This window comes from Rhizobium sp. GCM10022189 (genome assembly GCF_042656325.1).
In the GTDB taxonomy this organism is placed as follows: Bacteria; Pseudomonadota; Alphaproteobacteria; order Rhizobiales; family Rhizobiaceae; genus Rhizobium.
The window spans coordinates 56,984-101,427 of sequence record NZ_JBHSOR010000040.1; the positions used below are offsets into that span (position 1 = coordinate 56,984).

Consider the following 44,444-nt stretch of genomic DNA (forward strand, 5'->3'; position numbering starts at 1 on the left):
CGTCCGCATCGTCCGCTTGAAGCCGCCGCTGCCGTCCATGCCGGGTGTGACGATTTCCGGGTAGAGGTAGAGGAAGTCGTGGAAATGGACGACGGTCGAGGGGCCGTCGATCAGCGTGACGGCATATTCTGCCGGGCCGACGCGGTCGCGGTGGCGGGAATCGCCGAGGTTCAGTGCGGCCTGGTGGTTGAGGCCGTAGCACATGGACATCGGAATACCGTGCCAGGAGCCGGCGATCGGCCGGTGGACGTGGCCGAAATACATATGCCGGATCGCCGGATGTGTCTTCAGCACGGTCAACAGCGCCTCGTCGTCGACCATGCGGATATTGTCGACGCCGTTCATGCCGATGCGGAAGGGCGGATGGTGGAAGAAGAGATAGACCGGCCGGTCGCTCGCTTCGGCAAGCCGCCTTTCGAGCCAGGCAAGGCGGGCGGCGTCCATATGACCGCTATGTTTGCCGTGTTCGATCGTGTCGAGCATGATGAGCCGGCAGCTGTCGTAGTCGATCACCGACTGCACGAAGCCGTTTTCATCGACCGGCTGGTCGGGGAAGACAGATCGGAACGTGTCGCGATTGTCGTGATTGCCGATCATCAGGCGGTAGGGAATGGTCGTTTCCTGATCGAGAATGTCGCGCAGCAGAGCATAGGCCTCGGCCTCGCCGTGATGGGCGAGATCGCCGGTGAAGATCAGCCAGTCGGCATCGGGCTGGTGGGCGCTGATATCGCGCAGCGCCAGGCGCAGGCGCACTTCCGGGTCTGTATCGAGGAGCGAGCTGCCGGGCGGCATGAGGTGAACGTCGGTCAGCTGGATGAATTTCGGCATGTCTGTCTCCTGGGGATATTTATGCGGCTGCGCTGGCCGGCTGCGTTTCGATGAGGCGGCCGTCGCGGCCGAAGAAATGAAGATGTTCTGACGGCAGGTTCACCGTCAGCGCCTGGCCGACGGCCCGCTTGTCGGTTGCAGGCAGCAGCGCCGACAATGCGGTCTGGCCGATGCGCAGATGGACCTGCCGGCCATTGCCGAGTTCCTCGACGAATTCGACCGGAAGGTTCGCTCCCGCGCCGACCTGCATGTGCTCGGGTCGGATTCCGGCAACGATTTCCGTGCCCGGCGCGACCGGCAGCACACGCTCGAGCGGAACCTTGATGTCGCCGCCGAGTACGATGCCGCGGCTGTCGCCATCGACGACGGCCGGAATGAGGTTCATCGGCGGCGAACCGAGGAAGCTTGCGACGAAGGCGCTTGCCGGCTTCTCATAAATGTCGGCCGGTCGGCCCATCTGCTCGATCCGGCCCTTGTTCATGACGATCAGGACATCGGCGAGCGTCATCGCCTCGATCTGGTCGTGGGTGACGAACAGGCTGGTGACGCCCTGGCGGCGGTGCAGGCGCTTGATTTCGAGCCGCATCTGGGTGCGCAGCTTGGCGTCGAGGTTCGACAGCGGCTCGTCGAACAGGAACACTTTCGGTTCGCGGATGATGGCGCGGCCCATGGCGACACGCTGACGCTGGCCGCCGGAGAGCTGACCGGGCTTGCGCTTCAGATAGTCCTCAAGCTGCAGCACCTGGGCGACTTCGGCGACGCGACGGTCGATCTCGGCGCGCTTCACGCCTGAAACCGTCAGCGAATAACCGAGGTTCTGGGCGACCGACATATGCGGATACAGCGCATAGTTCTGGAACACCATGGCGACGTCGCGCTCGCGCGGCTGCAATTCCTCGACCTGCCGGCCGGCAATCGAGATCTTGCCGGTCGAAACCCTTTCGAGGCCGGCGAGCATTCTGAGCAGGGTGGACTTGCCGCAGCCCGACGGGCCGAGGATGACGGCGAAGGCGCCGCGCTCGATCGACAGGCTGAGGTCGTGAAGTACCTGTGTCGTGCCGAACGACTTGGTGACGTTGGTGAATTCTATTTCGGACATTTGAAATCGATCCTTGCGCGCGGCCTATTTTTCCGAGTTGACCAGGCCCTTGACGAACCATCGCTGGGCGAAGATCACGACTGCGACGGGCGGCATCATCACGAGCAGCGCCCCGGCCAGGATGACGTTCCAGTCGTTGGCGCCATCGGCGCCGGGCTGCATGAAGGTGAGGCCGATGGTGAGCGTGCGGTATGCCGGGCCTGATGTGACGAGAAGCGGCCAGAGATACTGGTTCCAGCCGAAGACGAACATGATCACGGCCAGCGCTGCGATATTCGTCCGCGACAGCGGTAGCAGGATATCCCAGAGGAAGCGCAGGGCGCCCGACCCGTCCATCTTGGCCGCTTCGGTCAGTTCGTCCGGAATGGTCAGGAAGAACTGGCGGAACAGGAAGGTGCCCGTCGCGGTCGCAATCAGCGGCAGGGTCAGTCCGGCATAGGTGTTGATGAGGCTGAGATTGAGATCGATGCGGATGCCGGATGCCGCCTTCACCAGCCAGACGATGCCGGTCCATTCCATGATTTTCTGGAAGGGCAGGAGCACGTTCGAGGCGACCTCGTAGGTCGGAACGATGCGTACCTCGAGCGGCAGCATCAGCGTGATGAAGATCATCCAGAAGGCCACGCCGCGGAAGCGGAAGCGGAAATAAACGAGGCTGAAGGCGGTGATCATCGCGATCACGATCTTGCCGACCATGATCGTCACGGCCGAAATCAGCGAGTTCATGTAAAGCGTCGAGAAGCCGCCTCGCTCCCAGGCGGCCGCCATGTTGACCAGCAGGTGGTCGCTCGGCAGCAGCGGCCTCGGGATCTCCGCCATGCGTTCGAGCGGCAGCGTCGCGGTGATGAACGATACGTAGATCGGGAAGCACATGAGAGCCGCTCCGCCGATCATGATCGCGTGCGTGACGGTATTCAGGATCGGTGTCTTTTCGATCATTCGCCGGCCTCCCCCTTGTCGGAGCCGGCGTAGTGAACCTTGCGCTCGACGAAGCGGAACTGAAGGAGGGTGACGGAGATGACCAGCAGCATCAGGATCAGCGATTGGGCCGAGGACGAGGAAAGGTCGAGCCCGATGAAACCGTCCTTGTAGATCTTGTAGACCATGGTCTGGGTGGCATTGCCCGGGCCGCCCTGGGTCATGACGTTGATGATGCCGAAGCCCTCGGTGAAGGAGGTCGCGACGTTGAGCACCAGAAGCAGGAAGAAGGTCGGCGAGATCAGCGGGAAGACGAGATCGAAGAAGCGCCTTACCGGTCCGGCGCCGTCCATGGCGGCGGCCTCGACGAGGTTGTTCGGAATGGCCTGCAGGCCGGCCAGGAAGAAGACGAAATTGAAGGTGATCGAGGTCCAGCTCGAAGCGATGACGACCATGACCAGGGCGTCGATGCCGCTGAGCGAGGGGTTCCAGAGGCCCGGATACCATTGGTTCAGGATGCCGATGAAGCCGATCTGCGGCTGGAAAATATACTGCCAGGCGACGGCTGCGACGGGGGCTGCGACCGCGTAGGGCCACATGATCGCGGTCTTGTAGAAGATCGTGCCGCGCAGGCCCCGGTCGGCGAAGACTGCAAAGATCAGCCCGAGGCCCAGCGAGATGGTCGTGGTCGATACCGACATGATCAGCGTGTTGCGAATGGCAGTGTGATAGACAGGGCTGGCGAGGATTTCGGCAATGTTGCGCAGGCCGACCCAGACGGCGTCGCCGCCGAACGGCGGTTCCAGCGTGAAGGACCAGAAAAGGGCCTGGCCGGTCGGCCAGTAGAAGAACACGAAGATGATCAGCAGTTGCGGCGCTATCAGCAGATAGGGCAGCCACCGGTCTTCGAAGATGACGCGTTTGATCATGCGCAATGCTCGGGCGATGGGACATCGGGGAGCCAATCCGGGGCGCTGGCGCAATCCGGATTGGCGTCGTCAGGTAGAGGCAGGTCTGCCGATCAGGGCAGCTTGGCGCCCTGATAGGTATCGGCGAAGCGCTTGAGCAGCTGGTTGCCGCGCTCGGTCGCGGCGTCGAGAGCCTGCTGCATCGTCACCTGGTTGTTGAGGGCCTTCTGGATCTCTTCGGTGATGATGTTGCGGATTTCGACGTAGTTGCCGAGGCGAACGCCCTTGGAGAGCGGCGTCGGCGTTGCGCGGGTCAGGCTCTTGACGGCGAGGTCGCGGTTGACCTTGCCGTCCTGCTGGTAATAGCCTGACGCAACGAGGTCGTTATAGGCCGACTTGGTGACCGGGATATAGCCGGTGCCGTCGGACCAGAGCTTCTGCTGCTCCGGCTGGGCGATGAACTGGTAGAAGGCGGCGACGGCCTTGTATTCTTCCTTGGAGAAGCCCTTCATCGTCCACAATGCGGCGCCACCGACGAGGCTGTTGATCGGCGTTACGTCCTTGTTGTGCGGCAGCTGGGCAACCGTCCAGTGCGTACCCTTCGGACGAGCCAGCTCATCGGTCGTGGTGAAGCCGGCGATCGAATCGAAGAAGATCGCGCACTGGCCGTTGACGAACATGTCGCGCCGGGTATCGACGTTCGGATCGTATTTGGCGAGACCCTGATCGAACCAGCGCTTCTGGCGTTCCATATGCTTGACGAACAGCGTCTTGTTGATTTCGAACTGGGCGTCGAGGCCGTCGTAACCGTTATTCTCGGTGGCGACCGGAATGTTGTGGATCGCCGAGAACTGCTCCATGTCGGACCAGAGATCGATCGTCCAGGCGACCGGGCACTTCGAGCCGGCCTTGTCGCGCAGTGCCACCAGCAGGTTGTCGAAGTCTTCCCAAGTCTCCGGGAAGCGGTCGTAACCGGCAGCCTTCAGCTGATCGATGTTGTAATAAACCATGGCGGTCGAGGAGTTGAACGGGAAAGCCCAGAGCTTGCCGTCGCGGCCGGCATAATAATTGCCGATAACCGGGAAATAATCGTCCCAGTTGACCTTGATGCCGGTCTCTTCGACCAGCTGATAGGCCGGAATGACGGCGCCCGAGAGCATCATGGTGCCGGTGCCGCGATCGACCACCTGCAGGATGTGGGGCTGGTTGCCGGCGCGAACGGCGGCCATCGCCTTCTGGAAGATTTCGTCGTAGCTGCCTTCGCGGGTGCAGTTGATGTGGTAGTCGTTCTGGCTCTGGTTGAAGCGGTCGCACTGGGCAAGCACTTCTTTCTGCAGACGGCCCGAGAGGCCGAACCACATGTTGATTTCGGTCTTGGCGCTCGCGGGCGCAGCACCGGACAGCACCGCAAGAGTGGTGGCTGCGATAAGAGCAGTCTTGAACATCCCTATCTCCAAAATTCGTTTCATGCGGCAGCCGGAAAATGATTGGCCCCGCGATAACGTGCGATTTTCTATCGTGGAAACGTTTCATCGGCGTGACGGCTTTGTGTAGGATTAGTGACGTTTCAGCCGTCGGTGGGAGGATCGCCTACCGGCCGGCAATATGTTGGGGACTTCCCGCGTGGTGGCGCGGGAAGAAAAAGGGTGGGGAATTTGCAGGCGGGATCAGGATCCGGCGGATTCGGTCAGAGCCGCCAGGCCCTGTGTTACCAGTTGGGCGGTGATTTCGACCGCGTTCACCCCGACGGCGCCGATGGAATAGGAGGCGCCGACCGCTGCCCAGCGTGCCGCCAGTTCCGCGTTGCGGCTATTAAGGTAGACGGCGAGGAACACCCCGACGAAGATATCGCCAGCGCCTGTCACATCGACAGGCTCCACCGCAAGCGCCGGCACAATGATGGGCGCGACGCCGGGCCGGATAAGCGCCGAGCCGACGGCACCCATGGTCAGCACCACGCTGGCGCCATCACCTTCGACACGCTTCGCCAGAGCTTCCACGAGCGCGGCTTCGTCTATCTGTCCGCCCAGCAACTGGCGCGCGGCGGGCCGGCTCATGAAAATGAAGTCGCAGGCGCGGCGCAGCTCGTCGAATGCGGCAGGAGTCTGCCAATGCGCCGGCAGGCCGGTCGTGTCGATCGTCACGAGTTCGGGGCGCATCGCGCCGGTCAGGCGCAATTCGTCGAGCAACCCTACCCGGAAACCTTCCAGATGCAGGCAGTGGCGTCCGCCCCTGGCAACCGCCTCGCCCAGATAATCGCGAATGCGCGGCACCGGCAATGACAGCGGCTCGTTGAGGATCGTTCGCCGGCCGCCCGTTTCCACGATGATGACGCTGCGTGACAGCCGCCCGCCGGCAACACGCTCGACGGCCTCGACATTAAGACCGCATTCGAGCAGCTGCGCCAGCGCCCAATCGCTCTCGGGATCGTCGCCGAGCGAAGAAATCAGGTTGACCGCGACCGGAAAGTCGCCGCCCAGGCGGCTGGCGGCAATCGCTACATTCGTGGCAGGCCCGCCGACCGAGCGATGAATGAGCCGGGCGGAAACGCGGCTGCCGGCCGGCGGCATCTCGTCCGTCAGAATGGAATGGTCGATGCTGACATAGCCGATCGTCGTCAGCCGCGGCGCGTCGGGTGGCAGCGTGATGCCGCGGCGGGCCTGTTCGGTCTGTCCGACCAGGGAGCGTGCGACGGAGCTTGGCCTGTATCCCAGCCGCTGGATCGCGTCGAAGACGGCGCGGCGGTTCTGCTCTGTCACGGCAAGATTTCCGTTGACGACACGGCTCACCGTGCCGACGGATACGCGCGCCAGCCGGGCGACATCCTTGATGGTGGCGCGGGCTTTCATGGCGTGATGACGTCCGTGGAGAGCGGGGCGGCGCGCATTCCGGCAGTTGCGGTTCCAGTGCGGGGGATGGAAATCGTGGTCGGGTGGGACTGAAGGTTCATGCAATCATCATAGAAGCGTGTCGGAAATTTCATATTCGCGGATTAGCCCTCGCGTGACTACACAATGAAACGTTTTCTTGGTGTAGCGCAACTCAAATTTATGCGAGGCTTCATGCTGATCACCACCTATAATATTCAATACACTCGTGGCCGTGATGATCGCTACGATCTGGAACGGATCGTCGAAACCGTCAAGGACAGCGACATTATCGCCCTGCAGGAGGTGGAGAATTATTGGGACCGTTCGGGTAATGTCAGCCAGTCGGACGAGATCGCGCGCCTCTTGCCCGATCATTTTTACGTCTGGGGTCCGACGGTCGATGTGCTCAAGGTTTCGGACGCTGCCGGCCGGCGCCCGACCGACTACAAGCGCCGTCAGTTCGGCAACATGATCCTTTCGCGCTACCCGATCCTGTCGACACGCAATCACATGTATCCGAAATTCACCGCACCCGGTCCGCACACCATCCAGCGCGGTGCGATCGAGGCGCTGATCGAAACATCGGCCGGCCCGGTCCGCTTCTATTCCACCCATCTCGACCACTTGGCGAGCCGCTACCGGATGGACCAGTTGCAGGAACTGGTTCGCATCTCCAACCGCGCCTTCTATGACGGCCCTGCAATTGGCGGGCGCGAGATCGTCGCCTCCTGGCGGGAAGAACCGGCTTTGCCCGACATGCCGCGCGAAGCGATCCTGCTCGGCGATTTCAACTTCGAGCCGACATCGCCGGAATATGAATGGATGTGCGGTCCGGTCAACCGCTGGCATGGCAGGCTGCCGGATGCTTCCGGCTTTGTCGATGCCTTCGTCGCGGCAGGCGGCGCGGAAGATCAGGGGCACACGCTTTACCGGGACTTCGACGCCAAAAGCGGCATCCGCATCGACTATTGCTTCGTGCCGACGTGGTATTCGAGCCGTCTCCGCAAGGTCTGGGTCGATGAACGTGCGGACGGATCGGATCATCAGCCGCTGCGTATCGATATCGACCTTTGATTGTTGCTGGGCCGATATTAGCGGAACGACAATACCTGACGCTGCGGCTGGAACTGCGGCGTCAGGACATCTCGCTCCTCCCTCGCGCGACTAGACAGCGTAGGGATTTTCCGCCGGTTTCGTGAACCAGTACGGGCCGTCTTCGGCCATATAGATATGGTCTTCGAGGCGAACGCCGAACGTGCCGGGAAAGACGACCATCGGCTCGTTCGAGAAACACATGCCCGGTGCCAGCGGCGTTTTGTTGCCGCGGACGATATAGGGCGCCTCGTGGATTTCCAGGCCAAGGCCGTGGCCGGCGCGATGCGGCAGGCCGGGCAGGCGATAGTCCGGGCCGAGCCCGTGCCGTGCAAAAGTGCTGCGGGCCGCGGCATCGAGGCTTTCACAGGAGGCACCCGGTCTGGCCGCATCGAATACGGCCTGCTGGCCTTCGCGCTCGATTGTCCATGCCCGCTCGAATTCGCTGTTGCCTGCTTCGAGCATATAGGTGCGCGTCAGATCCGAATGATAGCCATCGATGCGGCAGCCGGTATCGACAAGAACGACGTCACCCGCCTGCAGGACCTGTTCGCCGTCCGCCCCGTGCGGCAGCGAGGTTGCCGCGCCAAACGAGACGATGCAGAAGCTCGAGCCGTCGCTGGCGCCGGCGGCGCGATGCTGCTGGTCGATGAAGCGCACCACATCCGAGGCTGCCGTGCCTGTTGTCAGCGTGTCGCGAACCTTGCGGTGAATATCGAGCGTGATGCCCATCGCATAGCGGATGAGGGCGATCTCCGCCGGAGACTTGATGGCGCGCAGCGCGCGGATCATCGGACCGCCATCGACGAGGCGTGCTGCGCCCATCTGCTCGGCAAAGGCATGATAGAAGGCAAGCGGCAGGGCATCGTCCAGCGCGAGCCTGCCGGAGGGGCCGGCCAGTTTCGAAACCAGCGCCGACGGGCTTTCCTCTTCCTGCCACACTGCGCTCTCGCCCGGCAGGTGCGGCAGGGTTTCGACGCGGCTGTTCTCGAAGCCGGGCACGACATAGATCAGCCTGTCCTCGGTGACGACGGCGCCGAGCAGACGCTCGCTCAGGTGCCAGACGAGGCCGGTGAAATAGCGTAAGCTCTCGGTCGGCCCGAGCAGGGTCACAGCGATACCGAGCGCCTGCATGCGTTCGCGCAGGCGCGACAAGCGGCCTCGCCGCTCCTCCTGTGTGATGGCTGCGACGGGATGGGGCCAGGCAGAATGAGACACGCTATATATCCGTAATTTTTGCCAGAATTAGATGCTTGATTCGAACATAGGGCAATTGTAGGCACTGTGTCGACAAACATTCCACAGGATCTCGCCATGCTCGTCAGTGAATACACGATCCCCGGCGTCCATATCCGCGACCACCTCGTCGACTTGCCGCTTGTTTGGAAAGAACCGGATGGCGCATCGATCAAGGTCTTCGTGCGCGAAGTCCGCGATCCCGCACGCAGACAGGAAAAATTGCCGATCCTGCTCTTCCTGCAGGGCGGTCCGGGCGGCAAGTCGCCGCGTCCGGTCGGAGGCGGTCCATCCTGGCTTGCCGAAGCGCTCAAGCATTACCGCGTCGTGCTGCTCGATCAGCGCGGCACGGGCAGGAGCACGCGTATCGAGAGCGCCACCATGTCCACCTTTGCGGATGGCAGGGCCGCGGCCGAATATCTCGGTCATTTTCGTGCCGACAGCATCGTTGCCGACTGCGAGCATATCCGGAAGACCGTCTTCGACGGCGTGCGTTGGGAGACGCTGGGGCAGAGCTATGGCGGCTTCCTGACGCTGACCTATCTGTCGCAAGCGCCGGAAGGGCTGGCCGCCTGCTATGTTACCGGAGGGCTGGCAGGACTTTCCGCCACGGCAGATGACGTCTACCGCCGGACCTATCCGCGCGTGGCCGCGAAGAACCGCGAGTATTACAAACGTTATCCTGCCGATCTCGACCGGATTGCCCGGATCGCCGAGCGCATCGCGGAGGGTGATGTTCGCCTTCCGGACGGCGATCGCCTGACGGTTCGCCGCCTGCAGACCATCGGCATCGATTTCGGCATGGCGACCGGTTATGAAAACATACACTGGCTGGTGGACGAGGCCTTCACCGACCCGGAGGAAACGCGGTTTTCCGACGCGTTCCTGGCTTCCGTCATGTCGCTGACCTCCTATGACGGCAACCCGATGTTTGCCGCGCTGCAGGAAAGCATTTACGGGCAGGGCAAGGGCGCGACCGGCTGGGCGGCCGAGCGCATCCGGTCCGAATTTGCCGAATTCGACGAAGGGAACCGGCCGCTCTATCTGACCGGCGAGATGATGTATCCTTGGATGTTCGAGGACATCCGGTCGTTGCGGCCGTTCCGTGACGCTGTCGAAGCGCTGGCACGCTACGATGCGTTCGAACCGCTCTACGATCCGGCACGGCTCGCGTCGAACGAGATCCCCGTCGCCGCGGCCATCTATTTTGACGACATGTATGTCGATGCGGAACTCTCGCTCGCCACGGCTCGAGAGGTCGGCAATGTGAAGACCTGGGTGACGAATGAATTCGAACATGACGGCGTGCGCCAGTCGCCGGCCGTCTTCACGCGCCTGCGGCAGATGGTTCGCGACAGCGGCGGCCCCCTCGGCTGATCGAGGCTTGCGCCGCCGCGGGTGCCGGATATCAGGCCGAGAGCGATTTGCCGCCGACGGGATCGAAGAGACGCGTGCGGTTCATATTGAAGGAAAGCGGCCCGTGCAGGCACGTTGGCCTTGCTTGCCAGAAGGCTGGCTCGGGTGAAGGTGAGGCGATCGAGCCCGGTGTAGAGAGCCTGACGCCGGCCTGCCATGGCCGGTCATCTATACGCGCGCTGCCTGATTGGCTTCGCTGTCGATCCGAACCCTGCTGTCGGTTGCGCGCGGCTTCAGCGCTTTTGTCAGGCAAAGCGCCGCGATGATGATCGGCAGGCAGACGAGGTAGGAAACCCTGATGCCTGCGTGCTCGGCGACGAAACCGAGCAGCGGCGGCGCGAGGAAGAAGACGACGAAGGACATTTGCCCGAGGGCCGCGACGTTCAGATGGGCCGGCCGATCGGTTCTTTGTGCGGCCGCGGAAACGGCCAGGGGGTAGACCGCGCTGCAGCCGCCGCCCATCAGCGCGAAACCGAAGAGAGCGACATAGGGGTGCGGGGCAAGCCAGACGGCGCAAAGGCCAGCCATCGAGAAGACCAGCAGAAAAGTGGCCACGGCGCGCGCACCGAACCGGTCGACAAGCGGGTCGACGAACAGCCGGGCCAGGGCCATGAAGAAGGTAAACATCGTCAGCCCGAGGCCGCCGACAAAAGGTTCGACCGCGAAGACATCGCGCATGTAGATGGCCGACCAGTCGATGCCGGCGCCTTCCACCAGAAAGGCGGCAATGCCGATGATGCAGAGCGGCATGAGCCCCCATGTCGGCAAGGCGACGCTCGGGCCTTCCACATGCTCGATCCCGGCACGGGCCGGGGCATTCTTCATGCCGGAGATGACGATGGTGCCGACGATGAGGACGAAGGTGAATGTCAGCGCAAGATGCAGGTGCATGGACACGCCCGCCTGACGAACGGCCGAGCCGACCAATGCAGTCAGGAAGAAACCAAGGCTCCAGAAGCCATGCGCCCTGTTCATCACGCCCCGGCCGAGCTGGGCTTCGATGCGATCGATCTCGACATTGAGATTGATCTCCAGTGCGCCCGCAAGCAGCCCCTCGCAGAGCAGAATGAAGAAGACCAGCCAGGCGGCACCGGCCCAGGGAATGGTTGCCAGCAGCGCAGACGTGCCGAGCACCGTCAGAAACGCTGTCCTGCGCGCGCCGAAGCGCGCAATGAGCGGTGACGCGAATGTCAGGGAAATCAAGGCGCCGATTGCCGCGCCGATCAGCGTGAGACCGAGTTCGGACTTGTTGACAGCCAGGGCATCCTGGAGATCGGGCAACCGCGAGAGCAAAGCTCCCATCGAGATGGCGAAGAGAAAGAAGCAGACATAGATCCGGTGTTGCGGCTGGATATGCATTCGATCGCTCCGGGATGTGATCGGTTCGGAAGTTTGACTTCAATCGCAGCGATAGCGAAAAAGACAATTTCGAGTGGCATTTCCGAGATATATCTTGTTGATGGTAACCGCAACAGCAACTTTAACTGGTTGCCTGCCGGCGCTCGGATTTTCCGTTCCGCCGACCGCGGGGCAGGATGTTAAACCATCGTATATCTGACCTTTCGCCGTACGCGGACTTAGCCTGCCCGGATCGTAGCGAACCCCAGAGGAGAAAGATACGATGCTCAAGTCCATCACCATGGCCGCACTGGCGTTGATTCTTGCCGCTGCCCCTGTTTCTGCGGCCCAGCAGGCCCACAACGCCAAGATCACGGTTGTCTTCGATCACGAATTGCCGAACGTCCCGGGCAAAAGCATGCGCGGCGTCCTCGTCGAATATGGGCCGGGCGGGTATAATCCTGCACATACCCATGCCAAGAGCGCCTTCATCTACGCGACGGTCATCGAGGGCGAAATCAGAAGCAAGGTGAACGACGGGGAAGAAAAGGTTTTCAAGACCGGCGAGAACTGGATCGAAGTACCCGGCGACCATCATCTGGTCAGCGCCAATGCCAGCAAGACCAAACCCGCCAAAATCCTCGCGGTGTTCGTCGTCGATACGAAGGAAACGGAGCTGACAACGCCAGACCCCTGATTGCGATGCCGGTTGCGGGAAGGGGATGTTCCGTCGCGACCTTCCCGCCAGACGGGACGTTGGCTGCGATGGGAGCCTGCGTGTAATTGCTTAATGTTGACTATTCGAAATTAAGTAAAAAACAAGTTTTCCTCTCAAGAATTGGGGTATTCGATATTTGAGAGGACGTTATGCACGAGGAAAAGATCAAGCGGCCGATATGGATCCGCATCACGGCCTATGGGTTTGCGGCCGTTATGTTTGCAAGCGCGGCAATCGGTGGTCTTGCCTGGCATCGCCAGAACGCGATGAGCAATCAATCGCTCCAGAAAGAGCTTTCGTCTGACCTGCATGTGATCCAGGCGGATATGGAAGCTCAGAGGCGGGCGGCTGCGGGTCTTGCGATAGCCCTTGCCGGTGAGCCTGAGACGGCCGACCTGATTGCCAGGAATGATCGCGCATCCATTCTTGCAAAATATACCGCCAGCCTGCCGGCGATCAAGGCGCAGGGTCTTCAGCTCATCACGTTCAGCAGTTCCGATGGCGTGGCCGTTGCGCGTATCCACACGCCCGACGTCTTTGGCGACGATCTCAAGGGACGTCGCAAGATGATCGTTGCGGCGCTGACGCAGGGTAAGCTCAACGCAGGCATCGAACCCGGGCGGACCGCCGTCAGCATGTTTGCCTCGGCGCCGGTCATCAAGGATGGCAAGACCGTCGGCGTCGTCGATGTCGGCACCTCGCTCACGAACGACTATTTTGCGCCGCTGGCGCAATCGGTCGATGCCGCGGTTGCAGTCCATATCCTTCAGGACGGAAAATTCGTCTCTCAGGCCTCGACGTTCGGCGACAAGACGATCCTTACTCAGGAGCAGTTGCAGGCGGCTTTCAACGGAGACCGCGTTCGTGTCCATGCCATTCGCGACGACAAGGATTATGAAGTTGCCGCCATCCCCTTCGAAGATTTTTCCGGCCGCAAGATCGGCGTTTTCGAAATCGGCTCGGATGTGACGGAGATCGTCGAAGCGTCGCGGCAGGCGCTCTGGATGGCCGCGATCGGCGCCGTCGTCGTTTCGCTGATTTCGCTTGTCGGCTTCCTCGTCTTTGCGCGTTCGATTGCCGCGGTCATCAAGAAGACGACAACTACCATGGCGCGCCTGGCCGCAGGCGATCTCAACGTCGAGGTTCAGGGCCAGGCCCGGCCGGATGAGATCGGTGCAATGGCTCGTGCCGTCCAGGTCTTCAAGCAGAATGCGATCGAGCGGGTTCGCCTCGAACAGGAAGCAGAGACCAATCGCAGCATGAGCGAAAGGGAGCAGATCGAGCGCGAGGAGGAAAAGGCGAGGGACGCCGCCGACGTGCAGTTTGCCGTCGACAATCTCGCCGCCGGTCTCTCGAAGCTCGCCGAAGGCGACGTGTCCTACCGCATCGATCAGCCTTTTGTGGCAAGGCTCGACGGCGTCCGCAGCGATTTCAACAATTCCGCGGAGAAGCTGCAGTCGGCGCTCAACCGGGTGTCGCAGAATGCCCGCGGAATCGATTCCGGCGCAAACGAGATCAAATCGGCCGCCGACGATCTTGCCAAGCGCACGGAGCAGCAGGCAGCCGCACTCGAGGAAACGGCTGCGGCACTTGAGGAAATCACCACGACGGTGAAGGATTCAAGCAAGCGCGCCAAGGAAGTCGGTGAACTCGTCTCGCGGGCCAAGACGGGCGCTGAACAGTCGGGCGAAGTCGTCCGCCGCGCGGTTTCGGCCATGCAGCAGATCGAAAAGTCTTCGGGCGAGATCTCCAACATCATCGGCGTCATCGACGATATCGCCTTCCAGACCAACCTTCTGGCGCTGAACGCCGGTGTCGAAGCAGCGCGTGCCGGTGAAGCCGGTAAGGGCTTTGCGGTCGTCGCCCAGGAAGTGCGCGAACTGGCCCAGCGCTCGGCCAACGCCGCCAAGGAAATCAAGGCGCTGATCACCACGTCGAGCGAACAGGTCAATGCCGGCGTCGGCCTCGTCGGCGAAACCGGCAAGGCGCTGGAAACGATCGCCGCAGAGGTCCAGGAAATCAATCGCCACATAGTGGCGATCGTCGAAGCATCGCAGGAACAGTCTTCCGGCCTCGACCAGATCAACCTCGCCGTCAGTCAGATGGACCAGGATACGCAAAAGAACGCGGCGATGGTGGAAGAATCGACCGCCGCAAGCCACAATCTCGCGAAGGAAGTTGCTTCGCTCAACGAGTTGCTTGCCCAGTTCAAGCTCAGCGAGACGGGTCTCGCGCTGCGTTCGGCCGCACCTCGTGCTGCCGCCCGCAACGATGCACCGTCGCCGTCGCCGGTCCGCGCCTTCGGACGCAGGATCGCCTCGGCATTCTCAGGGAATGCCGCACTCGATACGAAGGACGGCAACTGGGAAGAGTTCTGAGGCTCGAACCGCTGAAGAAAGCGGTGCGGCCGCTATCGCCGCACCGCCTTTAGTGCCAAGTCTGCATTCGTCAGCCCGAAGCAACCGCTAGGCGAGCAGGAGGCGCTTCTCAGTCTTGACGTCGAAGAGATGCAGCTTGCTGAGATCCGGCATCATCCTGACGGTGTCGCCGGCCTGCAGGGAAAGCCGGTCCCGCACTGTGGCAACAAGCGGATCCGACCCAAACTTGGCGTTGATCTGGGTTTCGGCGCCTGTCGGTTCGATGACCGCAACTTCGGCGTTTACGCCGTCCTGGCTGATGATCAGGTGTTCCGGGCGGATGCCGTAGACTACCTCTGCGCCGCGTGCTGCCGCCGCAGCCTCCGGCAGCGGCAGGCGCCCGCCGCCATCTGCGACAAATTCCAGCGGCGCGGACGCGCTGATCTTTCCCTTGATGACATTCATGCCCGGCGAACCGATGAAGCCGGCGACGAAGAGATTGGCAGGCCGATCGTAGAGATCGAGCGGCGAACCGATCTGCTCGACATAACCGTCGCGCATGACGACGATCCGGTCAGCCATGGTCATGGCTTCAATCTGATCGTGCGTCACATAGATGGTCGTAGTTTTCAGCCGCTGATGCAGTTGCTTGATCTCGGAGCGCATCTGCACGCGCAACTTGGCATCGAGATTGGACAGAGGCTCGTCGAAGAGGAAGACCTGGGGCTGGCGGACGATGGCACGGCCCATTGCGACACGCTGGCGCTGACCGCCGGAGAGATTTCTCGGATAGCGGTCGAGCAGGTGTTCAAGGCCCAGGATCTCGGCCGCATCACGTACACGCGCCCTGATCTGCTCTTTCGGCGCTTTTGCCAGGCGCAGCGAAAAGCCCATATTCGCTTCCACCGTCATATGCGGATAAAGCGCATAGGACTGAAAGACCATGGCAATATCGCGCTCTTTCGGAGCGACGTCGTTGACGACCTTGTTTCCGATCGAAACGTTGCCGCCGGAGATTTCCTCGAGCCCTGCGATCATGCGCAGCAAGGTCGACTTGCCGCAGCCGGAAGGGCCGACGAGGATCACGAACTCTCCGTCGCGGATGTCGATATCGACCCCGTGCAGGACTTCGAAGTGACCATAGCTCTTGCGGACATTTGCCACATTTACGGACGCCATAACTGTCTCCGGCTGAAAAACTGATTTCGGATCTGTTGCCGCTCCGAAAGAGCGACATGCTGCGCCTCTCTCATCGAGGTGCGGTAGCGGCGGCGTAGGGGGCCAGGGCCGCGTCAACAGCGGCAAGGCAAAGATCGCGGGCTTTTGCCGCGACGCGTTTCTCGACAACGTCCGGATAGAGGCGGGCGAGATACTGGCTGACCAGCGTTTCCGGAATCGTGCCGGGCAGCCGGGCAAGCAGTTGGTCGACCGCCTGTGTTGCCCGCGCATCGGGCCAGTAGTAGCGGATGCGGTCGCTATAGCTGAAATGTCGCTGCAGGCGCTGTTCCCTGCTCGTGCCGCTGTAATGACCGGCCCAGTGGTCGGGTTGAGCGAGCATGATCTCTTCCATGGTCGCCGCCAGTCTGCCGGCTCCCTTGTCTCCGGAGAGGATGTCTGCGATCGCGTCGAGGCCGTAGAGCGCTTCCCGCAACGCAAAGGTCAGGCCGGGGCCGACTTTCAGGATTGCAAACCCGCCGTCGACCAGCGCCGCAAGCGAGCCTGCCGGCTGATAGTCGGTGGAATGGGCTTCGAAGAGCAGTCCCTTCATCTCGTCGAGCCCGGAGATCAGATCCCGTGCGCGCTCGGGTTGGTAGAGCGCGACGTTGGCATTGCCGAATTCCACGCCCGGCTGAACGACGATGGCGATGACGCGCTCCAGCGCAGCATCGACGCCGGCCTCCGCAAAGGCTCGCCGGTGAATATCAAACGTCCGCAACGCGGCTTTCCGATGCGTGATCTCCAGCTCGTCCAGTGCATGCGTCGCGCCGCCGGGTGGGGGCACTTCCGTGCCGATGACATAGACCGGCAGACGACGACCGCTGCGGCCGGCCGCCGCCTCGGCGGCTCGCGCCAGACGTGCCGCCCTTGCGGCGGTCAGTTCGTCGGCAAGGGCAACCGGTTCGCCGGCACAGCCCATCGACGTGTCGAGATGCAGCTTTTCGAAGCCGGCCTCGACATAGGCCGTCACCATGGCCTCAGCGCGCGCCATCGCGTCCTCGGCAGCAAGTTTTCGCCACGGGTTCGGGCCAAGATGATCGCCGCCGAGAATGATGCGGCCGACGGGAAAACCGATGCCTGCGGCGATACGTTCGATGAAGCTCCGGAAATCCGCCGGCGTCATGCCGGTATAGCCACCTTCCTGATTGACCTGGTTGCAGGTCGCCTCGATCAGGGCAGCCTCGTCCTGCCGGGCCGCGCGCCGCAAAGCCGCCTCGATGACCAGCGGATGGGCGGAGCATACCGATATAATGCCGCGTGGCAGAGGCAGGCCTCTCCCGCCGAAAAGCTTTGCCAGGGCGATCCGGCGGTTCTGATCGATGGCCGCGCTCATACCAGTGTCACGACCTTGGTGAGATGACGCGGCGAGACGGTGTCGATCTGCCGCGACTGCGCGGCGCGTTCGCCGAGGATCTGCAGTGCCGGCAGGACGACGAGACCGGCGAGCGACAGATCGACATCAACAGGAAGCTCCAGATCACCGGGGCCGCCGAAGCCGATGACCACGGCGCCTTTTTCCCGCAATTCGCCGACGAGCTTGGCCTCCGCCTGTCTCTGGTCCGAGCTGTAGAGCATGATCGCGGCCGTCTTTTCGTCGACGAGGCTGATCGGGCCGTGGCGGTATTCGAGCGGATGGAAGGCCTGCGTCATGAGCTGGCTCATTTCCATCAGCTTGAGGGCACCTTCGAGCGCGACGCCGAACAGCGGGCCGCCGCCCAGAAAGACGAAGTGCGAACGATCCTTGATAATATCGGGCAGGGCATCGTCGAGCGCATTTGCGAGCTGACGTGCCGATGCGACGACCGAGGTTGGCACGATCTGGCCGATCAGTTGCAGGCTGAGCAGAACCATAAGGCTTGCCGAAACCGTCATGACGATGCCTTCCTCAGGATGGGTCGGCGAGCAGATCAGCTGGTCGCAATTCTTCGCCAGCGCGCTTTCCGGCTCGACCGTTACGGCAGTCACGAAGGCTCCCGCCGCACGGCTTGCCTTTGCGGCGGCGACCGTCTCGGTGGTTTCCCCGCTGCGGGAGAGCGCCACCACATGGGTCTTCCGCCATTCCGGCCAGAAACAGGAGGGCCGGTTCAGCCATTCCGCGCCGGGAACCGCGATCGCCTTGCGCTTCAGGCTGTTGGCGTAGGCGGCCAGAGACAAAGCGAGGTTGAAGGAGGTGCCGCAGCCGACGAAGACGAGGAGATCGTCCACCTTGCCGCTTGCCGCATTCGAGCCGATCGCTTTTTCCCAATAGGGGAACTGCTCGAAGATTACCTTTTCGGTCGTGTTCATGATGTCTCCGATTATTTGACCGAACCAGCCAGCAGGCCGCTGACGAGGTATCGGTTGAGGAAGATGACGACCAGGGCGGGGATGACGATCGCGATCGATCCGCTTGCCGTGATCAGTCCGTAGTCGATGAAATTCTTGGTGACGAATTCCGGGATGAGGACCGTCAGGGGTTTCGTCGCCTGCGGCGAGAAGATGAGGGGAACGAGGTATTGGCCCCAGGCTCCCAGGAAGGTGAGGATGGCGGCTGCCGTCAGACCCGGTCCTGCCAGCGGCAGCACGATGTTGAAGAAGATGAAGAGGCGTCCTGCGCCGTCCAGCTGCGCGGCCTCTTCAAGCGCGATCGGAAGCTGCTCGAAAACGCTGCGCAACAGCCAGAGCGAGAGCGGCAGATAGGCCGAGACATAGATCAGCGAAACGCCGGTATAGGTATCGACGAGGCGCATCTTGATCATGATCTGATAGAGCGGGATCAGCACCGCATAGGCCGGGATGGCAAGCGTTGCGACGACTGCCGCAAACAGGATGTGCCGACCGGGAAAACGCATCCGGGTGAAGGCATAGGCGCCGAGCGCCGAGATCGCCACGCAGAGCAGCGTGGCGGCCGCAGAGGTGATCACGCTGTTGAGCAGCGCAGCGCGGAACTGCTTCCAGACCTCCACCCCGCCGATCCGGTCGATGTCGATGCCGAGCAGGCGAGAATAGTGGTCGAGCGTGAAATGCTGCGGGAAGAAGTGGATCGGCCGCGTCGAAAAATCCTCCGTCGGCGTCACCGAGCTTGCGAGCGTCCAATAGATCGGTCCGAGCGACCAGACCAGCAGCACGGCAATACCGGCCCATATCATCAGGCGATAGAGAATGGTTGGTTTCATCAGTCGAACCGTGTGTTGCGATAGACGCGAAGGACGTAGACGAGCGACACCAGCAGCGACACCAGGGTGATGACCACCGAAAGGGCCATGCCGTAGGAGAAGCGGAGGTTCTGGAACGTCTCGAGATAGATCTGCACGAGGATCGGCCGCGTTTCGAGGCTCGATCCGGCAAGCACCCAGGCCTCGTCGAAGAGGTTGAAGGCATTGACCGTCGCGTTCGTCATGGCAACGGCAATGGCGCTGCGCACGAGCGGAAGCGTGACCAGACTGAACATCTGCACGCGCGTTGCGCCGTCGATGCGGGCCGCCTCATAGAGGTGGGCCGGGATGCTCTGCATGGCGGCGAGCACGATGACGATGGTCAGCGGCATCATGCGCCAGACGTGCACGACGGTTACAGCGATGATCGCGCTCGTCCGGTCGTTGAACCAGACGTGATTTTCGAAAGGCAGGCCCATGGCGACGAGGATGCCGTTCAGCAGGCCCGCGCCTGGCTGATAGATCCACAGCCAGATGACGGAATTGACGACGCCGGGAAGTGCCCAGGGCAGGATGACGGCTGCAAGCACCCATTGCCGCCCGACCTTCACCTGGTTGATGAGGGCTGCGGCAAGCACGCCGAAGACGGTTTCGGCAACGACGGCGAGGACGACATAGACGAGCGTGTTCGCCCAGGTCGATGCCAGTTGTCCGTCGGACAGCATGCGCGCGTAGTTCTCCAGTCCGACAAAGGGGGTTCCCGCCTGCATCGGATTGACCCGATGCAGCGAGTCCCAGACCGTCCGGCCCATCGGATAGAAGACCAGTGTCGCCATGGTGAGAAGGATCGGCAGCACCAGCAGCAGTCCGAGCATGGTGTCGGCGTTGAGGCCGACACTCCGCTTGGCTGCGACACCTTCGGCGGTGACTGTTGTCATTGCGCCATAGCCTGCTTGGCGGCGTCGGCGATGGCCTGCATGGCCTGGTCGACAGTCATCTGATCCTTTGCCGCGCTATTGATCGCCGTGTTCACCGCGCTCGAAAACTGCGGATACCATGGCGGCGTTCCCTGCTGGAACAGCGGCTCGACGGTCTTGGACTGCGCGACCAGCGTGTCGCCGCTTGTCAGCTTGCCTTCCTTATTGAGCTCGGAGAGGGCGGAGGTGCGCGTCGGCAGGAAGCCGTTTGCCGCATTCTTCTTCTGGAATTCGCGGCTGGTGAACCATTTGACGAAGGCGACCGCCGCTTCCTTGTTCTGCGAGACGTTCGGAATGGCGAGCGCTTCCGGAAGACCGAAGCTGCGGGTCTGGCCGCTTTCGGTCGGAACGAGGATCGCCTCCACCTGGCCGGCAACCTTGGACTGTTTCGGATCGTTCATCTGGCCCAATCGGCCGGGCTCACCGGAGATCATGATGCTGGTCAGGCCCTGGGCAAACATGCTCTCGTTGATCTGGCTGTCCTTGAGACCCGTGGAGGCCGGATCGACCAGGCCGTCTTTCAAGAGCTGCAGTTCGAAGGCGAGCGCCTTGTAGCCGGCTGAATCGGGCGTGAGGAAAAGCGGCTTGAAATCCTTGTCGAAGAGTTCGCCGCCGAAGGCCTTGGTCAGCAGATACCAGCTGGTGGAGGCGCCCTCGGTCGCCGAGAGCGGCAGGCCGATCGGATAGGTGGCAATGCCCTTGTCCTTGATCTTCTTGGCGGCAGCGACCAAAGCGTCGAGCGTCTTCGGCATTTCGGCGACACCGGCATCCGTGAAATGCTTCTTGTTGACCAGCATGACGCGGAAGTCGTTCGTATACGGTACGCCGAGCAGCTGGCCGTCCACGGTGAAGATCTTGGCGACGCCGATGTCGGCGACCGTGTCCTTGTCGATCACGTCGTTCAGCGGCATGTACCAGCCGGCTGCGCTGAACTGCCCTGTCCAGGACCAGTCGAATTCCGTCACATCGGCGGGCGCCGTGCCGGCGACCAGCGCCGTTACCAGTTTCGGGCGGATGTCGTCCCAGGAGAGGGTCTGGAGATCGACATGAATGCCGGTCTCGGCTTCAAAATCGGCCGCAACGGTGGCGCCCTGCGGCGAGGGCATCAGCACCGTGATCGACTGGCCGGCAAGCGGCTTGGCGTCGTCTGCCATGGCAGGCAGGGCAACCGTAAAGGCAGCTGAGGCAAGCAAAGGCAATATGAAATTACGCATGTTCCCATCCTTCGTTATCATTGACACTCATTGTCTTGATCGCGCGATCACGGCTTGCGCCGCGACCGCGATTTGCCCGAACCAGCGCTCGTTCAGGGGCCAGCCGAGAAGTTGGGCGGCGGCCAGAAGCGCGCCGCCAATGGGAGGAAGTACCGGCGAAACCGCCGGTCGGCCGATCCGCCTTTCGACGGCATCGAGCAGCAGGCGGCTGGAAAAAGTACCGCCCGCATAGGTCCAATCGGTGCCGGCCTCGCAATGGCCTGATATCGCCCAATGGTGCTTGGCGAGTTCGTCGGCCGCCCTTTCGATCAGACCGATCGCTGCCTCGTCACCCTGGCTCGCCACCTGGTCGACAAGAACGGAGAGCGCGGCAATACCCGCGCGTGGCCGTGCGAGCCCGCTGATCCAGCCGCCGAGTGCGTTCATCGGATCGGAGATGTCGAGTTGCAGGTGGTCGTAGACGGCCTTCGCCAGCGCGGTCGGCCCGGCGCGTCCGTCCAGGCTCTGGCTGATGAGATGCAGCGCCTGCCGGCCGATCCAGTAGCTGCTGCCCTCGTCGCCGACCATATCGCCCCAGCCGCCCGACCGTGCGGAGGTTCCCGCGCCGTTGCGCGCCCAGGACATGGAGCCGGTTCCCGACAGGACGAGAATGCCCGGCCGACCGGCAAAGGCGCCAAGGTGGGCGGCATCGACGTCATTCAGCACGATCCTTGGGATATCCGGAAAGGCTTCGTCGATGCACTGTTTCTGGAGGGCGGAGAGATGCGCGACTTCGCCATAAGCGGGCAGGGCGGCACCGAGGGCAGCCAGTCCCGCCTCATTGCGGAAGGGAGCGATATGCCGCTCCAGCTCGCGACGCCAGTCCGGATTGTCCATTGGATTGACGCCACCGCCAAGCGCGGTCCGCAGAATCTCGCCGTCCCTGTCGGCCAGAGTGACAAGCACCTTGCTGCCGCCACCATCGATGCCGAGGATCAGCTCGCCGCTCATTCCTTTGCTCCGAGCTGGGCATAGGTCGTATCGACGCCGAAAGTGGCGAGCTCGGCGCGCCAGTGCGGCGTCAGGCCCTTGTCAGTGATCAGCTTCGCGGCGTTGAGCGGCGCGACCTTGTAAGTCGCCATCGTTCCGAATTTGGAGGAATCGGCGAGAACATAACCGTTGGCCGAGCGGGAGAGCATGCGCCGGTTCAGGCTGGCTTCAGCGCTATCCACGCTGTAGATCGCTCCGTCCGGGCTGATGGCGCTAGCGCCGAGAAACAGCTGGTCGAACCAGATCGTCTCCAGCATCGCCTCGGCCTGCGGGCCGACAAGCGAGGCGTTTTCGCTGCGCAACTGCCCCCCGAGCAAGACAACTTCGAGATGCGGAATGTTGAGAAATTCCTGCGCGACGATCAGGCCGTTCGTGAAGATGCGCAGCGGCATCGGATTGATGCGGATCAGCCGCGCAAGTTGAAGGACGGTCGTGCCGGCATCGAGGAAAATCGCCGTTCGCGGCTGAAGCCTCTCGTAGGCCGCATTGGCGATTGCCCGCTTGGCCGAGAGATGACGCTTCTCCCGCTCCTGAAAGGCAAGTTCGACCGAAGAGCCCTCGGCAATGCGGGCGCCGCCGTGCACGCGGTCGATGGCGCCATCCTGTTCCAGGATCTGCAGATCGCGGCGTACTGTCGCCAGCGAAGCGCCGACGGCATCGGCCAGGTCCTGGATGGTCGAAAAGCCGTTCGCATAGAGATGGCTTCTGATGGCATCGAGCCGGTCCGTCTTTACGCCGCCACTCTGGTTCATCGGCTGTTCCCTGCTGCGGTTTTGCTTGTTGCGTCAACGTTCCCACCCAATACGATCAATGTCAATCATGATTTTGATCGTTTGTGATCTTTTTGGGGCTGTCGGCCGAAGCGTTAAAGGGAACGCGAAAAACGCGCCGTAATGGAATACGGCACGCTTTCTCGTCGGTCCTATCGGAGCGGCTTGGCCGCCGGCCAGAGCTCAGTGGTACTTGGGCAGAAGGTTTCCGTGCGCTTCGATCAGGTCGTCGACCATGCTCCAGATTTCGTCTGGCGACAGTTCGGCCGATGTATGCGGATCGAGCAGGGCCGCCTGATAAATGCGGTCACGTCTTCCCGTCAGAGCCGCTTCCACTGTCAGTTCCTGGACCGAGATGCTGAGCTTCATGACAGCAGCAAGCTGTGACGGGATCCTGCCGATACGGGTCGGTTGAATACCGTTCCTGTCCACATGGCAGGGCACTTCGACGATACATTCGGCCGGCAGGTTCTCGATCAGGCCGTGATTGGGAACGTTGCCGTAGACCAGCGCCGGATTACCCGTCACTGCGGCGTTGATGATGCCGGCCGCGTATTCATTGCTGCGGCAGACCTCGATCGGCCTGTCACCTTCGAGATCGCGGCGCAGTGCATGCCATTCGGAGATCTGCCTTTCGCATCGGCTGATATATTCGTCGAGCGGGATGTTGAGCTTGTCGATGAGCTCGGGGCGGCGGTCCTTTATGTACCAGGACGTGTATTCGGAGAAATGCTCGCTGGATTCCGTTACGAAATGGCCGAGACGCTTCAGCACGTCGAAGCGTACGCGGTCGTCGGACGGTACGCGACCCTCGCCGGCCAGGGTTTTCAGGCGGGGATAAAGATCCTCCCGCCGCCCATCGGCATGCAGCTTCTCGTATTTCAGGAAGAAGGCGACATGATTGATGCCTGCAGAGATGTAGTTGATGTCGGCAATGTCTTCGCCAAGGCAGGAAGCCAGATGGGCGGCCGTGTGCTGGACGCTGTGGCAAAGGCCGACCGTGCGAATGCTGGGCGCCAGTTCCTTGATCGCCCAGCAATTGATCGCCATTGGGTTTACATATTGCATCAGCAATGCGTCCGGGCAGACCTCCTCCATATCACGGCAGATCGCCTCCAGCACGGGGATGGTGCGCAGCCCGCGGAAAATGCCGCCGATGCCGAGCGTGTCGGCAATCGTCTGTCGCAGCCCGTATCTCTTCGGCACGTCGAAATCCGTTACCGTGGCAGGCCTGTAGCCCCCGACCTGCATCATCAGGATAACGAAATCCGACCCGCGCAGCGCCTCGCGACGATCAAGGGTCGCTTCGATCTTCACCTTTCGCAGGTTGAGCGCCTCGCAGATACGCCTCGCGACGATCTCCGACGTCTTCAGTCGTTCCGGATCGATATCGAACAGGCTGATCACATAGTCGCTGCCCGAGGGCGTTGAGAGCACATCCCCCAGAATATTCTGCGCAAAAACGGTGCTGCCCGCACCCACGAGACAAATCTTCGGCATTTTGGTCTCCGGCCAGTCGATGTTGCCATAGTGGTGCCTCTTCCAATCGAGAATTTCTTCCTGATATTGGCGCAAGTGTTCCCGGATCGAAGCGGAGCGGAAGTATGGTGGATCATTTCGACGAAAGCAGTGAGTGGAAGGGATCGCCACGCGACTTCCTGATCGAACGCCATACGGCAGATGCCATGAGTACTGCACACTGGCACGACCATGTGGAAATCAACCTGCTTCTCGACGGCGCCATGACCTATCTCTTCAACGGCCGTCAGGAGCGGGTCGAGGCAGGACGGCTCGTCTTGTTCTGGGCCGCCATCCCGCACCAGACGATTTTGGTGACACCAGAGGCCCCGCTTATCTGCATCTATCTTCCGCTCGTCGATTTTCTCGCGCTCGCCATCGACAAGAAGGCTAGGCAGGCGATCATGCAGGGTGCCTTCGTGGTCGAACCTCACCGCCGCGAGACGACCTCGTCAATTGTTTCTGCATGGGTCGAGGAATGGGGCGGGGGCGATCCCCTGCGGCGCCAGCTGATTGCCGACGAGGCCAAGCTCAGGGTGCGTCGGCTCCTCCTCGATCACGCCGATGATCAAGGCCCGTCGGTCGCGGCCGCCGCGACACCCGTAAGCCCCGCCATCCGCCATTCGGAAACACTGACCGACCTCATCAACCGACATTTTTCGGAGCCGCTCAGCCTGGCGGATCTCGGCCGGCGCGCCAATCTGCATCCGACCACCGCCAACCGGGCATTTCGCGATGTGCTCGGCATTTCCGTCATGGAATATCTGACGCGCTATCGTCTTGCGAGAGCGATGCAGCGGCTGGCTGAGACAGAGGATTCGATCCTGGAAATCGCCCTCGACTGTGGTTTCGGTTCCAGCAGCCGTTTCTACGATATCTTCAAACAGCGAACCGGCACGACACCCCGGCAGTTTCGTCTGTCGCTCGTCAAGCCGTGACGCCTGTCCGGTCCGGACGAGGAGAACGACCGATAGATTCAAGCGCAAACAGGCTATCGAATCTTTTCGCCGGCGCGTTAATGTCCGCAGACGATCCATGCGAAAGGATTGAGGGCCATGACGAGCGACAGTAGAAGTTCCACCGGCGACCTAGTGCCCCTGGCAGCGATCGCGGATTTCTGCCGAAAGGTCTTCCTCGCCGCCGGTGCCGACCGGGAGACTGCGGATGCGGCGACACGAGGGATGCTGCATGGTACGCGCTACGGCATCGACAGCCACGGTGTCCGCCTCCTGCCGCATTATGTGAAGGGATTGACCGAGGGGCGTCTCAACCCGCGCCCACGTCTTGCCCTGGCAAACAGTTTCGGCGCCGTTGCTTCACTCGATGCGGATAATGGGCATGGTGCGCTTGCGACCTACACGGCGATGGACCATGCAACGCGCCTTGCCGGTGAATTCGGCATCGGTGCGGTCGCCATCCGCAATTCCTCGCATTTCGGCCCGGCGGGCGCTTATGCGATCGATGCGGCCGATCGCGGCTTCATCGGCTTTGCCTTCTGCAATTCCGACAGTTTCGTGCGCCTGCACGATGGCGCCATGCGCTTTCATGGCACCAATCCGATTGCCTGCGCCGTGCCCGTCAGGGGCGATAACCCCTGGCTCTTCGACATGGCGACGAGTGCCGTGCCTTACAACCGCGTCCAGCTTTACCGCAGCCTCGGCCGACAACTCCCGGAAGGGGTGGCCTCCGACGAACGGGGCTACGATACGACCGATCCCGGCGTGGCCGACATGCTGGCGCCGCTCGGCGGCGAGTTCGGTTTCAAGGGTGCAGGGCTTGCCGGCATTCCGGAGATCCTTAGTGCCGTCCTCACGGGCATGAAGCTGAGTTTCGACATTGCGCCGATGCCCGGCCCGGATTTTTCGACCCCGCGTGGATTGGGCGCTTTCGTCATCGCGCTCAATCCCGCCGCCTTCCTCGACGTCGAGACCTTTGATGCCGCCATGAAGCGCTATGTCGAAACTTTGAGGACATCGCCGGCGCGCGAGGGTTTCAAGGTGATGGCGCCCGGCGATCGGGAATGGGCCGTGGCCGCGGAGCGGGAAAAACATGGCGTCACCCTTGACCCGGCAACAGTCGACGCGTTCAGAACGCTTGCCGCCACTTATCGGCTGGTGAGCCCGGCCTGACCGTTTGCGGCGGATTGACGCATACCTTTCCCGATGATAGCTTCGGATCAATTGGTCAGGCCAGTTGACCAGTTGTGCGCTTGAGGAGAAGCGCGCCGGGGAGGCCATAATGTTTTCGGCAGTGGAATCACGCCGCCTCTACAGGCAGGTGGCGGACCAGATTCGTCTGATGATCATCCGGGGCGAACTCGCCGTCGGCCAGAGGCTGCCGGCCGAGCGCGAGCTTGCGGAGCAGCTCTCGGTTTCGCGCCCCACGCTGCGCGAGGCGTTGATCGTGCTGGAAGTCGAGGGCTACATCAATATCCGTATGGGCTCCGGCATCTATGTCACGCGCAAGCAGCCGGCTGAAGCGACCGGCAGCGAACGTGAACCGGCGGAAGGCCCTTTCGAACTGCTGCAGGCGCGCGCCATCATCGAATGCGCGATATCGGAGGAAGCCGCAAAAAACGCCCGCCCGGAAGACATCGCCATTCTCGACGAGGCGTTGAGTGCGATGAGCGGCGTGGTGGAGGATGCGCGCGCCGTGCTTGTCGCCGACCGGGCCTTTCATACCGGCATCGCCGCGATCGTCGGCAACGCGACCCTGATCCGCGTCACCGGCGAAATGTTCGACATGCGCATGACGCCTTATTTCGAGAAGCTTGCCAGCCATTTCGAAGGGCCGGTGTCGTGGCGCAGCGCGCTGGAAGAGCACCGTGCCATCCGCGATGCGATCGCCGCCGGCGATGCGGCAGGGGCGAAGGCGGCCATGCGCACGCATCTTGCGAATTCGCAGAAGAGGTTTTCCGAAAGCTTCGGGGAGGAGTTTTCGGGCGAGGAGGGGCGTGGCCATACGGCCGGGCCCAAGAAGGGAAAGACAGCCATTTAACCGGAGCTCAGGAGGAGAGAGCGATGAAGCTGAAACTGACGACGATATTGTGCACAGCCGCCGCAATCATGGCGACGACGGCGGTCGCACATGCGCAGACCGTGCTGAAATGGGCGCATGTCTACGAGACCTCGGAACCCTTCCACACGGATTCCGTCTGGGCCGCGGAAGAGATCAACAAGCGCACCAACGGTCGCTACAAGATCGAGGTTTATCCGGCATCGCAGCTCGGCAAGGAAGCCGATATCAATCAGGGTCTCAAGCTCGGGACGGTCGATATCATCATTTCCGGATCGAGCTTTGCCGCCCGCGACTACAAGCCGATCGGCGTGACCTATTTCCCCTATATCTTCCGCAACCCGGAACATCTGATCGCCTATACCAAGAGTGACGTCTTCAAGCGCCTCGCCAAGGGTTACGAGGACAAGACCGGCAACCATATCGCCGCCGTCAGCTACTATGGCACGCGCCATACGACGGCCAACAAGCCGATCGCCAAATGCGCCGACATGCAGGGCCTGAAGATCCGCGTGCCCGACGTTCCGGCCTATCTCGCCATGCCGCGGGCCTGCGGCGCCAACACTACGCCGATCGCCTTTGCCGAGGTCTATCTCGCGCTTCAGAACGGCACGGTCGAGGCCCAGGAGAACCCGCTGACGACGATCGAGGCGAAGAAGTTCTACGAAGTTCAGAAGAACATCATCCTCACGGGCCATATCGTCGATCATCTGAATACGGTCATCTCGAAGACGCTCTGGTCGAGCCTTTCGGACGACGACAAGAAGATCTTCGGCGAAGTCATGCAGGAGGCCGCCGAGCGCACGACCAAGACCATCGAGGGCAAGGAAAACAGCCTGATCACGACCTTCAAGGAGAACGGCCTCAGCGTCACCGAGGTGGACAAGGCCGATTTCGAAAAGACCGTCGCGGAAAAGGTCAAGTTCGAAGACTTCGGCTACGAAAAGGCCGATTGGGAAGCGATCCGCGCGATCCAGTAAGAGCCCGAGGGCGCGCCGGCGCGCGGCGCGCCCTCATTTCCCAACCGGAACAAGGCCGATCATGTCGCAAGAAATTCACACGCCAATCACTGCCGAGGAGATCGGCCACGAGTTCGAGGGACATGCGCCCACCGCCAATGTCTCCGATTACGCCATAGAGGACTGGATCACGCTGATCGTCTTCTGGCTGATGGCAGGCTGCGTCTTCCTGCAGTTCTTCACCCGTTATGTTCTGAACAACAGCTATGCCTGGACCGAAGAGATCGCCGTCAACTGCCTGATCGGCGTCGTCTTCCTGGGCGCCGTCATGTGCGTGCGCACGTCGCGCCATATCCAGGTGGATGTCTTCTATCACTACATGCCGGCAGGTCTTGCGCGTATTCTCGCGACCTTCGTGGATATTGTCCGCATCGGCTTCTTCGCCTACGGCTGCTATCTGATGTGGCGTTACGTGCAAATCGTCGCCGACGAGCAAATGGTCACCGTCGACCTGCCGCGCAACATCGTCTTCTATAGCGTGCTTGCAGCCTTCGTTCTGATGCTGATCCGCGCGGTGATCGTCTTCATCGCCAATGTTCGCCGCGGCTATTCCGTCCTGGAACGCCCCGAAGAATTCCACGCCGTCGAAGGATGATCTGATGCTGCTCCTGCTTGGCTCGTTTCTGCTGCTGATGCTGATCGGCGTGCCCGTCGCAATCTCGATGGCTGTCGCATCGGTTCTCTATATCGTCCTCTACGGCGTTGCGCCTGACATCATCGTCGCCCAGCGCATGATCGCGGGTGTCGAGAGCTTCCCGCTGCTCGCCGTTCCCTTCTTCATCCTCGCCGGCAACCTCATGAATTCGGCGGGTGTCACCGGCCGTATCTATTCTTTCGCCGTCGCGCTCGTCGGCTGGATGAAGGGCGGCCTCGCGCAGGTCAACATTATCGGCTCGGTCATCTTCTCCGGCATGTCCGGTACGGCACTTGCCGATGCGGCCGGTATCGGCACGATCGAAATCAAGGCGATGAAGGATCACGGTTATCCGGTGGAGGCTGCCGTCGGGGTGACGGCGGCGTCCGCCACGCTCGGCCCGATCTTCCCGCCATCCTTGCCCTTCGTGATCTACGGCATGATGGCGAATGTCTCGATCGGCGCCCTCTTTATGGCCGGCATCCTGCCGGGCGTCGTCATGACGCTGCTGATGATGATCACCGTTGCGGCTTTCGCCTATGCGAAACGGTGGGGCTCCGACGCGCCGTTCGATATCAGGCAACTCCTTTCGGCGGGACTGGAGATCGTCGTTGTGCTGCTGGTGCCGCTCGCGATCTACCTGATGATGCGATCGGGATTGTCGATGAACGCGGCGGCGGGCATTGCTCTTGTCGTGCTTCTGGCACTCGACTGGTATTTCCGCTTTTCTGCCGTCATGGCGCTGATGACGCCGGTCATCCTGATCGGCGGCATGACGATGGGCTGGTTCACGCCGACGGAAGCGGCTGTCGCCGCCGTTCTCTGGTCGCTGTTCCTCGGCTTGGTGCGCTATCGCACGATGACGCTTTCGACGCTTGCCAAGGCGAGCTTCGACACGATCGAGACGACGGCTTCCGTTCTCTTCATCGTTACGGCGGCTTCGGTCTTCGCGTGGCTGCTGACGGTGAGCCAGGCGGCACAGCTTCTGTCCGACGCGATCCTGTCGATCACCGACAACAAGTGGGTGTTCCTGATCCTCGTGAACCTGCTGATGCTCTTCGTCGGCTGCTTCCTCGATACGATCGCGGCCATCACGATCCTCGTGCCGATCCTTCTGCCGATCGTTGCGAAATTCGGCATCGATCCGGTGCAGTTCGGCCTGATCATGACGCTGAACCTGATGATCGGCCTGCTTCATCCGCCGCTCGGCATGGTGCTTTTCGTGCTGTCGCGGGTGGCGAAACTATCGGTGGAGCGCACGACGATGGCGATCCTGCCCTGGCTTGCGCCGCTGTTCATCGCCTTGATCCTGATCACCTTCGTCCCCTCGGTATCGCTGTGGCTGCCGCAGCAGCTTGGACTTCTGAAATAGGAGGATGCAATGCAGACGCGTCTGGCACGGCTTTATGCAAAGGGCGATCTGAGGATCGAGACCGCTCCGGTTGCCGCACCCGGTCCAGGCGAGGTGCTGCTGAAGATGGCGGCCGCAGGTATCTGCGGCTCCGACCTGCATTATTATCAGGATGGCGGTTTCGGACCGGTCCGGGTTCGCGAACCGATGATACCCGGCCACGAAGCGTCGGGAACGGTGGAATTGGCCGGCGAGGGGGTGGACCTGAAGGTCGGCACCCTCGTTGCGGTCAATCCGAGCCAGCCCTGCGGAACCTGCGAATATTGCGGCAGTGGCCTGCCGATCCATTGCCTGGAAATGCGCTTTATGGGAAGCGCGATGCGCCTGCCGCACGAGCAGGGCATGTTCCGTGAATGGCTGGTCGTGCCGGCCAGACAATGTTTTGAAGTCGCTGCCTCGACCACGCCGGCGGAAGCGGCCTGCAGCGAACCCCTGTCCGTCTGCCTGCATGCCGCATCGCGCGCGCCCGGCGTTGCCGGCAAGAAAGTCCTGGTGACGGGCGCCGGACCGATCGGCGCGCTGATGGTTGCGGTCGCCAGCTATTATCAGGCAAGCGAAGTCGTCGTCACCGACCTTGCCGATGCGGCGCTCGCGCGGGCCAATGCCATGGGCGCCAGCCGCACGATCAATGTGACGCGGGATGCGGCCGCTCTTGCCGAGTTTCAGACGGGAAAGGGCCATTTCGATCTCGTCTTCGAATGTTCTGCTGCCGCTCCGGCCATTCACAGCGCGATTGCGGCGGTCCGGCCGCGCGGCACCATTGTCCAGGTCGGCGTCTCAGGCGATGTGCCGGTGCCTCTCAATGCCATCGTCGGCAAGGAGCTTCACATCCACGGCACTCAGCGTTTTCACGAGGAATTCGGTGTCGCCGTCGATCTCATTTCGCGCGGGAGCATCGATGTGCGGCCGATCATCAGCCACAGCCTGCCGCTCGAAGAGGCCTCTTCGGCCTTCGACATCGCCGGCGACCGTTCGCTGGCATGCAAGGTCCAGATGACTTTTCCGTGAGCCTGAACGGCGGTCCTGAGCGCGCCGGCCGGCAAGGCGCTGTTGGTGTTGAGTTGATGGTCGCCACGGGCTATCACCACGGGCAACACATTTCCGGTTCCGAGAGACGCATCTGACAATGACCCCTTCATACCTGGTTACGCATTCCGGCGGCTTCCACGCGGATGAGCTGCTTTCGAGCGTCGTCCTGACCTGCCTGTTCCCCGAGGCAAGGATCGTTCGCAGCCGGAACGCCGAATGGACCACCCCCGGCGCCGACCGCATCATCTATGATGTCGGCGGGCTTTATGATCCCGCCGCAGGTATTTTCGATCACCATCAGCGCGGTGCGCCCGTGCGCGAGGATGGAAGGCCCTACAGTTCCTTCGGCCTGATCTGGAAACATTACGGGGCCGGTTATCTCGCAGAACTGGGCGTGCCGGAGACGCATATTTCCGCGGTACACGCCGCGTTCGATGCCAAGTTCGTCCTGCCGGTCGATCTGACCGACAATGGAGCGCTTGATCCCTCCATCGCGGGCGAGTTGGCCGGCCTGACGCTGCCCGCTCTCCTGGAAACCCTGAAGCCGGTTTTCGACGCCAAGGATCCCGATGCCGACGACCGGGCGTTCCATGCCGCCCTTTCGATTGCACGAAGCTTCGTGGAGGCCGGTATCGCAACGCAGGATGCCAAGCTGCGCGCCGAAGCCCTTGTTCTCAAAGCGATCGGCGAGGCGGGCCGGCAGCGCGTCCTCGAGCTGCCGATGGGCATGCCCTTCCGGGCGGCGATCGTCAGGGCGAAGGCCGATCATCTGCTCTTCGTCGTTCACCCCCGGGAAAACGACTGGTGCCTGACGGGCATTCGCCGTGCTGACGAGGGTTTCGAGCTACGCGCCGATCTGCCGGAGGCCTGGGCAGGACTGACCGGCCGGGAACTCGAGCGCGCCTGCGGCGTAGAGGGAGCCACCTTCTGCCACAAGGGGCGCTTCGTCGCGGCCGCAAAGACCCGAGAGGCAGCCCTTGCGATGGCGCAAATTGCCGTAGAGCAGGCGCATCCGCTTGCCGGCTAACGCTCTCGTCAAACTTCCATGACGTCTTCGAACGCTTCCGGGAAATTCTGGCGCGCCAGCTTTTCGTTGATGACAAGCATCGCCTCATAAGACATCGGGTCGAAATCCTTGTCGGCAGCCACGACTTCGCGTCCGAAGAGCAGGTTGAGCCGAGCCGCGTCCAGATTGCCGCGCTCGAAGGGCTCCGCGCCGAAATGATGCCAGAGCGCATGCAGGAAGGCTGCGTCGACCCGGTGTTCTGCCGTACCGGGCCGGGCGCGGCGGGGCAGAGCCTTGATCGGTGTCACCCCCCGCGGATTGGCGCGGCGGATGGTGAACTGGATGCCGCTTCCCGGCATTCCCGACGGAAAGCCGCGATGTTTCGTCATATCGGGAAGATTGGCCATGGCCAGCTCTCCTTCGTAATGATCCCGCCGCAAGGCCGGGTTTCAGGTCGCCACACGAATGGCGATGTAGGCGCTGCCTGGCGAGCGTGGCAAGACCCTATCCATCGAAATTTCTCGCCGGGTGTTTCCCGACACCCGACTTTCGGCGCACAGGGCACGGAACCGCCGGCGACCGACCGGGCCGGTTAACCGTCGGCAAGGCGCAGTCTCTGGTCAAGTGCCAAGGCTGCGCGCTGCAGCCAGAGAGCGAGGTCGCGAAACGCTGCGTCGCGCGGATCGCTCCGGCGCCAGGCGAGCGCTATCGATCGCGTATAACGGCGCTCGGATAGCGCGCTATAGTGGATGGGAGCCCCCTCGGTTCGCGCGAGCGCTGGTACGAGCGTACATCCTTCGCCGGCTGCCACCATATATTTCAGGGTTTCGAGGCTGGTGGCGTGACGGGTCGCCGCCTCCGATGGCGAGCAGGCCGCAAGCGCCTGTTCTCGCAGGCAATGTCCTTCGTCGAGGAGAAGCCGCTCGCTCCCTTCCAGGGCTTGCCAACCCGGACCGCCCGACCGGCTGGCGGGATGTCCCTCGGGCGCGGCGAGCAGGAAAGGCTCGACGAACAACGGGGTGGTGGTGAGCAGCCGCTGATCTTGTGGCAGTGACAGCAAGACCGCATCGAGCTCGCCTGCGAGCAATTGCTCGACCAATTGGTCCGTCAGGCCCTCGCCGAGATTGAGTTTCAGCCGAGGGAAATCCTTTCTGAACCGTCCGACGATCCGGGGGAAGAGGTAGGGGCCGAGCGTCGCGATTGCCGCAAGCCGCAGAGATCCTCCGAAGGGTTCGTCGGATGCCCGCACGACGGCCAGGAGCGTGCGCGCTTCGCCTAGCACTTTGCGCGCCTGCTCCACAAATCTTTGCCCTTCGGCTGTGATGATCACTTTGCGGGTGGTCCGCTCGAAGATCGTGACGCCCGTCCAGGCTTCCAGCTTCCGAACCTGGCTGGACAGGGATGGCTGGGCGACGCCGCAGATTTCAGACGCGCGGACGAAGCTGCCATGTTCCGCGATTGCGACGACATATTCGAGGTCCCGCAGAGACAGGCCGCTCAGGTTTATGGAGGTCTTCACGGCAGCAACTCCACCGGTTGGCGCAATTTATAGCTAACAGCTATTAATGGGATAGAATTAATATCATTCACCTGATGAAACGCAATTGGCAAGTTGGGCTCGGATATTCAACCGCTGGAGCGCTTCATGACCTCTGATCCGACCCGACCGCATCTCACCCACGCCAACGGCACGCCCGTCAGCGACAACGTCAACATCCAGACGGCCGGCTCGCGCGGGCCGGCATTGCTGCAGGATGTCTGGCTCATCGAAAAGCTTGCCCATTTCGCAAGAGAAGTGATCCCTGAGCGCCGCATGCATGCCAAAGGCGCGGGCGCCCACGGGACATTCACGGTAACACACGATGTCACGCGCTATACGAAGGCGAAGATATTCTCCGAGATCGGCAAGCAGACGCCGATGGTCGTGCGGTTTTCCACGGTTGCCGGCGAGCGCGGAGCGGCTGACGCCGAACGCGATATTCGCGGCTTTGCGCTGCGCTTCTATACGGAGGAGGGGAACTGGGATGTGGTCGGCAACAACACACCGGTCTTCTTCTTCCGCGATCCCCTTCGCTTCCCCGATCTCAACCATGCCATCAAGCGCGATCCGCATACGGGCATGCGGTCGGCCGACAGCAATTGGGACTTCTGGTCCCTGCTGCCGGAAGCGCTCCACCAGGTCACGATCGTCATGAGCGAGCGCGGTATCCCGAAGAGCTATCGCCACATGCATGGCTTCGGCAGCCATACTTACAGCTTCATCAACGCCGCCAACGAACGGACCTGGGTGAAATTCCACTTTCGCACCCAGCAAGGCATTGAGAACCTGTCCGATGCCGAAGCCGAGGCGCTCATCGGCCGGGACCGTGAATCGCATCACCGCGATCTCTTCGACAGCATCGGCCGCGGCGATTTCCCGCGATGGACGCTGTTCATCCAGGTCATGACGGAAGAGCAGGCGAAGAGCTTCAGGTTCAATCCGTTCGATCTCACCAAGGTCTGGCCGAAGAAGGAGTTTCCGCTGATCGAGGTTGGCGTGATGGAACTCAACCGCAATCCCGGTAACGTCTTCGCCGAGATCGAACAGGCGGCCTTCACGCCGGCAAACATTGTTCCGGGCATCGGCTATTCGCCCGACAAAATGCTTCAGGCGCGTCTGTTTTCTTATGGCGATGCCCAGCGTTATCGCCTTGGCGTCAACCACCATCACATTCCGGTCAACGCTCCGCGCTGCCCGGTTCACAGCTATCATCGCGATGGCGCCATGCGCACCGACGGCAATCTCGGCGGCACGCCGACCTATTGGCCGAACAGCAAGGGGGAATGGGCCGACCAGCCGCAGCTCAACGAGCCGCCGCTCGAACTCTCAGGCGCAGCCGACCATTGGGATCACCGGATCGACGATGACCACTACCAACAGCCCGGCGATCTCTTCAGGATGATGACGCCGGCACAGAAGCAGGTTCTGTTCGACAATACCGCGCGTGCGATGGGCGACGCCCGAGCCGAGGTCAAACAGCGGCACATCGACAACTGTACAAAAGCCGATCCCGATTACGGCAAAGGCGTTGCCGAAGCGGTCGCCCGCCTCGCCGCAGGCTGATGCGCAGAGAATACCCGGCGAGCAGCGCTCGCCGGGCATCGTTTCAGGATCGGCTCACTTCGGCGTCACGTCGAAGCCGAACCACTTTTCCGACAGGGTCTTGATCGTGCCATCGGCCTTTGCGGCCGCGATCGCGTCGTTGAACATTGCCTTCAGCTCGGTATCGCCCTTGCGCAGGCCGACGGAGCTGCCGCGGCCGAGGAAGCCGCCCTGGAAGCGCGGGCCGGCAGTCGTCATGTCTTCGTTGCCCGGCTTCTGGGATGCCGTCGTCAGATAGGCCATGGACGCCATGACGATATCGACACGGCCGGCCTTGAGATCGAGATCATGCTCTTCGGTCGTTTTGTACTCGCGGACCTCGACGACGCCCTTCAGATACTTGTCGACGAAAGCGGCTGCGGTCGAGGCGGTCTGCACGCCGATCGTCTTGCCCTGCAGCGCCGGCTTGATCTTCTCGATCTCGGCGGCGGCACCGGCTTCATCGCTGGCGAGCGAGAAGACTTCACCCTTTTCAGGCAGGTTGGCGAGATCGCTCGTCTTCGAGGTCGCGAAGGCCTGGCCGGTAGAGCCGTAGGAATCGCTGAAGGCGATAACCTCCTCGCGCTTGGCCGTCGCCGACATGCCGGAGATGATGGCGTCGAACTTGCCGGCGTTGAGTGCGGGGATCATGCCGTCGAAATTCTGGACGACGATCTTGCACTCGACCTTCATGTGATCGCAGAGATATTTGGTCAGTTCGATCTCGTAACCGTCGAGCGTTCCGTCCGGCTTGGTGAAGTTATAGGGCTTGAAAGCGCCTTCGGTGGCGATCGTCACGGTCGTCCACTTCTTGTCTTCGGCATGTGCGATACCGGCCGTCGCGATGATGGCCGCGGCTGATGTCGCCATCAGAACCCGTGAGAAGAATGTCATATTTTGCTCCCCTTTTCTTTGTTGGGCTGAGAAAACTACTGGCTGATGAACTGGCGGAAACGGTCTGACCGTGAATTGGCGAAGACTTCCTGCGGCCTGCCGTCTTCTTCGACGACGCCCTTGTGCAGGAAGACGACCCGGCTCGAGACGTCGCGGGCAAAGCCCATTTCATGGGTGACGACCAGCATCGTGCGGCCTTCTTCTGCAAGCGCACGCATGACGCGCAGGACTTCGCCGACCAGCTCGGGATCGAGCGCGGACGTCGGCTCGTCGAAGAGCATCACCTTCGGTCGCATGGCGAGCGCGCGTGCGATTGCTGCGCGCTGCTGCTGGCCGCCGGAAAGATGCGAGGGATAAAAATTGCGCTTTTCGGCAATGCCGACCTTGGCGAGCAGCGCCTCGGCTTCCTCGATGCATTCGGCTTTCGGGCGACCGAGCACATGTACCGGCGCTTCGATGACGTTTTCGAGCACCGTCTTGTGGGACCAGAGATTGAAGCTCTGAAACACCATGCCGAGCTGGGAGCGGATACGGTCCACCTGCCGGCGTTCGGCCGGCCTGCTGCCGCCCTTGCCGTTGGCCACCATGCGGATCGTCTCGCCGGCGACCGTTACCGAACCGGAATTCGGCGTCTCGAGAAGATTGATGCAGCGCAGGAAGGTGGATTTGCCGGAGCCGGAGGAGCCGAGGATCGAGACGACATCGCCTTCACGGGCATCGAGCGAGATGCCTTTGAGAACCTCGACGGGTCCAAAGCTCTTGTGCAGATCCTTCACGCTGAGCGCGATCGGCGCAGTCATCGGGCGTCTCCTTCGAGTGCGGATGCGGTGGGCGCCACCGGATGGTGGGGGACGGGCTGGCGCAGATGCGGGCTCAGCCAATATTCGACGAGATGAACGAGGCGCGTCAGCAGGAAGTTGATTGCCAGATAGATGGCGCCTGCCACGACGAACACTTCGATCGCCCGGTAGGTCTCGGAAATGATCCTGGCGGCGACGCCGGTCACTTCCATCAAGGTGATGATCGAGGCGAGCGATGTGGCCTTCACCATGGAGATCATCTCGTTCGAGTAAGCCGGCAGCGCCTGCCGGATGGCGAGCGGCAGGACGATGCGGCGGAACTGCATGAAGCGGGGCATGCCGCAGGCCCGTGCCGCCTCGATCTGGCCGAAGGGGACTGACAGAAGCCCGCCACGAATGATCTCGCTGGCATAGGCTGCCGTGTTCATGGTCAGTGCAAGAACGGCACACCAATAGGCCTGGCGCAGGAACGGCCAGAAGATGCTGTGCCGGACTTCGGGAAACTGGCCGAGCCCGTAATAGATGAGGAAGATCTGCACGAGCAGCGGCGTGCCGCGGAATATGAAGACATAGGCGCGCGCAAACCATTCGAGTACGGCGATGCCGGAGAGCCGGCAAAGCGCGATTGCGAGCGCCAGAACAGCCCCGAGCGCGATCGAGGTCGCGGCGAGTTCAAGCGTCAGCGGGACGGCCGAAACAAGACTGACGAAGGTCTCGGCGAGAAATTGCCAATCCATCAGCCTCTCCTCACGCCACGGGAGAAGTGTCTTTCGGCCAGCCGCAGGAAAAGGCCGGAACCAGTTGAAATGATGAGGTAGATGGCCCCCGCTACGACATAAAAATCGAAAGGCAGGCCGGTCGAGCCCGCCGCAACCTGTGTCTGGCGCAGCAGTTCGGCGACGCCGGTGATGGAGACGAGCGCGGATTCTTTCAGGACGACCTGCCAGACGTTTCCGAGGCCCGGCAACGCATGGCGCAGCGTCAGCGGCGCGACGATGCGGCGGAAACGCAGTGAACGGCCCATGCCGCAGGCGATCGCCGCCTCGATTTCACCTGCATGCACTGCCTTGAGCGCACCGCGAAAGACCTCGGTAAATTGCGCACCTGACGTGACGCCGACGGCGAGCGATCCGGCGAGGAACCCCGGAAAGCCGAGGAAACTTTCAGCGCCGAAGAGCCGGCCGAGCGCTGTAACGGCGGCACCGCCTCCGAAATAGAAGAGGTAGATGATGAGGAGATCCGGTATGCCGCGAAGGACCGTTGTATAGGTATCGGCGGCGATGCGAAGGCCGCGGCCGCCTGAAATTTTCGCCCAGGCACCGAAGGTGCCGATGACGGCGCCGATGGCATAACCGGCAAGCGCCACAAGAATCGTCATCCACGCGCCGGCGATCAGCGCCTTGCCCCATCCGTCGGGGCCGAAGCTTATGAGCTCGAGGATGCCGTGCTGGTTCATGATGCCTGTTTCTCCGGCAGCGGTGGCTGAACGTTATCCGGGATCGGATTGACGAAGGGCGTCCCGTCAAGACGGCTCCTGAGGTCGGCCTTGGCCGCCTCGATGAGAGCCGGATTGCGGATCAGGTCGATGGCGGTGCTCGCCATGACCTTTGCCGCATGTTCCGTACCCTTGTGGGCCGCAGGCAGCTTGCCCTGGGCGACAAGCTGCCAGGAGTGGCCGGGCGTGCCGATCGCGTAGGTCGCGCCGCGCATCTGGACCGTCGGCACGACCCAGCTGACGCTGCCGACATCGGTGGAGCCGACGATCGTGCTGTCACCGGCATAGAGCGGAAAGATTTCCTCGCAGAGCGGCTGGTCCTTCTTCGCCTTCAGGCCGAAGCGGGCATAGGAGGAGGCGATATCCTCGGCGCTCATCGTCGCCTGGAACATCCGGGCACGTGCCCGGTCGTCGTCGTCGAAGACGGGCGGGCCAAGGCGTTCGAGATTGGCAAACATCAGCTCTTCAAGCGGAGCATTGCCGACGAGATTGGCGTCGCCGCTTATCACTTCGCTGCGCACGGAGGTCTCGGTCATGAGGGCGGCTCCCTCTGCCACCTTCTTGACGCGAGCGACGAGCGACAGGAGTTCGGGCAGGTTCCGCGCCCGGATGAGGTAGCGCACCGTCGCGCGTGCCTGGACCACATTGGGCGCTGAGCCGCCGGTATCGGTCACGGCATAGTGGATGCGCGCAGTCGAGGGCATATGCTCGCGCATATAGTTGACGCCGACATTCATCAGCTCGACGGCATCAAGCGCGCTGCGGCCGAGATGCGGCGTTGCCGAGGCATGCGAGGAGCGGCCGGTGAAATGGAAGTTGATCTCGTTGCAGGCAAGCGAGACGGGGTTGTTGACGCCGGCAAAGGCGGCCGGGTGCCAGGAAATGGCGATGTCGACATCGTCGAAGACGCCTGCGCGGACCATGAAACCCTTGGACGAGCCGCCTTCTTCTGCCGGGCAGCCGTAGTAGCGTACACGGCCCTTGATGCCGTTTGCGGCGAGAAAATCCTTCACCGCAGCTGCCGCCAGCATCGACCCGGCACCCAGCATGTTGTGGCCGCATCCGTGGCCATTGCCGTTTACCGTCAACTCGCGCTTTTCGGCGACACCGGCCTCCTGGCTAAGCCCCGGGAGCGCATCGAATTCTCCGAGGATCGCAATGACCGGACCACCTTCTCCGGCTTCACCCATCACAGCGGTCGGCAATCCCGCGACGCCGCGTTCGACACGGAACCCTTCCGCTTCCAGCTGGCGGGCATGTTCTTCGGAGGAGCGATACTCCTCATAATTCGTCTCCGGCATATCCCATATCCGGTCGCTGAGCGCAAAGAAGGCTTCGCGCTTGGCTTCGACGATGTCCCACACGGCGTCCGAGTTTTTCATGGCTTCCAAAACAGCTTCATTTTGCATAGTATCCAAAATTGGCGCCAATTTAGGATACAAAAAATTTATGCGCAATCCATGTGCACGAATAAATTTTCATCACGGCAAACTGTTCGGGCTGCCTTACGGACATGCCGCAGCCCGTGGTATCGATGCAGAGAGTGAGGGGAAATTCGAATGGCGGATGTCGTGATGGATTCGGGGCAGGGAACGTCCAGCGGGCGCGACGTGACGGACCTCGTGCTTCAGGACATCCTGGCCGGCGTGCTTCTGCCGGGGACCTGGCTGAAGCAGATCGATCTCGAGCGGCGGTATAATTGCACGCGGCCCGAAGTGCGCCGGGCGCTTGATCGCCTTGCCCAGAAGCGGCTCGTGGAACACGTGCCGAACCGTGGCTACCATGTCTACGAGCCGGATGGGCGGCGTGCGCGGGAAGTCAGCGAGATCCGCATCATCCTGGAAACGGCGATCGCCGGAACCATCGTTCAGAACGCGTCGCCGGCCGATATCACCAATCTGCGCGGGCTTGCGCAGCATTTCGACTTCATGGTGCTGAACGGCACGATGCTGGAACTTTACGAGGCAAATCTTGCCTTCCATCGCCAGCTTCTGATCCTTGGCGGCAATCAGGAACTGGTCGACCTCATCACGGAAATTCGCCAGCGGACGTCGTCGGCGCCGGTTTCCCAGTGGCGCACGCGTGCGCGCGTGGAGCAGTCGAGCCGGGAGCACCACCTGATGATCGATGCGATCGAAGCCGGCGATACGGAGCATCTGAAGGAACTGGTGCGACAGCATATCCTTCAGGGCTGAACGTCGGCTGCCGCTACTCAGCGGCCTCGTTATGGCGCTCGAGATAGTGCCCCTTCAGGAAGGAGCGATAGGCATCGGCTATGCCCTCCTTCAGGCCTATTTTCGGCGACCAGCCAAGGGTGCGCAGCTTGTCGGCACTCATCAGCTTGCGCGGTGTGCCGTCCGCCTTGCCAAGGTCCCGCGTGATTTCGCCTTCGAAGCCGACGACCTCAGCAACGAGCCCTGCCAGTTCGAGGATGGTAATGTCTTCCCCTGAACCCACGTTTACGTGACTTTCGGCCGAATAGGTCTTCATGAGATGGATGCAGGCGTCAGCGCAATCATCGACATGCAGGAACTCGCGCAGCGGCGTTCCGGTGCCCCAGATGCGGATCTGCTTCTCGCCGTTGATCTTGGCCTCGTGCGCCTTGCGGATCAGGGCCGGCATGACATGGCTTGAATCGAGGTCGAAATTGTCGCCCGGCCCATAAAGGTTGGTGGGCATGGCCGAGATGAAATCCTTGCCGTGCTGTCTTCGGTAGGCGGCACATAGCTTCAGTCCGGCAATCTTGGCGATTGCGTACCATTCATTCGTGGGTTCGAGCGCTCCCGTCAGAAGGGCATCTTCGACGATCGGCTGATCCGCGAATTTCGGGTAGATGCAGGACGAACCCAGAAACATCAGCTTTTCGACGCCGACTTCGTAAGCGGCGTGGATGACGTTCGCCTCAAGGATCAGGTTGTCGTAGAGGAAGTCGGCCGGATAGGTATCATTGGCGAGAATACCGCCGACTTTGGCCGCCGCCAGGAAAACGGCATCGGGACGATTCTTCTCCATCCATGCCTCCACCTGATCCTGTCGTCTGAGATCGAGCTCGGCGCGCGTGGCAGTCAGGATTTCGCAGCCCTCGGTCGCGAGGCGCCGCACGATCGCAGAACCCACCATGCCGCGATGGCCCGCGACATAGATCCTCTTTCCGGCAAGGCTGTAGATCACCTCAGGCATGGACAAGGCCCTTGTTCGCGCCGACCGCCGGAACGTTGCGGGCCATGACTTTCAGGTCCTCGCGAACCATTTCCGAAACCAGTTGATCGAGGCTGATCTCGTGTTTCCAGCCGAGTTTCGTGCGCGCCTTGGTGGGATCGCCGAGCAGGAGATCGACTTCCGTGGGCCGGAAGTACGCCGGATCGATCTCCACTACACAGCGGCCGGATATGGTGTCGTAGCCCTTTTCCTCGATACCTTCGCCACGCCAGTCGATCGGCATGCCTACCCTGGCAAAAGCCTTCTCGACAAAGGAGCGGACGGTGTGGGTCTCGCCGGTTGCGAGAACATAGTCCTCCGGTTCGTCCTGCTGCAGCATCAGCCACATGCCGCGGACATATTCGCGCGCATGTCCCCAGTCGCGCTTGGCATCCAGATTGCCGAGATAGAGCCGGTCCTGGAGGCCGAGGTGGATGGCCGCCGCCGCGCGGGTTATCTTGCGCGTCACGAAGGTTTCGCCGCGGATCGGGCTTTCATGGTTGAACAGGATGCCGTTCGATGCATGCATGCCATAGGCCTCGCGATAGTTGACCACGATCCAGTAGGCATAGAGCTTGGCGGCGGCATAGGGCGATCGCGGGTAGAATGGCGTCGTCTCGTTCTGCGGCACTGCCTGGACCTTGCCGTAGAGTTCCGAGGTCGATGCCTGATAGAAACGGGTTTTCCTGGTCAAGCCGAGAAGGCGAATGGCTTCAAGCAGCCGCAGCGTGCCGGTTCCGTCCGCGTTGGCCGTATATTCCGGCGTCTCGAAGGACACCTGAACGTGGCTTTGTGCGGCAAGATTGTAGATCTCGTCGGGCTGCGTTTCCTGGACGACCCGGATGAGGTTTGTCGCGTCGGTCATGTCCCCGTAGTGCAGGATGAAGCGCGGATTCTCGACATGCGGATCCTCGTAGAGATGTTCGATGCGATTGGTATTGAAGGACGACGACCGCCGTTTGATGCCGTGGACAATATAGCCCTTATCCAGGAGCAATTCGGCCAGATAGGCACCGTCCTGACCTGTTACCCCGGTAATCAGTGCAACTTTCCTGTTATGTCTCATGCCGGTATCCATGATCGTTCTCCAACTCGAATACTAACGCTGTTTCTGAGAAGCGGATGCTGTCGTGCGCCGAACAGGCGCAATGCCTCGTCGAGTGCCATCGGCGGAGCGTTGGCCGCCTGAACGTGCGGTTCCGGCCCTGTCTGTGATGCGGGTGATCGAGTCGCCTGGCGGTCATTTTTGCATCCCCAGATACGGGTGCAGCCAGCGCAGGGTGAACCATGCCGCGATCGGCGATACCTCGAAATTCTGATAGGCCATCAGCGACCTTGCGTACAACTCGGAGTCACGGAAGTTGTATTTGGCGTGTCGCTTGGGTCTGACATTGTTGATGGCGACGACGATGTCGGCGTTGCGGGCGCTCCTGAGCTGCTGCAGGCAGAATTCGGCAGCGCGGCGGCTGGTCTTTGCCCATTGCACGACCATCAGCGTGCGCTCTGTCAGCGCCGTCAGATGCATGGTGTCGGCCGAGGCGAGCACCGGCGCGCTGTCGAAGATGACGACCTGGCCTCGGGCGCGGGCCATCTCGATGATCTCGGCCACGTCGGTCAGCCGCACGCGCCGCTGCAGGCGGGGACTGCCGGCCGGGATGAAGTCGATCCCGCTCGGATGATGGTGGACGACGTCCTCAAGGGCGGCCTGTCCGCTCAGGAACTCGTTCAGCCCCTGTTTCAGGCCGGACCTGAACAGCGTGTCGAGATGGCCGCGCCGGATGTCGCTGTCGACGAGCAGCACCGGCGTACCGTTGGCGGCCAGTTCGATGGCCAGCGATCCGGCCACCAGCGACTTGCCTTCGCCGCTATGGGCCGAGGTCACGGCGATGGAGTGCGGCAGCTTGCCGCCATTGGCCTGTTTGAGCGAGATCATCACGGTGCGGATGGCTTCGTCGAACATGCCGATCTGCGTCTGGCCGAACAGCCTGGAGGGATCCCTGCGCTCCTTGCGCCGCAGATGCGGGACGAAGCCGGCCGGCACGATGCGGCCCATCGTGGAGATCTGGTCGAAGCTGCGCACCGTCCGGTCCATCATCTCGACCACGAAGGCGGCCGTCACCGCAACGGAGACCGAAGCGAAGAAGGCGCCGATCAGATAGAACAGCCGGCTGCGCCCCTGCGG

40 protein-coding genes and 1 pseudogene (1 of these 41 cut by a window edge) are annotated in these 44,444 nt (G+C 62.0%); 14 read left to right on the forward strand and 27 right to left on the reverse strand.

Annotated features, from left to right (window positions below; translation table 11 throughout):
- The 6 genes from ACFPWW_RS17895 to ACFPWW_RS17920 all read right to left on the reverse strand — a co-directional run.
- Window positions 1-828, reverse strand: the 5' portion of a protein-coding gene (locus tag ACFPWW_RS17895; protein WP_377312766.1) for a phosphodiesterase. The gene continues 36 nt to the left of window position 1, outside the view; 828 of the gene's 864 nt are visible here — the first part of the coding sequence; the start codon lies at window positions 826-828; its stop codon lies beyond the left edge, outside the window.
- Between the two features lie 19 nt (window positions 829-847).
- Window positions 848-1,927, reverse strand: coding sequence for an ABC transporter ATP-binding protein (locus ACFPWW_RS17900; RefSeq protein WP_377312767.1), 1,080 nt, complete (start codon window positions 1,925-1,927; stop codon window positions 848-850).
- Between the two features lie 24 nt (window positions 1,928-1,951).
- Complete coding sequence (locus tag ACFPWW_RS17905) at window positions 1,952-2,866, reverse strand: ABC transporter permease subunit (RefSeq protein ID WP_112704032.1); 915 nt, start codon at window positions 2,864-2,866, stop codon at window positions 1,952-1,954.
- Entirely contained in the window at window positions 2,863-3,774 is a 912-nt protein-coding gene (locus ACFPWW_RS17910; RefSeq protein ID WP_377312769.1) for an ABC transporter permease subunit, read from the reverse strand. Before ACFPWW_RS17910 ends, ACFPWW_RS17905 begins: the two co-directional genes overlap by 4 nt.
- Window positions 3,775-3,866: 92 nt before the next feature.
- Complete coding sequence (locus tag ACFPWW_RS17915) at window positions 3,867-5,198, reverse strand: extracellular solute-binding protein (protein WP_377312770.1); 1,332 nt, start codon at window positions 5,196-5,198, stop codon at window positions 3,867-3,869.
- Window positions 5,199-5,420: 222 nt separating this feature from the next.
- Window positions 5,421-6,602 carry a PfkB family carbohydrate kinase gene (locus tag ACFPWW_RS17920; protein WP_377312771.1) on the reverse strand — a complete coding sequence of 394 codons (1,182 nt, stop codon included), beginning with the start codon at window positions 6,600-6,602 and terminating at the stop codon, window positions 5,421-5,423.
- A gap of 213 nt (window positions 6,603-6,815) precedes the next feature.
- Here ACFPWW_RS17920 and ACFPWW_RS17925 point away from each other — a divergent pair, with 213 nt between their 5' ends.
- Window positions 6,816-7,697, forward strand: coding sequence for an endonuclease/exonuclease/phosphatase family protein (locus ACFPWW_RS17925; protein ID WP_162706973.1), 882 nt, complete (start codon window positions 6,816-6,818; stop codon window positions 7,695-7,697).
- A gap of 90 nt (window positions 7,698-7,787) precedes the next feature.
- Here ACFPWW_RS17925 and ACFPWW_RS17930 read toward each other — a convergent pair whose 3' ends face one another.
- A complete protein-coding gene (locus ACFPWW_RS17930; protein ID WP_377312772.1) occupies window positions 7,788-8,933 on the reverse strand; it encodes a M24 family metallopeptidase in 1,146 nt (381 codons plus the stop codon).
- 96 nt (window positions 8,934-9,029) lie between these two features.
- Here ACFPWW_RS17930 and ACFPWW_RS17935 point away from each other — a divergent pair, with 96 nt between their 5' ends.
- A complete protein-coding gene (locus tag ACFPWW_RS17935) occupies window positions 9,030-10,328 on the forward strand; it encodes an alpha/beta fold hydrolase (protein WP_377312773.1) in 1,299 nt (432 codons plus the stop codon).
- Between the two features lie 207 nt (window positions 10,329-10,535).
- On the opposite strand, the gene ACFPWW_RS17940 is transcribed toward ACFPWW_RS17935, so the two are convergent.
- Window positions 10,536-11,726, reverse strand: coding sequence for an MFS transporter (locus ACFPWW_RS17940; RefSeq protein ID WP_112704038.1), 1,191 nt, complete (start codon window positions 11,724-11,726; stop codon window positions 10,536-10,538).
- 262 nt (window positions 11,727-11,988) lie between these two features.
- Here ACFPWW_RS17940 and ACFPWW_RS17945 point away from each other — a divergent pair, with 262 nt between their 5' ends.
- Window positions 11,989-12,402: a cupin domain-containing protein gene (locus ACFPWW_RS17945; protein ID WP_377312774.1), complete on the forward strand. Its 414-nt coding sequence runs from the start codon at window positions 11,989-11,991 to the stop codon at window positions 12,400-12,402.
- Window positions 12,403-12,572: 170 nt separating this feature from the next.
- Window positions 12,573-14,801 (forward strand): methyl-accepting chemotaxis protein, encoded by a 2,229-nt coding sequence (locus ACFPWW_RS17950; protein WP_377312775.1) that lies wholly within the window; start codon window positions 12,573-12,575, stop codon window positions 14,799-14,801.
- Window positions 14,802-14,888: 87 nt separating this feature from the next.
- Here the strand turns inward: ACFPWW_RS17950 and ACFPWW_RS17955 are convergent, their stop codons facing one another.
- From ACFPWW_RS17955 to ACFPWW_RS17995, 9 genes are all read right to left on the reverse strand, one after another.
- Window positions 14,889-15,959: an ABC transporter ATP-binding protein gene (locus ACFPWW_RS17955; RefSeq protein ID WP_377312776.1), complete on the reverse strand. Its 1,071-nt coding sequence runs from the start codon at window positions 15,957-15,959 to the stop codon at window positions 14,889-14,891.
- 70 nt (window positions 15,960-16,029) lie between these two features.
- Window positions 16,030-17,331 carry a D-tagatose-bisphosphate aldolase, class II, non-catalytic subunit gene (locus tag ACFPWW_RS17960; protein ID WP_377312777.1) on the reverse strand — a complete coding sequence of 434 codons (1,302 nt, stop codon included), beginning with the start codon at window positions 17,329-17,331 and terminating at the stop codon, window positions 16,030-16,032.
- Window positions 17,328-18,284 (reverse strand): SIS domain-containing protein, encoded by a 957-nt coding sequence (locus ACFPWW_RS17965; RefSeq protein ID WP_377312778.1) that lies wholly within the window; start codon window positions 18,282-18,284, stop codon window positions 17,328-17,330. The genes ACFPWW_RS17960 and ACFPWW_RS17965 overlap by 4 nt, the downstream gene beginning before the upstream one ends.
- Before the next feature lie 11 nt (window positions 18,285-18,295).
- The gene (locus ACFPWW_RS17970; protein ID WP_112571642.1) at window positions 18,296-19,153 is read right to left on the reverse strand and encodes a carbohydrate ABC transporter permease; all 858 of its coding nucleotides are present in this window, start codon (window positions 19,151-19,153) and stop codon (window positions 18,296-18,298) included.
- Window positions 19,153-20,070 carry a carbohydrate ABC transporter permease gene (locus ACFPWW_RS17975; protein ID WP_377312780.1) on the reverse strand — a complete coding sequence of 306 codons (918 nt, stop codon included), beginning with the start codon at window positions 20,068-20,070 and terminating at the stop codon, window positions 19,153-19,155. Before ACFPWW_RS17975 ends, ACFPWW_RS17970 begins: the two co-directional genes overlap by 1 nt.
- A complete protein-coding gene (locus tag ACFPWW_RS17980) occupies window positions 20,067-21,323 on the reverse strand; it encodes an ABC transporter substrate-binding protein (protein WP_377312782.1) in 1,257 nt (418 codons plus the stop codon). The genes ACFPWW_RS17975 and ACFPWW_RS17980 overlap by 4 nt, the downstream gene beginning before the upstream one ends.
- A gap of 27 nt (window positions 21,324-21,350) precedes the next feature.
- Complete coding sequence (locus ACFPWW_RS17985; protein ID WP_377312784.1) at window positions 21,351-22,313, reverse strand: N-acetylglucosamine kinase; 963 nt, start codon at window positions 22,311-22,313, stop codon at window positions 21,351-21,353.
- Window positions 22,310-23,104 carry a DeoR/GlpR family DNA-binding transcription regulator gene (locus ACFPWW_RS17990; protein ID WP_112571650.1) on the reverse strand — a complete coding sequence of 265 codons (795 nt, stop codon included), beginning with the start codon at window positions 23,102-23,104 and terminating at the stop codon, window positions 22,310-22,312. Before ACFPWW_RS17990 ends, ACFPWW_RS17985 begins: the two co-directional genes overlap by 4 nt.
- A gap of 201 nt (window positions 23,105-23,305) precedes the next feature.
- The gene (locus ACFPWW_RS17995; RefSeq protein ID WP_113414675.1) at window positions 23,306-24,622 is read right to left on the reverse strand and encodes an alpha-glucosidase/alpha-galactosidase; all 1,317 of its coding nucleotides are present in this window, start codon (window positions 24,620-24,622) and stop codon (window positions 23,306-23,308) included.
- Between the two features lie 107 nt (window positions 24,623-24,729).
- Here ACFPWW_RS17995 and ACFPWW_RS18000 point away from each other — a divergent pair, with 107 nt between their 5' ends.
- The 8 genes from ACFPWW_RS18000 to ACFPWW_RS18035 all read left to right on the forward strand — a co-directional run bounded on the left by ACFPWW_RS18000 (window position 24,730) and on the right by ACFPWW_RS18035 (window position 32,775).
- Entirely contained in the window at window positions 24,730-25,578 is an 849-nt protein-coding gene (locus tag ACFPWW_RS18000) for a helix-turn-helix domain-containing protein (protein WP_377312803.1), read from the forward strand.
- A 117-nt stretch (window positions 25,579-25,695) separates the two neighbouring features.
- Window positions 25,696-26,769 carry an Ldh family oxidoreductase gene (locus ACFPWW_RS18005; RefSeq protein WP_377312786.1) on the forward strand — a complete coding sequence of 358 codons (1,074 nt, stop codon included), beginning with the start codon at window positions 25,696-25,698 and terminating at the stop codon, window positions 26,767-26,769.
- Window positions 26,770-26,878: 109 nt separating this feature from the next.
- Window positions 26,879-27,637, forward strand: coding sequence for a FadR/GntR family transcriptional regulator (locus ACFPWW_RS18010; protein ID WP_112704048.1), 759 nt, complete (start codon window positions 26,879-26,881; stop codon window positions 27,635-27,637).
- A 23-nt stretch (window positions 27,638-27,660) separates the two neighbouring features.
- On the forward strand, window positions 27,661-28,635 hold the full coding sequence (locus ACFPWW_RS18015) for a sialic acid TRAP transporter substrate-binding protein SiaP (RefSeq protein ID WP_377312788.1): 975 nt from the start codon (window positions 27,661-27,663) through the stop codon (window positions 28,633-28,635).
- 61 nt (window positions 28,636-28,696) lie between these two features.
- Window positions 28,697-29,269, forward strand: a complete 573-nt coding sequence (locus ACFPWW_RS18020; RefSeq protein ID WP_112571660.1) for a TRAP transporter small permease — start codon at window positions 28,697-28,699, stop codon at window positions 29,267-29,269.
- A 4-nt stretch (window positions 29,270-29,273) separates the two neighbouring features.
- The gene (locus ACFPWW_RS18025; RefSeq protein ID WP_112753476.1) at window positions 29,274-30,680 is read left to right on the forward strand and encodes a TRAP transporter large permease; all 1,407 of its coding nucleotides are present in this window, start codon (window positions 29,274-29,276) and stop codon (window positions 30,678-30,680) included.
- 9 nt (window positions 30,681-30,689) lie between these two features.
- On the forward strand, window positions 30,690-31,727 hold the full coding sequence (locus ACFPWW_RS18030) for an L-idonate 5-dehydrogenase (RefSeq protein ID WP_377312789.1): 1,038 nt from the start codon (window positions 30,690-30,692) through the stop codon (window positions 31,725-31,727).
- A 118-nt stretch (window positions 31,728-31,845) separates the two neighbouring features.
- Window positions 31,846-32,775: an MYG1 family protein gene (locus tag ACFPWW_RS18035; RefSeq protein ID WP_377312790.1), complete on the forward strand. Its 930-nt coding sequence runs from the start codon at window positions 31,846-31,848 to the stop codon at window positions 32,773-32,775.
- An 8-nt stretch (window positions 32,776-32,783) separates the two neighbouring features.
- Here ACFPWW_RS18035 and ACFPWW_RS18040 read toward each other — a convergent pair whose 3' ends face one another.
- Together ACFPWW_RS18040 and ACFPWW_RS18045 are read right to left on the reverse strand one after the other, a co-directional pair.
- Window positions 32,784-33,161: a hypothetical protein gene (locus ACFPWW_RS18040; protein WP_112571669.1), complete on the reverse strand. Its 378-nt coding sequence runs from the start codon at window positions 33,159-33,161 to the stop codon at window positions 32,784-32,786.
- Between the two features lie 185 nt (window positions 33,162-33,346).
- Entirely contained in the window at window positions 33,347-34,273 is a 927-nt protein-coding gene (locus ACFPWW_RS18045; RefSeq protein WP_377312791.1) for a LysR substrate-binding domain-containing protein, read from the reverse strand.
- Window positions 34,274-34,399: 126 nt separating this feature from the next.
- On the opposite strand from ACFPWW_RS18045, the gene ACFPWW_RS18050 reads away from it, so the two are divergent.
- Window positions 34,400-35,857, forward strand: a complete 1,458-nt coding sequence (locus ACFPWW_RS18050) for a catalase (RefSeq protein ID WP_377312792.1) — start codon at window positions 34,400-34,402, stop codon at window positions 35,855-35,857.
- Between the two features lie 54 nt (window positions 35,858-35,911).
- On the opposite strand, the gene ACFPWW_RS18055 is transcribed toward ACFPWW_RS18050, so the two are convergent.
- Genes ACFPWW_RS18055 through ACFPWW_RS18075 form a run of 5 tightly spaced genes read right to left on the reverse strand, consistent with a single transcriptional unit; the run spans window position 35,912 to window position 40,446 of the window.
- Window positions 35,912-36,769 carry a transporter substrate-binding domain-containing protein gene (locus tag ACFPWW_RS18055; protein ID WP_112571671.1) on the reverse strand — a complete coding sequence of 286 codons (858 nt, stop codon included), beginning with the start codon at window positions 36,767-36,769 and terminating at the stop codon, window positions 35,912-35,914.
- 35 nt (window positions 36,770-36,804) lie between these two features.
- On the reverse strand, window positions 36,805-37,569 hold the full coding sequence (locus ACFPWW_RS18060; protein WP_377312793.1) for an ABC transporter ATP-binding protein: 765 nt from the start codon (window positions 37,567-37,569) through the stop codon (window positions 36,805-36,807).
- Window positions 37,566-38,306: an ABC transporter permease gene (locus ACFPWW_RS18065; RefSeq protein ID WP_113499321.1), complete on the reverse strand. Its 741-nt coding sequence runs from the start codon at window positions 38,304-38,306 to the stop codon at window positions 37,566-37,568. Before ACFPWW_RS18065 ends, ACFPWW_RS18060 begins: the two co-directional genes overlap by 4 nt.
- Window positions 38,306-39,025, reverse strand: a complete 720-nt coding sequence (locus tag ACFPWW_RS18070) for an ABC transporter permease (protein ID WP_377312795.1) — start codon at window positions 39,023-39,025, stop codon at window positions 38,306-38,308. Before ACFPWW_RS18070 ends, ACFPWW_RS18065 begins: the two co-directional genes overlap by 1 nt.
- Window positions 39,022-40,446 (reverse strand): M20 family metallopeptidase, encoded by a 1,425-nt coding sequence (locus ACFPWW_RS18075; protein ID WP_377312796.1) that lies wholly within the window; start codon window positions 40,444-40,446, stop codon window positions 39,022-39,024. Before ACFPWW_RS18075 ends, ACFPWW_RS18070 begins: the two co-directional genes overlap by 4 nt.
- 177 nt (window positions 40,447-40,623) lie before the next feature.
- Between ACFPWW_RS18075 and ACFPWW_RS18080 the strand changes: the two genes are divergently transcribed.
- Window positions 40,624-41,259: a GntR family transcriptional regulator gene (locus ACFPWW_RS18080; RefSeq protein ID WP_377312797.1), complete on the forward strand. Its 636-nt coding sequence runs from the start codon at window positions 40,624-40,626 to the stop codon at window positions 41,257-41,259.
- Between the two features lie 13 nt (window positions 41,260-41,272).
- On the opposite strand, the gene fcl is transcribed toward ACFPWW_RS18080, so the two are convergent.
- The 3 genes and pseudogenes from fcl to ACFPWW_RS18095 all read right to left on the reverse strand — a co-directional run.
- Complete coding sequence (gene fcl, locus ACFPWW_RS18085) at window positions 41,273-42,244, reverse strand: GDP-L-fucose synthase (RefSeq protein ID WP_377312798.1); 972 nt, start codon at window positions 42,242-42,244, stop codon at window positions 41,273-41,275.
- Window positions 42,237-43,340, reverse strand: a complete 1,104-nt coding sequence (gene gmd, locus ACFPWW_RS18090) for a GDP-mannose 4,6-dehydratase (protein ID WP_113414674.1) — start codon at window positions 43,338-43,340, stop codon at window positions 42,237-42,239. Before gmd ends, fcl begins: the two co-directional genes overlap by 8 nt.
- Window positions 43,341-43,502: 162 nt before the next feature.
- Window positions 43,503-44,444, reverse strand: a pseudogene (locus ACFPWW_RS18095) (exopolysaccharide biosynthesis protein); the annotation flags it as partial.

What these genes read in the sequence shown, in the direction of transcription:
- ACFPWW_RS17990 (WP_112571650.1), bottom strand. Translation starts at nt 23,104, where the DNA reads ATGAACCAGAGTGGCGGCGTAAAGACGGACCGGCTCGATGCCATCAGA.
- ACFPWW_RS17900 (WP_377312767.1), bottom strand. Translation starts at nt 1,927, where the DNA reads ATGTCCGAAATAGAATTCACCAACGTCACCAAGTCGTTCGGCACGACA.
- ACFPWW_RS17910 (WP_377312769.1), bottom strand. Translation starts at nt 3,774, where the DNA reads ATGATCAAACGCGTCATCTTCGAAGACCGGTGGCTGCCCTATCTGCTG.
- ACFPWW_RS17975 (WP_377312780.1), bottom strand. Translation starts at nt 20,070, where the DNA reads ATGACAACAGTCACCGCCGAAGGTGTCGCAGCCAAGCGGAGTGTCGGC.
- ACFPWW_RS18060 (WP_377312793.1), bottom strand. Translation starts at nt 37,569, where the DNA reads ATGACTGCGCCGATCGCGCTCAGCGTGAAGGATCTGCACAAGAGCTTT.
- ACFPWW_RS18075 (WP_377312796.1), bottom strand. Translation starts at nt 40,446, where the DNA reads ATGAAAAACTCGGACGCCGTGTGGGACATCGTCGAAGCCAAGCGCGAA.
- ACFPWW_RS17970 (WP_112571642.1), bottom strand. Translation starts at nt 19,153, where the DNA reads ATGAAACCAACCATTCTCTATCGCCTGATGATATGGGCCGGTATTGCC.
- ACFPWW_RS17985 (WP_377312784.1), bottom strand. Translation starts at nt 22,313, where the DNA reads ATGAGCGGCGAGCTGATCCTCGGCATCGATGGTGGCGGCAGCAAGGTG.
- ACFPWW_RS17925 (WP_162706973.1), top strand. Translation starts at nt 6,816, where the DNA reads ATGCTGATCACCACCTATAATATTCAATACACTCGTGGCCGTGATGAT.
- ACFPWW_RS17905 (WP_112704032.1), bottom strand. Translation starts at nt 2,866, where the DNA reads ATGATCGAAAAGACACCGATCCTGAATACCGTCACGCACGCGATCATG.
- fcl (WP_377312798.1), bottom strand. Translation starts at nt 42,244, where the DNA reads ATGCCTGAGGTGATCTACAGCCTTGCCGGAAAGAGGATCTATGTCGCG.
- ACFPWW_RS17935 (WP_377312773.1), top strand. Translation starts at nt 9,030, where the DNA reads ATGCTCGTCAGTGAATACACGATCCCCGGCGTCCATATCCGCGACCAC.
- ACFPWW_RS17915 (WP_377312770.1), bottom strand. Translation starts at nt 5,198, where the DNA reads ATGTTCAAGACTGCTCTTATCGCAGCCACCACTCTTGCGGTGCTGTCC.
- ACFPWW_RS18080 (WP_377312797.1), top strand. Translation starts at nt 40,624, where the DNA reads ATGGCGGATGTCGTGATGGATTCGGGGCAGGGAACGTCCAGCGGGCGC.
- ACFPWW_RS17945 (WP_377312774.1), top strand. Translation starts at nt 11,989, where the DNA reads ATGCTCAAGTCCATCACCATGGCCGCACTGGCGTTGATTCTTGCCGCT.
- ACFPWW_RS18005 (WP_377312786.1), top strand. Translation starts at nt 25,696, where the DNA reads ATGACGAGCGACAGTAGAAGTTCCACCGGCGACCTAGTGCCCCTGGCA.
- ACFPWW_RS18030 (WP_377312789.1), top strand. Translation starts at nt 30,690, where the DNA reads ATGCAGACGCGTCTGGCACGGCTTTATGCAAAGGGCGATCTGAGGATC.
- ACFPWW_RS18010 (WP_112704048.1), top strand. Translation starts at nt 26,879, where the DNA reads ATGTTTTCGGCAGTGGAATCACGCCGCCTCTACAGGCAGGTGGCGGAC.
- ACFPWW_RS18065 (WP_113499321.1), bottom strand. Translation starts at nt 38,306, where the DNA reads ATGGATTGGCAATTTCTCGCCGAGACCTTCGTCAGTCTTGTTTCGGCC.
- ACFPWW_RS17960 (WP_377312777.1), bottom strand. Translation starts at nt 17,331, where the DNA reads ATGAGCGCGGCCATCGATCAGAACCGCCGGATCGCCCTGGCAAAGCTT.
- ACFPWW_RS18015 (WP_377312788.1), top strand. Translation starts at nt 27,661, where the DNA reads ATGAAGCTGAAACTGACGACGATATTGTGCACAGCCGCCGCAATCATG.
- ACFPWW_RS17940 (WP_112704038.1), bottom strand. Translation starts at nt 11,726, where the DNA reads ATGCATATCCAGCCGCAACACCGGATCTATGTCTGCTTCTTTCTCTTC.
- ACFPWW_RS18020 (WP_112571660.1), top strand. Translation starts at nt 28,697, where the DNA reads ATGTCGCAAGAAATTCACACGCCAATCACTGCCGAGGAGATCGGCCAC.
- ACFPWW_RS18070 (WP_377312795.1), bottom strand. Translation starts at nt 39,025, where the DNA reads ATGAACCAGCACGGCATCCTCGAGCTCATAAGCTTCGGCCCCGACGGA.
- ACFPWW_RS18055 (WP_112571671.1), bottom strand. Translation starts at nt 36,769, where the DNA reads ATGACATTCTTCTCACGGGTTCTGATGGCGACATCAGCCGCGGCCATC.
- ACFPWW_RS17955 (WP_377312776.1), bottom strand. Translation starts at nt 15,959, where the DNA reads ATGGCGTCCGTAAATGTGGCAAATGTCCGCAAGAGCTATGGTCACTTC.
- ACFPWW_RS17965 (WP_377312778.1), bottom strand. Translation starts at nt 18,284, where the DNA reads ATGAACACGACCGAAAAGGTAATCTTCGAGCAGTTCCCCTATTGGGAA.
- ACFPWW_RS17920 (WP_377312771.1), bottom strand. Translation starts at nt 6,602, where the DNA reads ATGAAAGCCCGCGCCACCATCAAGGATGTCGCCCGGCTGGCGCGCGTA.
- ACFPWW_RS18040 (WP_112571669.1), bottom strand. Translation starts at nt 33,161, where the DNA reads ATGGCCAATCTTCCCGATATGACGAAACATCGCGGCTTTCCGTCGGGA.
- ACFPWW_RS18035 (WP_377312790.1), top strand. Translation starts at nt 31,846, where the DNA reads ATGACCCCTTCATACCTGGTTACGCATTCCGGCGGCTTCCACGCGGAT.
- ACFPWW_RS17980 (WP_377312782.1), bottom strand. Translation starts at nt 21,323, where the DNA reads ATGCGTAATTTCATATTGCCTTTGCTTGCCTCAGCTGCCTTTACGGTT.
- gmd (WP_113414674.1), bottom strand. Translation starts at nt 43,340, where the DNA reads ATGGATACCGGCATGAGACATAACAGGAAAGTTGCACTGATTACCGGG.
- ACFPWW_RS18025 (WP_112753476.1), top strand. Translation starts at nt 29,274, where the DNA reads ATGCTGCTCCTGCTTGGCTCGTTTCTGCTGCTGATGCTGATCGGCGTG.
- ACFPWW_RS18050 (WP_377312792.1), top strand. Translation starts at nt 34,400, where the DNA reads ATGACCTCTGATCCGACCCGACCGCATCTCACCCACGCCAACGGCACG.
- ACFPWW_RS17950 (WP_377312775.1), top strand. Translation starts at nt 12,573, where the DNA reads ATGCACGAGGAAAAGATCAAGCGGCCGATATGGATCCGCATCACGGCC.
- ACFPWW_RS17995 (WP_113414675.1), bottom strand. Translation starts at nt 24,622, where the DNA reads ATGCCGAAGATTTGTCTCGTGGGTGCGGGCAGCACCGTTTTTGCGCAG.